Below are 55430 nucleotides of genomic sequence, written 5' to 3'. Positions count from 1 at the left end.
CTACCTCGGGGTGTTCCCGACCGCGCTCGCGTTCACGACCTGGGCGTACGCCCTCGCCCGTACGACCGCCGGGCGGATGGGCGCGACGACGTACGCCGTGCCCGCCCTCGTGGTGCTGCTCGCGTGGGCGTTCCTGGGCGAGCTGCCCGGTCCGCTCACCCTCGCCGGGGGCGTGCTGTGCCTCGCGGGCGTGGCCGTCTCCCGCTCCCGTCCGCGCTCCCGGTCGCGGGGTTCCGAGGCCACCGGAACGGCCGAATCCACCTGACAGGCCACGCCCCGGGTTCCGGTCACTTCGCGGGCGCCCGGCGCCGGTCGCGCGCCCGCGACCTGGGAGGGAGGGTGGCGTCAAGCCCCAATTCCGGCCGGGCGGAGGACGAGCCACGTTTCGCCACTCTCCGGCCGGATAGTTTCGAGTCGGTCACGGGCACGGGCCGGAACGCAACACTCCGACACCTTCCGAACAACCAACCCGACGGGGGAGCCGATGGCGATTCAACAGCGGGCGGAACGGACCAGACAGGAGATCCTGTCGGCGGCCGCGCGGGTCTTCGACAGACTGGGGTACGAGCGGGCGTCCCTGGCGAGGATCGCCGGGGAGGCCCGGGTGACGACGGGCGCGCTGGTCTTCCACTTCGCGACGAAGGCGGACCTGGCGGTCGCGGTGCGCGCCCGTGCCCGCGCGGTCACCGGCATCACCGTCGAGTCGGCCTGCTTATCGACCGAGGGGGTGGGTGGCACGGCGGTCGACAAGCTGGTGATCACCACCCACGCCCTCATCCGGCTCTTCGAGACCGACCACGTGGCCCGGGCGGGCGAGCGCCTGGCCCGCGAGCTCCAGCCGGCCGACCCCGCCCTCTCGCGCGACTGTCCCTGGCGGCGCGAGGTGGGCCGTCTGGCGCGGTACGCGGTGGCGGAGCAGGCGCTGCGGCCCGGCGTGGACGCGACGGCGGTCGCGACGCTGATCGGCTACGTGGTCACCGGGGTCGAGCTGGAGATGCGCCGCCCCTGCCCTCCGGCCGACGCGCTCCGGCTCCTCGCCGACGGCGGGCCGCAGGGCCCGTGCGTCCCCGAGACCGGCGCCCTGCACGGCTCCGCCGAGGAACGGCTGCGCCGCATCTGGGAGTTGGTCCTGCCCGGTCTCGTCCATCCGGCCGCCCCGCCGCCGTACGGCTCGGTCGACGCGCGGAGACCCGGCCCGACCTCGACCCCGGCACCCCACGCGCCGGGGCAGACCCCGTACGGCCCCGCTCCGGCCCCCGCCTCCCCCTCCCCGGGCCCCCGCCCCCAGGCTCCGCGCACCGCCGCGCCGGACCCGCGCGCCCAGGGTCAGGCGCCCCGCCCGGCGCCGGGCCCCACACCGCCGCCCCGCTCCACCCCGCGCGCCCCGCGGCCCACGTAGGCCCGGGCGGCGCCGGACCGGGGGCATCGACGGGCCGGGCCCCCGCCGGCGCCCCGGCTTCCGGCCCCTCCTGGCGAAACCCTTCGCGGGCCTCCTCGTGGCACCCCTCGCGAAACCCTTCGTGAGCCCCCCTCGTGGAACCCCTCGCGAAACCCCTCCCGGAGTTCCCTCAGCGCCCGTCCCCCGACCGCAGCAGCTGGCGGGCGAAATCCGTCAGCGAGCGGCCGACGCGCTCGACCGACAGGCCGAGTTCGTGGCGCTGGAACTGGAAGAGCTCCGGCGACAGCGGGCTGAGCGCGATGTCGATCAGCGGGTCCGGGTCCCGGACCCCGTGGGCGACGAGGAGCGTCCGGACGTGGACGCGCCAGAAGCCGTACGCGCCCGTCCGGAAGCGCGCCGGGCCCGTCTCCGCCCCCAGGGCCAGCGGCAGGTGCCGTTCGAGGAGGTCGAGCATCGCCAGGTAGAACGCCGCGAGGCGCTCCCCCGCCGGCGCGCCGGGCCCGAGCGGCGGGGGGCCGTAGATGAGCTGCCCCTGGAGCCGGCGTTCGTGCTCGTCGAGCAGCGCCACGGCGACCGAGGACGGATCGGGGAAACTCCGGTAGAGCGTGGCGCGGCCCACCCCGGCGGCCTTGGCGATCCGGTCCATGGTGACCGACCGGGGGTCCTGTTCCGCGAAGAGCCGTTCGGCCGCGGCCAGGATCTGGGCGCGGTTCCGCTCGGCGTCCGCGCGTCTGCGCGGGGCGACCGGCCGCTCGTCCGCGGCCTGGAGGTCGCCGAGGAGCCCGTCGACCCGGTGCACGGAGTCGGCTCCCCCGCCCCGCTGCTCGTCGTCGCTCATGGCCCGACCCTACTTCCCTCAAGTTCTCCCCAAGATAAGTGGACACCTTGTCCACTTGCCGTGTCGAGTGGCATGCTAAACGGACTCAGTGTCCATTTACCGCTCGCCATCCCGCCCCAGGGAGATCCCATGCACACCGCGCTCCTCGCCGCGGCCCTGCTGGTCGGCTGCCTCCTGGCCGTCCAGGCCTCGGTGAACCTCCAGCTCAACTCGGCCGTCGGCACCCCCTACGGCGCCTCCACCATCCAGCTCGGCGTCGCGACCGGCCTGCTCGTCGTCCTCGCGGTGGCGGCCGGGGCGCTCGGCGCGCTCGGCAAGCTGCCCGACGTCGAGCCCTGGCAGCTGCTCGGCGGACTGGCCAGCCCGCTCTACATCACCAGCGGCATCCTGCTCTTCCCGCGGCTCGGCGCCCTCGCCGCCGTCGGGCTCTTCGTCACCGGCCAGATGTTCGCCTCGCTCGCGCTCGACCTCTTCGGCCTCCTCGGCCTGGAGCGGAAGGAGCTCAGCGCCGGCATCGTCCTGGGCGCCGTGGCGGTCCTCGCGGGCATCGTCGTGATCATCCGGGGCATGAAGGCCGCGGCCCCCGCCGGCGCCCCCAGGATGTCGAGCGCCGGGCGCGCCGGCTGGCTCGCCCTCGGCGTCGTGGCCGGCGCCGTGCTGCCGGTGCAGGGCGCGGTCAACGCCCAGCTGCGCGCCCAGCTCAAGGAGCCCATCACCGTCGCGGTGATCAGCTTCGCCGTGGCGACCTTCACCATCGCCGTCGTCCTGCTCGTGCTCTACGCGACCCGCCGCACCCCGAAGCCCAAGATCGCCCCGCTGAAGAAGATGCCCTGGTGGGGCTGGCTCGGTGGCGCCTGCGCCGCCGCCTACGTCACCGGCACCTTCCTGCTCATCCCGTCCATCGGCGCGGCGGTGACCATCGCCCTCACCGTGACGGGCCAGCAGCTGACCTCCGCGCTCATCGACCACAAGGGCCTGTTCAAGCTTCCGCAGCGCTCCCTCACCAAGCCGCGCGCCCTGGGCCTCGCCCTGCTGATCGCCGGCTCCCTGACCATCCAGCTCGTCTGATCCCGGGCCGGAGCCCCCGGGGCCCCCGCCCGGGAGCTCCGGCCCGCTCGGTGCGTCACGCGAGACGCGTCACGAGAGGCGCGTCGTGAAAGGTGCGTCATGAAAGCGTCGTACACCGCCGGGCCGGACATCCACGTCCTCCCCTCGGCCCTGCCCATCCCCGGTCTCGGCGACCAGCCGGTGAACGCCTTCCTCGTACGGTCCGGGGAGCCCTTCCTGGTGGACACCGGGATGCCCGTCGACCGGGAGGGCTTCCTGGACTCCCTCTGGTCCCTGATCGACCCCGCCGACCTGCGCTGGGTCGTCGTCACCCACGACGACCGCGACCACACCGGCTCCCTCGCCCGCATCCTGGAGACCGCGCCGAACGCGAAGGTGTTGGCCAACGCGATATCGGCGACGCGAATATCCGAAGAGTTCAGCATTCCGCAGGAACGCCTGGTGACCGCCAATCCGGGAAGCCATGTGAAAATCGGCGACCGCGAGCTGAGTTTTCACCGGCCGCCCACGTTCGATTCACCCGGGACCCTCGCCGTGTTCGACCACTCGGACGGCACTCTCTACAGCTCCGACAGCTTCGGCACGGTGGTGGAGGAAATCACCCAGGACTTCGCCGACCTCGCCGAGGAGGAGTTCTTCCACGGGTTCGAGGTGCTGAACCGGGCGATAGCCCCCTGGACCGCGCTGGTCGACGAGGAGAAGTTCCTCCGGCCGGTGCGCGGCCTCGCCGCCCTGAACCCCGCGCGCCTGCTGAGCGCGCACGGGCCGACCGTGCGCGCGGACGCCGTGCCCCGGCTCTTCGACGCCATGGCCCGCATCCCCTCCCTGCCCGCCTGGCTGCCCGGCGCCGACCTCGACCTGGAGGCGGCGCTCGACGCCCAGGAGTCCCTCGCCGGCTGAGCCCCCGCGGCTCCGCTCCGACCACGCCCCACCCACGTACGCGTACACGCACGAACCGAGGAGAACCATGCCCGACCCCGTCCTCACCGATCCGATCCCGCCGCGCGGAGTCATCACCGTCTTCTCCGACATCTGGTGCTCCTTCGCGCACATCGCCGTCCACCGGCTGCACACCACCCGGGCCCGGCTCGGCCTGGAGGAGCAGGTCTCCTTCGACCTGCGCGCCTTCCCGCTGGAGCTGCTGAACGACGCCCCGAGCCCGCGCCCCGGCACGGACAGCGAGGTCGCCCGGATGGCCAGCCTGGAGCCGGGCGCCGGCTGGCAGCTCTGGCAGGCCAAGGACTGGCTGTACCCCTCCACGACGCTGCCCGCCCTGGAGGCGGTCCTCGCCGCGAAGGAGCAGAGTCTGAACGCCTCGGAGCAGCTCGACCTCGGGCTGCGCCGGGCCTTCTGGGCCGAGTCGCGGTGCATCAGCCACCGCAAGGTGATCCTGGACGTGGCCGCGGACACCGGCGCGGTGGACGTCGACGCCCTCACCGAGGCGCTGGACGACGGGCGGGCCCGCCGGGCCCTCGCGGACCAGGCCGCGCTCTCGCGGACCGACCGGATCAACTGCAGCCCCCACCTCTTCCTGTCCGACGGCTCGGACCACGCCAACCCCGGCATCGACGTGGGCTGGGAGGGCGCGTACGGCATCGGCTGGCCGGTGATCGCCTCCGACGACCCGAAGGTGTACGAGGACATCCTGCTCCAGGCCGCCACCGAATAGCGCCCGGCGGATGGTTGAATTCGCTGCAATAATCGACTGAACACCAGGTACGACGGCCAGGCGTTCCTCCCGGAGGAATGCCTGGCCGTCGTACCTTTTTTTTGCCCGCAGAACATCGCGATGATTATTAATTGCGTGACCCGGCCGTTATTCGCAAGGGCGCTCGAAGCTCCTACAGTCGTCCCCGCCGCCGGAATTCCGGACGCAGATTCGCATCGACAGCGGGAGTTCTTCATGTCGTTGACCGACAAGGCAGACGTCAGCACGTTCGTCGACCTCACCCAGCACGAGATCGAAGCCCTGAAGACCCGGTTCAACCTGGCCGACGCGCACACCCACCAGCGCCAGTCCGCCTCCCAGGAGCGGATCGTCTCGCGGCTCCCCGAGCTGTGGCACGAGTCCGAGTCGAAGCAGCAGGCCCACTTCGAGCGCCAGTTCCTGGACGCGTTCTTCCGCCTGCACCGGCAGCCGACCGCCCGCGCCATGGACCGCACGCTCCTGTCGTACTCCGCCAGCGTCTCGACCATGGTCGCCGGCATGTTCCTGAAGCAGCGCGGCATGTCCGTGCAGCTCGTCGAGCCCTGCTTCGACAACCTCGTGGACCTGCTGCGCAACATGCAGGTGCCGCTCGGGCCGGTGGACGAGTCGGCGCTGCACGACAAGGACGCGATCTACGACCGGCTGGTCGAGGAGATCCACGCGGACGCGATCTACCTCGTCGACCCGAACAACCCCACCGGCTTCACCCTGCTCGCCGAGAAGCTGGAGGGCTTCCGCGAGGTCGTCCGCTACTGCGTGGACCACGACAAGGTCCTGGTGATGGACTTCTGCTTCGCCTCCTTCGCGCTGTGCGACGAGGGCATCGGCCGGGTGGACATCTACAAGCTGCTCGAAGAGTCCGGCGTCACGTACATGGTCATGGAGGACACCGGCAAGACCTGGCCGATCCAGGACGCCAAGTGCGCCATGATCACCGCCAGCCGGGACATCCAGGAGGAGGTCTACAACCTCCACACCAGCGTCCTCCTGAACGTCTCGCCCTTCGTCCTCAACATGGTCACGCAGTACGTCGAGGACTCCATCACCGACGGCTTCGCCTCCGTCCGCGACATCATCACCACCAACGGCGAGGCCGCCCGCGCCGCCCTCGACGGCACGATCCTGGAGCTCCAGGAGCCGGTCGTCGGCACCAGCGTCGCCTGGTTCCGGATCAAGCCGGAGCACCTGACCGCCACCCAGCTCCAGGCCGTCCTCTTCGACGAGGAGGTGTACGTCCTGCCGGGCACCTTCTTCTACTGGAACAGCAAGGAGAAGGGCGAGCGGTTCGTCCGGCTGGCCCTGGCCCGCGAGCCCGAGGTGTTCGCCGGCGCCATGGAGCGGATGCGGAAGGTGCTCGAGCGCTATGCGGCCTGACACCGACGCCGGCACCGACGCCCCCGTGTTCGTGGACGCCGCCCTCTTCATGGGCATGCACAGCGGGGACGGTGCCGTCCGGACCGCGGCCAAGGCCTTCTTCGCGGGCCGGCTCGCCGCCGGGGACGCCGGCCGGGTCCTCATGAGCTGGGAGCAGGTCGGCCGCTGCGACGACCTCGTGTGGGGGTACGACCGGAAGACCCAGGACGAGTACTACCCCTTCATGGACGTCCTCCACACCGACCTCGCCGTCGAGCGGATCGGCTACGAGGAGGCGGACGTCCGCCGGGCCTTCACCGCGCCCGAGCTGGACGGCCTGCCCACCCACGAGCGGCTGCTGCTCGCCCAGGTCGCCAACCGCGGGGGCACGCTGCACACGGCGAGCCCCCGGCTGCTCCGGACGACCGGCCTGCCCGTCGCACCGCTCGTCCCGGCCGCACCGCTCGATCCGGGCGCGCCGGCGGGCGCCCCCTCCCCCGACAGGGAGCCGGTGTTCCCCGCCTACCTGGAGGACCTCTACCAGCGGTCGCTGGTGCTGACGGTCGCCTCCGACACCCTCTGAACAGACCTCCACCCTCTGAACAGACCTCGGAAAGGCCCCCCTTCCATGCCTGGCACCTACTCCGGGACGATCGTCCCGCTGATCACCCCCCTCGACGAGCACGGCACCGTCGACGAGCAGAGCGTCGCCCGCCTCCTGGACCACGTCCGCTCCGAGGTCACCGGCCTCATGCCGGCCCTGACCTCGGGCGAGGGCTGGAAGCTCGACGCCCGGCAGTGGCGGGACGTCGTCGCGTACACCGTGAGGCACGCCGGCGGGCTTCCCGTCCTCGCCGGCATCCAGCTCCCCGACACCGCCTCGGTGATCGACCGGGCCCGTACGGCCGTCGAGCTCGGCGTCGACGCCGTCGTGGTCACCACCCCGTTCGGCGCCGACGTGACGCAGGACGCGATCGTCGACCACTACCGGGCCATCCGGGCCGCCCTCGACGTACCGATCTTCCTCTACAACGAGGAGGCGCTGTCGGGCAACCGCATCGAGTTCGACACCCTGCTGCGGATCTGCGAGATCCCCGGGATCGTCGGCATCAAGGAGTCCAGCGGCGACGCCGCCTTCACCCGGAAGACGACCGAGTCCGGCACCGGCGTCCCGGTCTTCGAGGGCTGGGAGAACCTCCTCGCCGACGTCCGCGGCGTCGACGGCTTCATCGGCCCGCTGGCCAACCTCGAACCCGCGCTGTGCAACGCGATGCTGGTCGACCCCAGCCCGGAGCGGCAGGCGGAGCTCAACGCCGTCTGCGAGCGGTACGGCATCTTCCGGGACGACTGGTACCGCTGGGTCAAGAAGGAGCTGCACCGGCGCGGCGTGATCTCCTCGACCACCACCCACGAGGAGGCGAAGGCGGCATGAGCGGCCTGCCCTCCGCCTCCGCCCCCGTGGCCGCGCACTCGGTCGCGGCCCCGGCCGCGACCGCCCAGCGCGAGCTGCACGCCCTCTACCGGCGGGTGCCCAGCCTGGGGGACTACGGGTCGATGACCGCGATCGAGGAGCGGTGGATCCTGCCCAAGGCGCGGGCGTACGAGGCGTCCGCGCCCCGGTTCGGCTCGGCCGGCGAACTCCTGAGCGCCCTCAAGGACTTCCTGGCCGAGGAGGAGGCCGCGCTCCCCGAGAGCGCCACCTTCCTCGCCGAGCACGCCACGCTCGATCAGTTCACGACCGTGGTGCGGCAGTTCGCCCTCGACGGGCTCACCGAGTCCGAGTCCCTGCTGCCGGTCGTGCCCCGGCTGCCGTACCGCTCGGCGATGGCGGTCTTCCGGGTCCTCATCGACGAACTGGGCTGCGGCAACGAGGAGAAGGCGCACTCCCAGCTCTACCGGGACCTGCTGACCGAACTCGGCCTGAGCCTGCGCCTGGAGGACTACCTCGACGAGACGGTCCCCGAGTGCTACGCGTACGTCAACATGTTCCACTGGCTGGCGAGCCGGGCGTCCTCGCCCCAGTACTTCCTGGGCGCGTACGCCTACTTCGAGACCAGCGTCCTGTACGCCTTCCAGAGCTTCGCGCGGGCGGCCAAGCGGCTCGGGATCAGGAACGACGCCTACTACACCGAGCACCTCTACATCGACTCGTACCACAGCAGTCACATGCGGACGGCGATCCGCGCGCTCGACGAGCCGGACCTCGCGAAGATCTGGGCGGGCGTGCGGCTGGCCTCCGACATCGTCGGCACGGCCACGGAGGCGGCCGTGGCACGGGCGCGGGAGACCGTCGCATGACGGCCGTGCCCGTCGGGCGGCGGCGGGACGACGAGCCGACCGTCCGCCAGGTGACCGAGGACCTCGTCCTGGTCGAGGCCGGCGGCCGGAAGGTCCTCGCGGCCGCCGTCTGCCCGCACCGCGGGGGCCGGCTCAAGTACGGCAGGGTCGACGGGGACAGGCTGCGCATCACCTGCCCCCTGCACCACACGACCTTCGACCTGACGAGCGGGGAGCGGCTCTCGGGGGCGGCGTGCGCCGCCATCCGGGTGGTCGACGTCCTGCCCGGCCAGGACGTCACCGCTCCCGATCTCCCCTCCGGAGGCGCTCCGTGACCACCACACCGACCGGGGCGGCGTCCACCGCGGCGCCGCCCCGTGCGGCCACGGCCGAACACGACGGCGTCGCGCCCGTGCCCGAGGCCGAACGCACCTCGTCCCCGGCCGACTTCGGCTGGATCTGGCCGTCCGCGCAGTTCTCGTTCGGCACGGTCGTGCTCGGCGCGCTGCCCGTGGTCTTCGGCCTCGGCTGGTGGGCCTCGGCGAGCGCGATCACGGTGGGTGTCGCCGTCGGGACGGCGCTGCTCGCGCCGCTGGCCCGGTTCGGCGTCCGCACCGGCACCAACGACCCCGTGTCCAGCGGGGCGCACTTCGGGGTGCGGGGCAGGGTCGTCGGCAACGTCCTCACGGTGGTGACCGCGCTCGGCTTCTTCGCCATCGCCGTGTGGACCGGCGGCACCGCCGTCATGGTGGCGGGGCACCGGCTGCTCTCCACCCCGACGGGCCCGGGGGCGCTGACCGTCGCCATGCTCGTGACGGCGGCGGCGGTCGCGCTGGTCGCCGTGCGCGGCCACGAGGCGCTCGTCCGCACGTACCGGATCACCGCCGTCACCGGCGGGGCGGTCCTGCTCGGCACCCTCCTCGTCCTGGCCCCGAAGTTCGACCCGGGGTACGGCGGCGGGCCGCTGGCCCTGGACGGCGTCCTGCACACCTGGCTGCTCGCGGCGACCGCCTCCGCGACCGTGCCGCTGTCCTACGCCACCTTCCAGGGCGACTACACCCGCTTCATGCCGTCCTCCACCCGGCCGGGACGGGTGGCCCGGGCCAGCGGCGTGGCGATGTTCCTCAGCAGTCTCGCCGCGCTGCTGACCGGCGCGTACGTGACGACCCTCTTCCCCGTGCCCGACGAGCCGTGGCTCCAGGGCCTGACGGACGCGGTGCCCGGCTGGTTCGCGGTGGCGGTGGTGCTCTTCGGCTTCGCGGGCACCCTGCCGCAGGCCGGCCTCTGCCTGTACGCGGCGGGCCTCTCCGCCAACTCGGTGTTCTGGCGCTCCTCGCGGGCGGCGGTGACCACGGTGGTCGCGCTGCTCGCCGGGGCCGTGCTGTACCTGGGGGCGGTGGTGTACGACGCCATGGACGCGATGTCGGCGTTCGTGACGCTGCTGCTCACCGTCGTCGCGCCGTGGGCGGCCGTGCTCTTCGTCGGGTACGGGCTCCACCGGGGCCGGTACGACGCGGAGGCGCTGCGCTCCTTCACCACGGGCGGGGGCGGGCGGTACTGGTACGTGCGCGGGGTCAACCCGCGGGCGGCCGGCGCCTTCGCCGCGGGCTCCCTGGTCGGGGTCCTGTGGGTCAACAACCCCCTGTACGTCGGCCCGCTGACCGACCTCACGGACGGCGTCGACCTGAGCCTGCCGGCCTCCTTCACGGTGGCCGCGGTGCTGTACGGGGTGCTCTGCCGGGTGTGGCCGGAGCCGCTGCTCCCGCCGCCGGCGGGCGCCGCGCGCTGATCCCGTACCCGTTCTCCTTCCCGTCCGTTCCGAGCTTCGAGGTGTCGCATGTCCGTGTTCCGGCTGACGGTCCGGTCGGTCGTCCGGGAGGCCGAGGGCGTCCTCGGGCTCCTGCTCGCCGACCCCTCGGGCGCCGACCTGGCCCCGTGGGAGCCCGGCGCGCACCTGGAGGTCACCCTGCCGTCCGGGGCGGTCCGGCACTACTCGCTGTGCGGCGACCCGGACGACCGGGAGGTCTACCGGCTGGGGGTGCTGCGGGAGCCGGCGGGCCGGGGCGGTTCGGAGGAGGTCCACGCCTCCGTGGGCCCGGGCACGGTCCTCGGGGTGCGGGGGCCGTTCAACCGCTTCCCGCTGGTGCCCGCCGAGCGGTACCTGTTCGTCGCGGGCGGCATCGGCATCACCCCGCTGCTTCCGATGCTCCGCTCCCTGCCCCCGGCCTCCTGGTCCCTGCTGTACGGGGGCCGGAGCCTGGCCTCGATGGCGTACCGCGAGGAGCTGGCGGGGCTGCCCGGGGTGACGCTGGTGCCGCAGGACACGGCGGGACTCCTCGACCTGGACGCGGCCCTCGGGGCGCTGCCCCCGTCGACGGCCGTCTACTGCTGCGGTCCGGAGGGGCTGCTGCGGGCGGTGGAGGAGCGTTGGACGGGGGCGCTGCACACGGAGCGGTTCGGGGCGGCGCCGGCGACCGCGCCGGTGCCGGTGCCGGACCCAGGGGGCGGTTTCGAGGCGGAGCTGCGCCGGAGCGGGCTGACGGTCCGGGTGGAGCCGGGGCGGAGCCTGCTCGACGCGGTGCGGGAGGTGGTGCCGGGCGTGGCGTACTCCTGCGAGGAGGGCTGGTGCGGCACCTGCGAGACGAAGGTGCTCGGGGGGACGCCCGAGCACCACGACTCCGTCCTCGGCGAGGCGGAGAAGGCCGCGGGGGCCTCGATGATGATCTGCGTGGGCCGCTCGCGCGGCCCACGCCTCACCCTCGACCTGTGATGTCGCGGGAGTCTGCCGCGTGAGCCTCAGGGCTTCAGGGCTTCAGGGCTTCAGGGCTTCAGGGCTTCAGGGGAAGACGACCAGGGCCCGGCCGCCCTTGCCCGCGAGCATGTTGTCGAAGGCGCCGGGGATGCCGTCCAGGGTGATCCGCTCGGTGACGAGGGAGCCGAGGTCGAACCGGCCGGCCCTGATGTGCCCGGCGAGGACCGGCAGGTCCTCGGCCGGGTTCGAGTTGCCGTAGACGCAGCCGGCCAGGGTGCGGCCCCAGTGAAAGATCTCCAGGGCGTTGAAGGTGACCTGCTGGTCCTTGCCGCCGATGCCGACGACCGTGGTCCGGCCGCCGCGCCGGGTGGACTCCCAGGCGGTGCGGATGGTGACGGCGCGGCCCACGCACTCCACGGCCACGTCGACGCCCTGCCCGCCGGTCAGCCTCCTGATGTCCTTCGCCGTGGTCGCGGAGGCGACGACGTACTCGGTGGCCCCGGCCGCCCTCGCGAGGGCCTCCTTCTCCGGGGAGACGTCCACGGCGACGATCGTCGCCGCGCCCGCGATCCGGGCGGCCTGGAGCGCGGCGAGGCCCACGCCGCCGACGCCGTACACCGCGACGGTCTCGCCCTCCCGGACCCGTGCGGAGTGGTGGACCGCGCCCCAGCCGGTGAGCACGGCGCAGCCGAGCAGGGCGGCGTCGGCGAGCGGGACGCCGTCGGGCACGGGCAGGACGCAGCGGGCGGCGACGACCGTCTCCTCGGCGAAGGCGGCGACGTTGAGGCCGGGGTGCAGCTCGGTGCCGTCCTGGGTGCGGGCGTGGATGTTGCCCGCGCCGGTCAGGGCGTCGGCGCAGAGCCAGACCTCGCCGAGCGAGCAGGGGTGGCAGCTTCCGCAGGACGGCGCCCAGTTGAGGACGACCTCGTCACCGGGGGCGACGTGCGTGACGCCCTCGCCGACGGAGACGACGGTGCCGGAGCCCTCGTGGCCGAGGACGGCCGGGACCGGTACGCGCATGGTGCCGTTGGAGAGGGAGAGGTCGGAGTGGCACACGCCGGCGGCGGCGAGGCGGACCCGGACCTGGCCGGGGCCGGGCTCCGGGAGCTCGATGTCGGTCATCTCCAGCGGAGCGCCGACGGCGGGCAGGACGGCGGCGCGGATCAGGCTCACGTGCGGTGCTCCTCGGGGCTCGGGCTGTTTCCAGGAAGGGCGCGGGCTCAGAACTGCAGGGACTTGGTCTGGAGGTACTCGGCGAGGCCGTGCGCGCCCAGCTCCCGGCCGACGCCGGACTGCTTGTAACCGCCGAAGGGGGCCAGCGGGTTGAAGCGGCCGCCGTTGATGTCGACCTGGCCGGTGTCCATGCGGCGGGCGAAGGCGACGGCCTCCTCCGGGTCGCCCCAGACGGCTCCGGCGAGGCCGTAGACGGTGCCGTTGGCGATGGCGAGGGCCTCCGCCTCGTCCTCGTACTTCAGGAGCGAGACGACCGGCCCGAAGATCTCCTCCTGGGCGATGGTCATGTCCGGGGTGACGTCGGCGAAGACGGTCGGGGAGACGTAGTAGCCGGTCTCGCGCGGGGCCTCGGGGCCGCCGGCGACGAGCCGGGCGCCCTCCTCGACCCCCTTCTCGATGTAGCCGCGGACGCGCTCCTGCTGCTTGGCGTTGACCAGCGGGCCGACGCGCTCGCCGGGGACGTACTTGGCGACGGCCTCGGCGGCGAGCGCCACCGCCTCCTCGTACCGGTCGGCGGGGACCAGCATGCGGGTCCAGGCGCTGCACGTCTGGCCGGAGTTGGACATGACGTTGGCGACGCCGACGGCGACGGCCTTGGGGAGGTCGGCGCTCGGCAGGATCACGTTGGCGGACTTGCCGCCGAGTTCGAGGGCGACCCGCTTGACCGCGCCGCCCGCGAGGGCGCCGATGCGGCGGCCGACGGCGGTGGAGCCGGTGAAGGAGACGAGGTCGACGTCCGGGTGCTCGGCGAGCGCCTGACCGGCGACCGGGCCGAGGCCGGTGACCAGGTTGAAGACGCCGGCGGGCAGGCCCGCCTCGTGGGCGGCCTCGGCGAAGAGCTGCGCGGTGAGCGGGGTGTCCTCGGCGGGCTTGAGGACGGTGGTGCAGCCGGCGGCGAGGGCCGGGGCGACCTTGGCGACGATCTGGTGGAGCGGATAGTTCCAGGGGGTGATCGCGGCGACGACGCCGACCGGCTCGGCGTAGACGGTGGAGTTGCCGACCTTCTCCTCGAAGGGGTGGGTGGCGGCGAGTTCGGCGTACGTGCCGGCGACGGCGATCGGCAGCCCGGCGTGGACGGCGGCGGCGAGCTGCGGCGGGGCGCCGAGCTCGGCGGTGACGGTGGCGGCGATCTCCTCCGCGCGGGCGGCGAGCGCGTCGCGCAGGGCGGCGATGCGGGCGGAGCGCTCGGCGGGCGGGGTGGCGGCCCAGCCGGGCAGCGCGGCGCGGGCGGCGCGTACGGCGGCGTCGACGTCCTCGGCGGTGCCGGCCGGGACGTGGCCGATGACCTGCTCGTCCGCCGGGTTGACCACCGCGATGGTGTCCGTGGAGGAGGCGGGACGCCATTCCCCGCCGATGTACATCGCGTCGTGCGCCTTCATCCGCTGTCTCCTCACGTTACCGACGGGTTCGTCGCCCACCCAAACTAGCGCCGTTAGTTTTCCGGCGCCAGGGCGGCGGGGCGTGCCCCGGGTCTCAGTCCCGGACCGGTCCGGTGCCTCCACGGGATTTCCGGTACGGAGCCGATCGTGCCGCCCCGGACCGGGCGCCGTCCACGGCGGAACCGGACAGGCACGGAGCACCGGAACCGGACCGCTCCGCCTTGCCGCCGGGGGACGCGGCCCGGACGCGCCGCCGCGCCCGGCGGGGCGCACACCGGTCGGTGTGGCCCGCCGGGCGCGGCGGGAGGGGGTCGACGGAGCGGCTGGGATCCGTCGACCGGACGTTCGAGGCGCTTCGGCACTTCAGTGTGCCGGTACTTCAGTGTGCCGGTATTTCAGCGTGCCGGTATTTCAGCGTGCCGGTACTCGTGTCGGTACTCGGCGCTCCGGGAGCGTCAGATCTTCTGGGCGATGTCGGTGAGGTGGGCGAAGACGACGATGTTCGCCTCGTAACCCGTCTTGCGGTCGAAGGCTCCGCCACAGGTGAGCAGTCGCAGTTCGGGCCGCCCGGTGGCGCCGTACACCTCCTCGTCGGGGAAGTCGTTCTTGGCGTACGTCTTGATGCGGTCGACCGTGAAGACGGCCACCTTGCCGTCGGCGCGGGCGACCCGGACGGTGTTGCCGGGGTTGAGGACGCCGAGGTTGAGGAAGACCGCGGGTCCGGTGAGGGTGTCGCGGTGACCGACGACGACGGCGGTCCCGCGCTCGCCCGGCGTGGGCCCCTTGGCGTACCAGCCGACGATGCTGGGGTTGTCGACCGGCGGGGCGGCGAGCTGCCCCTTCCGGTCGAGGTGCAGGTCGGTCACGGGGGCCTCGATGGTGATGGCCGGGACGGCGACGGCGGTGGGGCGCGAGCGGGGAAGCGGCGCGAGCGCTCCCTGGGACGCGCTCCTCGGCCGGGGCACGGCCTTCGGGGAGGGCGTGCTCTTCGGGCTCGTCGGGCTCGCCTGGTTCTTCGGGCTCGTCTGGCTCGTCGAACTCTTCGGGCTCGTCCGATTCGCCTGGCTCGTCGGGCCCTTCGGGGAGGGCACCGCCTGCGCAGGAGGCGCGGCCTTCGGAGAGGGGGCGCTCGCCGGCGGGGGCGTGCTCTCCGGCGGGGCCTCGGGTTTCGCCTGGCGGTCCAGGGCGGCCGGAGCGCCGGCCGCCGCGACCGCTCCCGCCGCCTCCACCTCCGCCGTTCCGGCTCCGCCGGAAGCGGCAGGGGCGGCGGCGAGGGGCGGGGCGGCGGGTTCCTCGTCGCCCGCCCACCAGAAGCCTCCGACCACCAGGACCACGACCGCCGTCACGGTCCTGGCGAGCCGGAACAGGCGCCGTCGCCTGCGCGTGATGCGGGACCTACGCGGCGCCATCGTTGCGGCGGCGCGAGCGGCGGAGCATGACCAGTCCGGCCGTGCCGGCGAGACCGGCGGCGACGGCCGCCCCGACGCCGAAGGTGGAGGACTCCTCGGCCGCGGCGAGCTGCACGCCACCGCCGCCCGCGCCCACCGGGCCCTGCGGGGGCCGGCCCTGCCCGTTGTTGGACCAGTTGCCGCCGCCGTTGTTGGTGTCGGCGTTGTCGTTGTTGGACCAGTTGTTGCCGGAGCCGTTGTTCGGGCCGTTGTTCGGGCGTCCGCCCGGGCCGTTGCCGTGGCAGTCGACCGTGAAGATCTTCTGCTTGCCGGTGGGGGTGGCACCCGGGAAGGTCCAGGTGACCCGGTACTGGCCCTCGGGCAGCGTCAGCGGGTTGGTGTGGCCCATCCCGGTGTTCAGCGCGACGCGGCCGCTGAGGGTGGGGACCTCGGGCCGGGGCGGCTGCGGGGTGATCTCCCAGCTGACCTCCTGGAGGATGTCGAAGTTGAAGGCCGCGAGGTAGAACCTGCAGACCCTCGCCTCGTCGTTCAGGTCGCCGTAGGGGGTGCCGACCTTGTGAACCTTGATGTCGCCGTTGTCGCCGGGGGCGGCGAACGCGGCCGGGGCGCCTGCGAGGGCGAGGCCGCCGAAGGCGGCCGTGGCCGCGAGGGTGGCGGCGAGGGGGCGGACAGCACGAGCGGGCATGCGAGCTCCTCCAGGAAAGGACATGTCGGGTGTTTCAGCCGATAATCCGACTATCAGTCATCGGATGACTGCGGAGGGTGGCGACATGCTCGTGTCGATCTCCGAGTCGCCCGTCCGGCGCAGAGCCCGCCGAACCCGCCCGGGACCGGGCGGGTTCGGAGACTGAGGACTTCGCAGACCGGGCGCCTCGGAGACCGGATGCCCCGGAGACCAGGCGCCTCGGAAACCGGATGCCTCGGAAACCGGGCGCTTCGGAGAACGGGCGCTTCAGACGATCCCGAAGAGGACCGCCGCCGCCAGCACGACCAGCGAGGTCAGCGCGGCCCACTTCACCGTGAACTTGGTGTGGTCGCCGAACTCCACCTTCGCCATGCCCACGAGCACGTACACCGCCGGCACCAGCGGGCTCGACATGTGCAGGGCCTGGCCGACGACCGACGCCCGGGCGATCTCCAGGGGCGAGACGCCGTGGGCCGCGCCCGCCTCCGCGAGGACCGGAAGCACGCCGAAGTAGAAGCCGTCGTTCGACATGAAGTAGGTGAGCGGGAGGCTCAGCACACCGGTGACCAGGCCCATGTGCGGCCCCATGCCCTCGGGGATCGCGCCGACGAGCCAGTCCGCCATGTGCTTGACCATGCCCGTACCGGTGAGGACGCCGGTGAAGACGGCGGCGGCGAAGACCATGCCGGAGACGTTGAGGACGTTGTCGGCGTGGGCGGCGATGCGGGCCTTCTGCTCGGCCATGTCCGGATAGTTGACGGTGAGCGCGAGGGCGGCGCCGAGGAGGAACAGCACCGGGATCGGCAGCAGTTCGAGGATCATCGCGGTGAGCAGCGCGACCGTCAGACCGGCGTTGAACCAGTACAGCCGGGGCCGGAGCGTGGGCCGGTCGGGGTCGAGCCCCTGGAACCCGTCACCGTCCTCCGCGCCCTTGTCCTCCCCCTCCCCCTCACCGGTACCGCCACCGCCACCGCCACCGGCACCGCCACCGCCACCGCCACCGGCAGTCACGCGGCCGGCCGCGCTCTCGCCGCCACCGGCCGCGACCAGCACCGTGTCGGTCTCCGGCACCAGGGCCTCGTCGAGCGTGAGGTAGCCGATGCGCTTGCGCTCGCGGCGGCCGAGGACGTACGCGAGGGCGAAGACGAAGAGCAGGCCCACGCCGAGCGCGGGGATCATCGGCACGAAGATGTCGGCGGCGTCCAGTTTCAGGGCGGTCGCGGCGCGGGCGGTGGGACCGCCCCAGGGCAGGGTGTTCATGACGCCGTTGGCGGTGGCGGCGATGCCCGTCATGACGACCAGGCTCATCCCGAGCCGCTTGTAGAGCGGGTACATCGCCGAGACGGTGATCATGAACGTGGTGGAACCGTCGCCGTCCAGGGAGACGATCGCGGCGAGCACCGCCGTGCCCACGACGATCCGCACGGGGTCGGCCTTGCAGAAGCGCAGGATGCCCCGGACGATCGGGTCGAAGAGGCCGACGTCGATCATGACGCCGAAATAGACGATCGCGAACATCAGCATCGCGGCCGTCGGCGCCAGGTTGCCGACGCCGTCGATGACGTAGTCGCCGAGCCGGGCCCCCTGCCCGACCGCGACGCAGAAGAGCGCGGGGATCAGCACGAGCGCCGCGATCGGCGACATCTTCTTCGTCATGATCAGGACCAGGAAGGTCGCGATCATGGCGAAGCCGAGGACGGTCAGCATGGAGGACACCTCACGTTCACCCTTGAACTGCCGCCGAGCGGCGGTCCGGACGACCGTAGGTGCCCCCTTCCGCCGTTAACAAGGTGTTGACGTGTGAGCAATACGAGCAAAACCCCAGGTCAATACGGGGGTGCGGCTCGGAGGCGCGGCAGGGTGGGGCACCGGGGCACGGCAGGACGGAACTCCGGATCACGCCCGGGAGGCACCCCGGGTCGTGACCGGGAGGCGCTCCGGGTCGTGACCGGGAGGCGCTTCGGGTCGTGACCGGGAGGCGCTTCGGATCACGCCGGATCACAGCGGAGCGGCGCTCCGGATCACGGCAGGGGCGACACCTCGACGGGGAAGCCGTTGAGCACGGCGGTGCCGGAGAGGGGGTCGATCCGCGACCCGTCGAGGAGCTGGTTGACATTGACTCCGGGGCGGACGGACGCCACGGCGAGCCGGGTGCCCGCCCGGTCGTGACCCCAGCCGTGCGGGAGGCTCACCACGCCCGGCCGCACCCCGTCGGTGATCTCGACCGGTACCTCCAGCTCGCCGCCCTCCCCCTTGACCCGGGCGAGCCCGCCGTCGGTCAGCCGCAGCCGGTCCGCGTCCCGGGGGTGCACCTGGAGCGTGCACCGGTTCGAACCGCCGCCGAGCGCCGGTGTGTTGTGCAGCCAGCTGTTGTTCGAGCGCAGGTGCCTGCGCCCGACGAGCCGGAGGGCGTCCGGGTCGGGTACGGCGTCGAGCGCGGCGCGCAGCCGGGGCAGGTCGGCGGCGAGCGGCGCGGGCAGGAGCTCGATCCGTCCGCTGCGGGTCTTGAGGAGCTGGGGCAGGCGGGGCTTGAGCGGGCCGAGGTCGATGCCGTGCGGGTGCGCCTTCAGCTCGTCGAGGGTGAGCCCGTACGGGCCGAGCCGCAGCATCAGGTCGAGTCGCCGCTCGGCTCCGGTGTCCCCGGTGAGCCGGGCCGCGAACTCCTCGGGGTCGGCGCCGTACGCCGGCGAGTGCTCCTGCGCCACGGCCTTGGCGAGGGTGGTGCGGATGGCGAGGTCGTCCACGGCCGAGGGCGGCGCGCCGTGCATGCCCGAAACCGCGAGGATCAGCCGGGCGTGGATCTCGCACTCGTCCATCCGGCCCGCTTCGAGGGGAACGGCCGCCGGGGTGTGGCGGACCTGGTCGCGGACGGCGAACCCGTTGAAGGCGAAGTCGAAGTGGGCACTCTGCGAGGGCGGCGGCGGGGGCAGCAGGACGTCGGCGTGGCGGGTGGTCTCGTTGAGGTACGGGTCGACGGCGACCATGAGGTCGAGGGAGCCGAGGGCCGCGTCGAGGCGGTCTCCGTCGGGGGCGGACAGGACGGGGTTGGCGGCGATGGTGACGAGGGCGCGGACCCGCCCCTCCCCCGGGGTCTCGATCTCCTCGGCGAGCGCGACCAGGGGCAGTTCTCCCTTGACCTCGGGGTGGTGCGAGACCCGGCTGTGCCGGCGGCCGAGGGCGAAGCCCCTGCCGGGTCCTGCGGGGCGCGGGGCGGGCGCGGTGGCGGAGAGCGGGAACAGCGCGCCGCCCGGCCGGTCGAGGTTGCCGGTGAGGACGTTGAGGACGTCGACCAGCCAGTTGCCGAGGGTGCCGTACGCCACGGTGGAGCTGCCCATCCGCCCGTAGACGGCGGCGGTGGGCGCGGCGGCGAGCTCCCGGGCGAGGGCGCGGACGGTGGCGGCGTCCACGTCACAGGCGGCGGCGACCGTCTCGGGGCTGAACTCCCGTACCGCGGCCCGTACCTCCTCGACGCCCTCGACGTGGGCGGCGAGCGGTCCGAGGTCGGTGAGGTCCTCCGCGAAGAGGGTGTGGACGAGGGCGGCGAGGAGCAGCGCGTCGGCGCCGGGGCGGATCGCGACGTGCCGGTCGGCGAGGCGCGCGGTGCGGGTGCGCCGGGGGTCGACGACGGTGAGGGTGCCGCCGCGCCGGCGGAGCGCCCTGAGCCTGCCGGGGAAGTCGGGGGCGGTGCACAGGCTGCCGTTGGAGTCCAGGGGGTTGGCGCCGAGCACGAGCAGGTGGTCGGTGCGGTCCAGGTCCGGCACGGGGACGGCGAGGGGGTCCCCGAAGAGCAGGCCGCTGGACACGTGCTTGGGCATCTGGTCGAGCGTGGACGCCGTGAAGAGGTTCCGGGTGCGCAGCGCGCCGACGAGCAGGGGCGGGTAGAGGGCTCCGGCGATCGTGTGCACATTGGGGTTGCCCAGGACGATACCCACGGCGTCCGGCCCGTACTCCTCGACGATCGGACGGATTCGGGCGGCGATCGTGTCGAACGCCTCGGCCCAGTCGACCTCCCGGAGTTCGCCGTCCTTCCGGACCATGGGGCGGCGGAGCCGGTCCGGGTCGGCGTCGACCTCGGGGAAGGCGGCGCCCTTGGGACAGACGAACCCCCGGCTGAAGACGTCGTCACGGTCGCCGCGCGCCCCGGTGACCCTGGTCCCTTCTAGCGTCAGGGTCAGTCCGCAGGTCGCTTCGCAGAGGGGGCAGATGCGCAGGGCGGTGGACATGGCGTCTCCCTGGGGCGTCGGGTGGCGCCGAGCATACCGACCGGTAGGGAGGGAGGGGAGGGGTGTGCCCGCACCGCTCCCCTCCCTTGCTGGAAAGCCGCCGTCTCCCTCGCCGGAAGGCCGCTGTCTCCCTCGTCGGAAAGTCGCCGTATCCCACGTCAGGAAGTCGTCGCCTCCCTCGCCAGAAGGCCGTCGTGGCGCGGGAAGCCGCCGTCGTCGCGGGCGGCCGTCACCGTGGCACGGGCGGCCCCGGACCGGGTGAAGTGCAGTTCCGGGTCGACGACGCTGTCGGAACGGAGCAGTTTGACGTCCGAGTGGTAGTCCATCGAGGTCAGCCACGGCATCCGGTCGCCCTGGCGGGGCAGCCGGTCCACCGCGCGCCGGATGTAGCCGGCGCCGAAGTCGAGGAACGGCCGGGTCGGCATCGCCGGATCCGCCGGCTCGGGCCGGCAGACGTCGTGGCCGGAGGCGTCCATGTGGGAGAGGAGTCGGCAGAAGTGCTCGCACAGCAGGCCGACCTTCAGCGTCCAGGAGCTGTTGGTGTAGCCGATGGAGAAGGCCAGGTTGGGCACTCCGGAGAGCATCATGCCCTTGTAGGCGATGGTGTCGGCGAGGCGGATCTCCTCGCCGTCGACGGTGACCTCGACGCCGCCGAACGCCTGCACGTTCAGGCCGGTCGCGGTGACGACGACGTCGGCCTCGAGTTCGCGGCCGGACTCCAGTCGTACCCCGCTCTCGGTGAAGGTGGCGATCCGATCGGTGACGACCGAGGCCTTCCCGGCGCGGAGGGCCTTGAACAGGTCCCCGTCGGGCACGGCGCACAAGCGCTGGTCCCAGGGGTCGTACGGCGGGTTGAAGTGCTCGTCGACCGGGTAGCCCTCGGGCAGCTGCCTGGCGTTGACCCACCGGATGAACTTGCGCGCGGCCTTCGGGTACCGCCGGCAGAAGGCCCAGACGAAGCGCTGCTGGGCGATGTTCTTGCGCCGGGTCAGCGCGTAACCCCGCTCCTGCCCGAGGTACTTCTTCAGGGCGTTGGCGACCACGTCCTTCTTCGACACCGGCATGATGTACGACGGGGTCCGCTGGAGCATCGTCACGTGCGCGGCGGTGTCGGCCATGGCGGGCAGCAGCGTGACCGCGGTGGCGCCGCTGCCGATCACCAGCACCCGCTTGCCGGTGTGGTCGAGGTCCTCGGGCCAGTGCTGCGGATGCACGATCGTGCCGCGGAAGCGCTCCCGGCCCTCGAAGTGCGGGGTGAACCCCTGGTCGTAGCGGTAGTAGCCGCCCGCGCAGAACAGCCAGGAGCAGGTCAGCGTCGTCCGCTCGCCGGTGTCGGCGCGCTCGACGTGCACCGTCCACCGCGCCAGGTCGCTCGACCAGGAGACGGAGAGCACCTTGTGGTGGTAGCGGATGTGATCGTCGAGTCCGTTCTCGGTCGCGGTCTCGCGCAGGTACGACAGGATCCGGGGCGCGGCGGCGATGGACTCCTCGTCCCGCCACGGCTTGAACTCGTAGCCGAAGGTGTGCAGGTCGGAGTCGGACCGGATCCCCGGGTAGCGGAACAGGTCCCAGGTCCCGCCGGAGGCGGCCCGGGCCTCCAGGATCGCGAAGCTCTTCGACGGCAGGCCGGTCTTCAGGTAGCGGCCGGCCCCGATGCCGGAGATGCCGGCGCCGATGATCAGGACGTCGAGGTGCTCGGCGGTGGGCCGGACTGAGGGAACGGACATGGGCGACGGCTCCAGACGACGAGACAGCGGGAGGACGGGACGGCGGGACGGCGTGAGGACGGGGCGACAGGCCGACGGGGCGACGGGGCGACGGGGCGACGGGAGAGAACGGAGCTGCGGGACAGGGTGACGAGGAAGGAAATGACGACGTGCGGTTCGACCATGGTGGGGCGTGGACGACCGGGCGGCCAAGCGCGATGTGCACCGGAAGGGCGCCCGTACGGTGCGATGTGCACCACTACAGTCGCCGTATGCCGCTGTGGAAACCGCCGTCGCCCCGCGTCCGGGAGCTGATCCGTCGGGGCGCCGAGATCGCGCTCGACCCCAGGCCGGAGTGGCTCGCCGAACTCGACGCGGCCACGCTGTCCAGCCAGGCGCAGCAGGCGGTCGCCGCCGACCCGGTGCTCGCCGCCGGGATGCGCCGGACCAACCGGTCCAACCTGCTGTTCTGGGCGGCCTCCAACGTGCGCGCGCCGGGCGAACCCGTGCCCGCGAACGAGGGGGAAGCGCCGCTGGCCATCGCCCGCGACCTCGTGCGGCGCGGCCTCGACGAGACCGCGCTCGACGCCTACCGGGTCGGTCAGGGCGTCGCCGTGCGCGTGTGGACACAGATCGCCTGCTCGCTCACCGACGACACCGACGACCTGCGCGAACTGCTCGACGTGTCGCTGCGGTCCATCTCCGCCTTCGTCGACGGCACCGTCGCCGCCATCGCCGCACGCATGCACGTGGAGCGCGGCGAGCTCACCCGCGGTACCCACGCCGAACGCCGCGAGGTCGTGGCGCTGCTGCTGGACGGCGCGCCGATCACCCGGCAGCGCGCCCAGGCCCGGCTGGGCTACGCCCTGGACCCGACGCACACCGCCGCCGTCGTCTGGACCGACGATCCCGACGCCGACCTGCACCGGCTCGACCGCGCCGCGGACGCCCTCGCCGCCGCGGCGGACGGGGCACCGCCGCTGAGCGTCATCGCGGGCGCCGCGACCCGCTGGGTGTGGGTCCACGGCCGACCCGAGACGGACCGGATCCGGGACGCCCTGGACGAACTGCCGGCGGTACGCGTCGCGCTCGGCTCGGCCGCGCCCGGCGTCGACGGCTTCCGCCGCGGCCACCTCGACGCGCTCACCACCCAGCGGATGCTGGCCAGGCTCTCGTCCGCCCGACGCCTGACCTCGTACGACGAGGTCGAACTCGTCGCGCTCCTCACCCAGGACCCCGAGCACGCCGACCGCTTCGTCACGCGCGTCCTCGGTGACCTGGCGACGGCGCCGGCCGAGATCACCGAGGCAGTACGCGTCTTCACCGCCGCGCAGTGCAACGCCTCCCGGGCGGCCGCCCGCCTCTTCGTCCACCGCAACACCCTGCTCCGGCGGCTCGCCCACGCCGACCGGCTGCTGCCGCTCCCGCTCGCTTCCCGTCCGCTCGACGTGGCGGCCGCCCTCGAAGTCCTCCGCTGGCGCGAACGCGACTGACCCGGGGCCGTCCCTGAGCCCGCGGCTCCTAAAAGCCCTACGAACCCCACTAGTCCTACGAGTCCTATGAGGCCTACGAGGCCTACGAGGCCTACGAGAGGGAGGGGCCCAGGTACGCGTGGAGGAGGAGCCGGGTCTCGTCGACGAGCGCCGGGTCTCCGGCGGGGTCCGCACGGAAGGCGAGCCGTACGAGGGCGTCGGCGGTCTCGACCCCGACGAGCACCTTCCGGTGAAGTTCCTCGTCGGCGGGACGGCCCAGATGGGCGGCGAGGAGCCCGCAGATCCGCTCGGCAACGAGCCGGTTGGGATCCTCGGCCTCGTCACGCGAGTCCGCGCCCTCGCCCGAGTCCGCGTCGTCACCCGAACCGTCGTCGCCGGCGACCGTGCCGGGACCGCCGGCGGCTGTACCGGGGCTGTCGGTGGTGGTGCCGGGATCGCCGGGTTCCTCGTCGGCGGTGCCGCCGGAGGCCTCTCCGGGTGCGGCGGCGGGCACGCCGAAGTCGACGAGGGCGAAGCCCGGGACGGTCCGCTTCATCGCGATGAACTCGTCGAGGACGCCGTCGATGGCGCCGTACGCGTCGAGGGGCGGCGTCGCGGCGAGGCGCTCGGAGACCCGCTCGGCGTACCGGTCGAGGTTGCGGAGGGCGAGGGCCGCGACCATCGCCCGCTTGTTGCCGAAGAAGCGGTAGACGGAGCCGATGGGGACACCGGCGCGGACGGCGACGGCACGGGTGCTCAGCCGCTCGTACCCGGTCTCGTCGAGGAGTAGGGCGCAGGCGTCGAGGATCCGGGCGAGCCGTTCGGCGCTGCGCTGCTGCACGGGGGCGCGGCGGAGCGCCGGAGCGGTCGGGGGACGGGTCTGGGGCACGGGGTCCATGATGCCGCTCCGGCGGGGACGGGCGAAGCCGGGGCCTCAGGCGACGAGCAGGCCGATGCCGCCGAGGGTGTACGCGATCATCAGCACGAACAGGGGGAGTTGACCGGCGACGGCCCGGGCCGGCGGGAAGAGGCGCACGGATCGGTCGTGGGCCGCGACGACGCCGAGGACGTGGCCGGTGACGACGGCGGCGACCTGGAGGGTCGCGAGACCGCCGGGGCCCAGGGGTGGGGCGGGCGCGGGGGTGTTGTCAGTACCCCCTGCCATGATTACGGTGCGTGGAAATTCAGTGACTAGGAGTGAGAAGTAGTGGGCAGTGAGATAACCGAGGGCGATGGGCAGCAGGGAGTGGGCGAAGGAGGTGAGGGGGGTGGTGAGTTCGCGGTCCATGAGGCGCAGGGCGCCGGCGCAGAGGCCGTAGCAGGCGGCGGAGAGGGCCACGGCGGCGAGGAGACCGAGTGTGGCGGTGGGGACGGGGCCGAGGGGTGAGGTCTGGAGGGCGGTGATCCAGCGGGGGTTGTCGGAGAGGCCGTCGTAGGCGGTGGAACCGAGGAGGACGCAGACGGTGGCGACGAGACCGGGGCGTTGGGGGGTGGAGTCGAGGCCGTCGAACGGGGAGCGCAGGACCAGGCGGCCGTCGGCGCGGCGGCCGAGCGGGGAGAGCCGGGCGAGGAGGGAGGAGTACGCCTCGAAGGGGTCGGCGTGGGCGAACCAGCGGTCGCCGTAGCGGGCGGCGCCCAGGAGTTGGACGCCGAGGTGGAGGGCGAGGGCGATCAGGAGGGTGGTGCGGGAGGTGTTGTCGGGAGCGACGAGTTCGAGCCAGGTGAAGAGGAGGAGACCGGCGGCGGCGGGGCGGATGCCGAGGGCGGCGGGCAGCGGGCGGGGGTTCCGCGGCGGGTGGAGGGCGTGGAGGGCGCGCAGGGGGTTGAGCAGCCGCCAGACGGGGCCGAACAGGAGGGAGGCGGGGACGAGTCCGACCCAGAGGAGGACGTAGAGGGCGCCGGGGGCGGGGTTGCGGTCCGGGTCGTCGGGGCCGAGGAGGAGGTGGAGGAGGAAGACGAGGGCGACGGCGGCGCCGAGGAGCCGGAGGGCGGTGCGGGTGGACGGGGCGTCGGCGGCCCGCTGGAGGGCGGCGGGGAGCGGGCGCCCGGCCAGGTCGCCCCGGAAGCGGGAGGAGGACCAGAGCAGGCCGAGGGCGAGGAAGGAGACGAGGAGCGCGGTGAAGGCGCCGGCGTAGGCGTAGAAGGGGGAGAGGGGGAGGTCGTGCTGGGAGCCCACGCCGTGGGCGAGCGGAAGGGGGAACGCCGTGGCGTGGGCATGAGCGGGATCGTGCCCGTGGGCAAGGGCAAGGGCGAGGGCAGGGACGGAGACGGGGATAGGGACGGAGGTGAGGGCATGGGCTAGGGCCGTGGTCATCGGACGACGAGTTGGGTCAGAACGAGTCCGGAATCGTGCGTCTCGACCTCGAAGAGGCCGGTGCGGTCCACGGTGAGGGTGAGGGTGGCGGGCGTGCCGGGAGAGAGCGGCAGTTCACGGTCGTAGCCGTGGACGTGGAGGGTGTCGTCGCGGTCGCTGGTGACGCGGAGGGTGAGTTGCTCGCCCTTCTTCAACTCGATGCGGGAAGGAGGTGGTTGGACGGACTTGCCGGTGATGGTGAGGGTGACGGTCCGGCCGGGCTCGGTGGGGCGCGGGCTCGGCGGGGCGGAGGTGGCGGGGGCCTCGCCCAGGGGGACGGTGGTCTGGACGGGGGCGCCGTCGGCGGCCCAGACGGTGTGGTCGTCCGCGTGGAGCCGGACGGTCAGGGTGCGGGCGCCGGCCGGTACGTGTCCCCAGGCCCCGTAGAGGCGGCCGGTCTCGCGGCCGTCGACCAGGAGGTGGGCGTGGCCCCGGCCCGGGACGGCCGCGCCGCCGGTGCTCTCCGGGGTGAAGAGGAACCTCTCCACGGTGAGGTGGACGTTCCAGCCGCCCTCGGAGTCGGGGCGGACCTCGGCCCGGACGGTGGGCGCTTCCGCCGCGGGAAGCTCCCGGAGCCGGTGCCCGGCCTCGTCCCGGGCCGACAGCAGGGTGCCGCTGCCGCCGGTGGCCTCCTGGTGGCCGGTGCCGGGCTTGTGGTGGGTGGTGGCCCGGCCGCCGCAGCCCGCGAGGACCGGTGCGGCGGCCAGGACGAGCGCCAGACAGAGGCCGCCGAACCGGCGCCCGAGGGGCGGTGCCCCGAGTACGCGCGTCACGCGGATCCCTCCCCGTGGTGCGGGCGGACGTCGGGGGTCGGCGGGGGCGCGGGGTTGGGGCCAGGAGCAGGAGCAGGACCGGAGGTGGGGGTGGAGCCGAAGCCGGAAGCAGGACCGGAGGTGTGGGTGGGGGTGGAGCCGGAGCCGGAAGCAGGACCGGAGGTGTGGGTGGGGGTGGAGCCCGAGACAGGGACGGGGCCAGAGATGGAGCCGGACCCTGAGGCGGGACCGGAGGCGGGAGTGGCGCCGGGGACGGAGGCGGATGTGGCGGCGCCCCCACGTCCGGCCGCCACACCCCCGGCTTCCACCCGCGCTCCCCCGGGTTCGGCAGGTTCTGGGGTCGGGGGGCGGGTGCCCGCCGCCACCACGGCCCAGAGGACCCAGACGACGCCGAGGAGCAGGCGGAGCCAGGCGGGGCTCACGGGGGTGCCGGGGATCATGAGGACCGCCTTGTCGAAGGCGTCGAGGAGAGTGAGGGCGCCGAGGGCCAGGGTGGTCAGGGCGAAGGCGGGGCGGGCGGGGCGGAGGGCCAGGCCGAGGAGGGTCCACCAGGCGCCGGTGAGGAGCAGCGCGACGGCCGGGACGGCGGTGGGGGTGAGGGCAAGGGTCGAGCCGGCCACGTCGAGGGTGAGGCCCGCGAGGCCGAGGAGGGTGGCGGCGCCCGCGAGCCGGTTGCCGCGCAGTCGGCGCCACCACAGGGCGCCGCCGGTGAGGGCGAGGACGAGGGCGCTGCCGAGGGCGAGTTGGGTCTCGACGCGCTGGAGGCCCCGGGCGCCGTACCAGTCGCAGCCGGCCGGGAGGCGGCGGGCCTGGACGTCGTAGTCGGCGCAGACGAGGAGCTGGGCGAGTTTGACGGGTTCGCCGACGAGGCGGTCGGCGGTGCCGGAGACTTCGCCGCGCCGGGCGCCGCACTCGGGCAGGGCGCCGGGGCTGCCGGCGCCGGTGTCGGCCTGCCAGCAGTTGCCGCCGCCCTGGCCGTCCCACCAGACGTCGGTGCGGTTGGGGCGGGAGGCGCCCGAGCGGTCGACGCCGAGGTGGTTGCCGGCGTAGCGGTTGTGGTGGGAGGTGTCGGTCTGCTTGCCCCAGGCGGACTCGCCGCGGATGAAGGCGGGGACGGCGTTGAGGTAGAAGGCGGCGCGCTGGTGGCCGTAGACCCAGTTGTCCTCGTAGAGGTTCCAGTTGCCGCCGGCGGTGATGATGCCGGTGCCGGGCGGCATGGAGATCTGGGGGCAGACGACGCCCCGTTCGTAGCCGCGTTCCACGGGCGGTCTGGCGCAGGTGCCGTCGGCGACGTACGGGTAGTAGTTCTGGTTGTTGTCGTGGATCAGGTTGCGTTCGAAGCGGGCGTGGTTCTGGGGCAGTCCGGGGTGGCCGGGGAAGGCGGAGTCCATGGAGGCGCCGCCCATGTTGTGGTCGAACTCGTTGTCGTGGACCCAGACCGAGTCCCCGGCGGTGCCGGAGTAGCCGACCATATTGTGGTGGCTGCGGCAGCCGGTGATCTCGATGGAGTAGCGGGGGACGTCGTAGCCGCGGCCGTCGTTGATGTTCGAGGCCGAGCCGGGGTAGATGCCGGAGTCGCCGTTGCCGTAGGACTCGCAGTTCTTGTAGAGGCCGTGGTCGGAGGCGAAGGTGAGGAAGCCGTACTCGTCGTTCCAGCGGGTGAGGACGTCGTCGATGACGAAGCCGTCGGCGGCGAGGACGTACAGCGAGTTGAAGGTGGTGCGCTGGGCGGTGAAGTTGCGGAAGTAGACGCCGTCGGAGCCGTCGGCCCGGATCGCGTTGAGCTTCTGGTACTTGGCGTCGATGACGACGTCGAGCCGGGAGGCGCCGGTGCCCTCGATCTGGAGGTCCTTCTTGCCGAGGATCGCGACCAGGTTCTGGTTGTGCGGGCACTGCCGCTGCTGCTCGTAGCTGAGGATCTGGTAGCCGAGCGCGGAGTTCGGGGCCTTCAGGCGGGCGCAGGCCCCGGTGGGCGGGGGCTGTGAGGGTTCCTCCTCGTAGAGGCCGGGGAGGATCGCGATGGTGAGGCCGGGCCGGTCGACGGCGTCGACGGCCTGCTGGAGGTGGCGGTACCCGGAGGCCGCGCAGCGCTCGAAGAGGGTGAGGTTGCGGGTCTTGAGCGCGGCGGGGAAGCCGGAGATCCGGCGCGCGAAGTCGGTCCGGTCGGTCTTGCAGACGAGGAGGTCGGGTTCGCCGGTGCGGAGCTTCGGCACGCTGCCGGAGCCGTCGGGGAAGGTGACGGGCCGCTCCTCGTGGGCCTGGGCCCCGGGGGCGGTGAAGAGGGCCGCGGCGAGCGCCGCGAGCACGACCGAGAGCGCGAGGACGAACCTTCGGGTCCGGGACATGCGCGTGAGAGTAGAGCAATGTTCATCTTTTTTGACCCCCTCGTGCACGCATCCGCCCGCGACGCCTTCCGATCCCTTCTCCCGACGCCCCGTTGACGGGAGGCGCGCGGAATCCTACGGTCTCCCATAGGATTCCCTTGCGGACTCAGGACAGGAGCGGGCGATGACCACGGAGCAGGCCAGGAAGACGGCCGAGGCGCTCACCTACAGCACCGGTTTCGGCAACGAGCACGGCTCGGAGGCGATCCCCGGCGCGCTGCCGCACGGCCGCAACTCGCCGCAGCGCGCACCCCTCGGCCTCTACGCCGAGCAGCTCAGCGGCAGCGCCTTCACCGAGCCGCGGGCGCACAACCGCCGCTCCTGGCTCTACCGGATCCGCCCGTCGGCCGCGCACCCGCCGTACACCCGGGTCGACAACGGCGCGCTGCGCGGCGCCCCCTTCACCGAGACCGTGCCCGACCCGAACCGGCTGCGCTGGAACCCGCTGCCCGACCCGGCCCCCGGCACCGACTGGCTGGCCGGCCTGTGGACCCTCGGCGGCAACGGCGACGCGACCCAGCGCACCGGCATGGCCGTGCACCTCTACCACGCCAACGCCTCCATGGAGCGGGTCTTCGGCGACGCGGACGGTGAGCTGCTGATCGTCCCCGAGCGCGGCGGCCTCCTCCTCCGCACCGAGCTGGGCCTGCTCGCCGCCCGCCCCGGCGAGGTCGCGCTGATCCCGCGCGGGGTCCGCTTCCGCGTCGAGCTGCTCGACGAGACCGCCCGCGGCTATGTCTGCGAGAACTACGGCGCCCCCTTCCAGCTCCCCGACCTCGGCCCGATCGGCGCCAACGGCCTGGCCAACGCCCGTGACTTCCGGGCCCCGGTCGCCGCCTACGAGGACGTCGAGGGCCCGGTCGAGGTCATCAACAAGTACTGCGGCAACCTCTGGTCCGCGACGTACGGGCACTCCCCGCTGGACGTCGTCGCCTGGCACGGCAACCACGCCCCGTACGTCTACGACCTGCACCGCTTCAACGTCATCGGGACGATCTCGTACGACCACCCGGACCCGTCGATCTTCACGGTCCTCACCTCGCCCTCCGACACCCCGGGCCTCGCGAACGTGGACTTCGTGGCCTTCGCCCCACGCTGGCTGGTCGGCGAGGACACCTTCCGGCCGCCGTACTTCCACCGGAACGTGATGAGCGAGTACATGGGCCTGATCGAGGGCGCGTACGACGCGAAGGCCGAGGGCTTCGTGCCCGGCGGCGGCTCGCTGCACAACATGATGTCCGCGCACGGCCCCGACCGGGAGACCTTCGACCGGGCCAGCGCCGCCGAGTTGAAGCCGCAGAAGATCGACGACGGCCTCGCCTTCATGTTCGAGACCCGCTGGCCGGTGACCGCGACCCCGCAGGCCGCGAACGCCGACCATCTGCAGAAGGGGTACGACGACGTGTGGCAGGGTCTGGAGCGCCATTTCCGGCCGTAAAGTCCCGGCCGTAAGCCCGTAGCCCCGTACGGAGGACCCGTGACCGCCTTCGCTCCCGATTCGCTGGTCCTGAACCGCAAGCTGCCGCTCTGGTACCAGGTCTCGCAGTCGCTGCGCGCCTCGATACTGGGCCGCACGCCCGACGCCTCGCTGCGGCTGCCCACCGAGGAGCAGCTCGCCGCGCACTACGGCGTGAGCGTGCTCACGATGCGCCAGGCCCTCAAGGAGCTGGAGGAGGAGGGCCTGATCAGCCGGCACCGGCGGCGCGGCACCTTCATCGAGCCGGGTGCCCGCCGCTCCACCCCGCGCCGGCTGCTCGGCTCGATCGACGCGATCGTGGCCCAGCAGTCGGGCGAGCGGACGACGGTCCTCGGGCACGGCGCCGAGCCGGTGCCCGGGGAGCTCGCGGAGTACTTCCCCGACGTGCCCGAGGTCGTGGCGTACCGGCGGCTGCGCAGCGACGGGGAGAGCGGCGAGCCGACGAACTGGGCGGAGAACGCGGTGCTTCCCGGCCTCGCCGCCGCGATCGACCCGGCGGACCTGGAGCGCTGGCCGATGACGAAGGTGCTGCGGGACGTGGTCGGGGTGCGGATCAGCCGCATCACGGACACGGTCGAGGCCCGCCTCGCCGACCCGGAGACGGCGGGCCTGCTCCAGGTCCCGCTGCTCTCCCCGATCCTCCACTACACGGGCGTGACCTACGACGAGGACGGCCGGGTCGTCGACGTGGCCCGCATCCGCTACCGCGGCGACCGCTTCTCCTTCACGGTCACGGTCGAAGCCCACTGACGTGCTGGAGGCGAACCGACGGCGGTCGTTAGCATGCGGGGCGTGACCGATGACGCCCGGCCGCAGGACGCGCCCCTCCTCGACGAGTTGATGCCGTGGTCCGTGGCCCCGCTGCGGTTCGGCCGCCCCTGGATCGTCGCCCCCGACGCGCGGACCCTGCGGACCCGCTGGGACCGGCTCGTGGCTGCCGAGGGGGCCGAGCGGGAGGCGCTCTTCCGGCCCAGCCGGGCCCGCACCCCGGCGAGCGCGGTGGCCGCGCTGCCCGGACAGCGCACCGGGACCGTGCGGTTCGCGCGCGAGGCGGGCCCGTGCCCGGCGCCGGTGCGGGTGGCGCCCGGACCGTTCGACGAGCAGTGGCTGCTCCCCGACCACCGGCTGATCGACACCGCGCGGCCGGAGCTGTGGCGGGTCGCCGGGGAGCCGCAGCTGTTCGCCGTCGAGCAGGGGTACGTGCCGGGGGCGGCCGGACCCGCGCTCCTGGTGACGGCCGCGCTGCCGGAGGGCCGCTCCCCGGCGGGCCGGCCGGGCCTGATCCGCCCGCTGTTCCGGCGCCCCGGCGGTCACGAGCCCAATCTCGCCCCCGGACTCCTGGACTTCCTCGGGCAGCGGTACGGGCAGGAGGTCGGCGCCCGTGACTGGCTGGCGTGGGCGGTGGCGGCTGCCCGCCCCTCCCCCGCCGGGTGCCGCGTCCCGCTCCCCGGCGACCCGGAGGTCTGGGCGGCGGGCGTGGCGCTCGGCCGGGGCCTCCTCGACGTGCAGCTGCGGGGCGCCCTGAGCGGGACGAAGCCCCGGCTGCCGGGCGGCCGCCGCCCCTACGTGCGGGCCGCGGTCCCGGCCCGCCCGACGACGATGGCGTACGACTCCGAGGACGAGGCGCTGGTCCTCGACGGGGGCCGGATCTCCCCCGTACCGGCGGAGGCCTGGGAGTTCCGGGTGGGCGGGGCGCGGGTCCTGGAGCAGTGGTTCGCGCACCGGACCGCTCCGGCGGAGCCCGGCTCGCTGGAGGCGATCGGGCCGGCCGCCTGGCCGCAGGAGTGGACCTCGGAGCTGCTCGACCTGATCACCGTGCTCGCGCTGCTCGGGGCGCGGGAGCCGGAGCGGGCGGCCCTCGCGGCGCGGGGGTCGGCGGGCGCGGCGGCACTGCGCGCCGCCGGAGTGCTGCCGCCGCCGGCCCGGTCCCGCCGCCCCGCGTCCGTACTGGACCACCGGGAGGAAGGACCGGAGGGGCAGTTCGCCCTTCTGTGACCGGCGGCGCGACCGGAACGGCCGAGGCCGCCGAAGCGACGGGAACGGCAGGAGGGCGGCGCGGAGGAGGGTGACGCATCCCCGGGTGACAAGGGCCCGTCCGGCAGGGTAGGCAGGGCGGTCATGAGCACTCAGCCACTCCCCCTCGAAGGGATCACGGTCGTCGCCGTCGAGCAGGCGGTCGCCGCGCCCTTCGCCACCCGTCAGCTCGCCGACCTCGGCGCCCGCGTCGTCAAGATCGAGCGCCCCGACGGCGGCGACTTCGCCCGCGGGTACGACACCGCCGCCCGGGGCCTGGCCTCCCACTTCGTGTGGTGCAACCGCGGCAAGGAGTCGGTGGCGATCGACCTCAAGGACCCCCGGGGCCTGGCCCTCGCCAGGCGGCTGGCGGCCGGCGCCGACGTCTTCGTGCAGAACCTGGCGCAGGGGGCGGCGGCCCGCCTCGGCCTGGACGCCGCCACCCTGTGCGCCGCGCACCCCCGGCTGATCGCGGTGGACGTCTCGGGGTACGGGGCGGAGGGCCCGTACGCGCACCGGCGGGCGTACGACATGCTCGTCCAGTGCGAGGCGGGCCTGGTGTCGGTGACCGGGACCCCGGAGCACCCCGTCAAGTCGGGCATCCCGGCGGCCGACATCGCCGCCGGGATGTACGCCTTCTCGGGCGTCCTCGCCGCGCTCGTGCGGCGCGGCGCGACCGGCCGGGGCGGGCCGGTGGAGGTGTCCCTCCTCGACTCGCTCGCCGAGTGGATGGGGCATCCGCTGCACCACGGGATGCACGGGGGAACGGCCCCGGCGCGCACCGGGCTCGCGCACGCGGTGATCGCCCCGTACGACGCCTATCCGACGGCGGACGGGGGCCTGGTGCTGCTCTCCGTGCAGAACGACCGGGAGTGGCGGAGGCTCGCCGGGCAGGTGCTCGGCCGGCCCGGCCTCGCCGACGATCCGGCCTTCGCGACGAACGCGGCGCGGGTGGCGGGGCGCGCCGCGACGGACGCGGTGGTCGCGGAGGTGCTGGCACCGCTGACGGCGGAGGAGGCGCTCGCCCGGCTCGACGCGGCGGGCATCGCCTGCGCCCGGCTCAACTCGGTGGCGGAGCTCGCGGACCATCCGCAGCTGACGGCCCGTGACCGGTGGCGGGAGGTGGAGTCGCCGGTCGGGCCGCTGCGGACGCTGCTCCCGCCGATCGTGTTCCCGGACGCGCCGGAGCCCCGGACGGACCGGATCCCGGCCCTGGGACAGGACACGGACGAGGTGCTCGCCGGACTCGGGCTGCGGGAGTCGGAGGTGAAGGAGCTCAGGAACGCGGGCGTGGTCGCCTGACGGGGAGGCGGGAGCGGGTGGCCGGGCGCGGGCGAACGGGGACGGGACGACGGGCGGGGAAGGAACGGGGGCGGGCGGGTGGTGCGGACACGACGAACGCCGGACGGGCGGGGACACGTCCGGCGGAGTCGTGGTCGGGGCCGTACGGGCGGCCGGGACCCGGGCTAGCGGCGGGTGCCGAAGAGGGAGCGGCGGAGTCGGCGGAGCGGTGCGAAGAGCGAGACCCGGGCGCTGCGGCTGCGGTGGCCGTGCACCGGCGCCTCGCGCGTACGCGTCGTCAGTTCCCGCATCAGCAGGGTCGCCTCGGCCACCTCGCGCTGGGGCACGGCGGGTCCGCCGAGCACCGCGAGATGACGGTCGAGCCGCGAACTGGTCGCGCTGCTCCCGCAGGTGATGGCAGGCACTCGGGGCCTGCTGCGCATTGCTATCTGTTCCATGTCACTCCCCACCCGTACAAGGGCACCCGACCCGGGCAGGTTAACCCTATCGCCCCGTCATGACACCCGTGTATCCCGGCGACGGGATTCAACGCACTCGTACGGGGGTTGACGGTCACCCTCCGAATACATCCGATTCCAGGGCGAGTTGGACAGGGCTCGAACACCTGTCGAACCGTCACGAACCATCCTGCACTCCGGCGCGACCACCGGGGGCACGCGGAGCCGTGTGATCTCCACCACCAAGATCCGCCGGCGGTTCCCGCGGTCCGGCCCGGCGCCGGACCGGAGCCGGAAGGGCGACCCTCGGCTACCGTGGATCCATGACGGTGATCGCGGGTCGTTACCGGCTTCTGGACGTCCTGGCCGAAGGGGCGACGGGCACCGTCTGGCGCGCCCTGGACGAGACGAGCGGCCACGAGGTGGCCCTGAAGGAGTCCCGGGTCCCGCCCGGACTCCCGGCCGACGAGGCACCCCTGCTCCACGCGCGGCGGGAGCGCGACGCACGGGCCGTCGCGCGCGTCTCCCACCCCTCCGTCGTACGAGTCCTCGACGTGGTCTCCGAGGACGGCCGGCCCTGGGTGGCGGCGGAGCTGATCCGGGGCCTCACCCTCGCCGAGACCCTGGAGGCGGGCGGGCCGCTGCCGTCGCGCGAGGCCGCGCGCGTCGGCGCCGAGGTCCTGGCCGGGCTGCGGGCGGCCCGGGACGCGGGCGTGTCCCACCGGGGCGTGGAGCCGGAGGACGTGATCCTGGGGAACGACGGCCGGGTCGTCGTCACCGGCTTCGGCGGCGCGCCGGAGGACGACGCGGGCCCGGCGGCGGAACTGCGCTCCCTGGGGGCGCTCCTGGAGGCGGCGGCGGACGACCGGTCCGGCCCGCTGGGCGCCGTGATCGACGCGCTCCTGGGCGAGGGGCCGGAGGGCCCCGTGACGGCGGACCGGGCCGAGCGGGAGCTGCGCCGGGTGGCGGGCGGCGGCGCACGGAGGCCCACGGGCGGCGCGGGGGCGGACGGAGGCGGCGCGAAGGCGGGCGGGGGCGGCTCACGTACGGGCGGGGGCGGCTCACGGGCGGACGGCGACGCACCGGGCGCCGGGCCCGTGCCGGCCGGCGCGCCCGCTCCGTCCCCGGGCACCCGCGAAGGTGGTTCGGGCGGCCGGAAGCACGAGGCGCCCCGCCGGGTTCCCGTCCTGGTGGCCGGGATCGTCGGGGCGCTGCTCATCGCGGGGGCACTGGTCTACCACGCCGTACGGGACGACGGTCCGGGCGCCGGGCCGGGTGCGCCGGGCGGTGTCACGAGCACCGTCCCGGCCGGCTCCGGCGCCACGGGTGCGGACGGCGCACCGACTGCACCCCGTTCCTGAACGGGCCCACCGGCTGCACCGCGTTCCCGAACGGACGTACCCGCTACACCGCGTTCCTGAACGGCGGCAGGTAGCCGCCGGACTGCCCGGCGGCGGTCGGGTGGTACGACTCGCCGATGTTGAGCCAGTTGACGCTGTGCAGCCAGGCCGAGCCGGAGCAGATCTCGTGCCCGGTGAAGGCGGAGACGACACTGGCGAAGGTGTAGCCGTGGTCGGCGGCGCGCTTGGCCACGGCCGCGTTGAGATAGTCGGAGGCTCCGTTGATGGCGCGGCGCTCGCCCTCGCTCAGGCCGGCGACGCAGGTGCCGTTCAGCTGGTAGAAGCGCGGGTAGCCGAGGACGACCACGCGGGCGTTGGGCGCCTTGCCCCTGATGGCGTCGTACACGGAGTCGAGCTTGCCGGGCAGGGTGGAGTCGACGTAGGCCTTGGCCTGATTCACACGGTTGACGCAGGTGGACTCGGACTGGAGCACACAGGTGGTCATGACGTCGGCGAAACCGGCGTCATTTCCCCCGATCGTGAGGGAGACCAGGTCGGTGGCGGTCGAGAGCGGTCCGAGCTGATTGGCGGTCACATCACCCGTTCGGGCGCCCGAGCAAGCGGTGAAGGCGAACGAGGAGGGGGCGTTCGCGTTCTTCCAGAGGACGGGGTACGCCTTCGTGGAGCGCTTGCAGTTGCCGCTGGCGCTGTCGTAGCTGCCGGCTCCGACGCCGGAGGAGTACGAGTCCCCCAGCGCCACGTAGTCGAGTGCGGCGGTCTCCGCGGCCTGAGCGGTTCCCGCTCCGGTGAGGGCGAGGACGGCGCCGAGCAGGAGGGCGGAGGAGAGGGCGGTGAATCGGGGCAGTCTCATGGAACCTCCCTGTAGCAGGATCTCTGCGTTACCAGGTAGTAGCAGCGGATCCGCCACCCCGGAAGTGTTCATGTCAAAACTGGGGGTGAACTCCCTCCGACCCTCCGTCAAGGACCGTCGAGATCCGGCCACTAGAGGAAGCGGATGCTCCGCTCCCGCTCAACGCCCGCATCGCCCGCATCGCCCGCTCAAACGCCGTATGAAACGCGACGCATTCACACATCCCCGCACAGGAGTAAATCCCGCCCCACCACTCCCCCACGTGTCATCGCATTGATCGAATCCGACCGGGAAAAGTGCACTTCCGATCACTGAAGCGCCGTCAAACTACGGAAAGGCGGGCCACAGAGCCGGGTCTTGCCATACAGTCGCATTCATCAATACCGTCGTGCATCTCACCCGCACCGATCCATCACGCACAGCGGCTCAGGGGAGGGCTCCAGCGTCGCGGTGGCTCCGGTGCGGGGCGCGGCAGGGGGGGTTCCGCGCTCGGCGTCCGAACGTGTGCCGAGTCGCGGATGCCGCGCGGCCAGAACATGCCAACTCGCTCTTCCTGCAAGGAGATCGCTTCCACGAGGGTGGGCGAGAACCCCCCTTTCGAACCGGACACACCACCGGACCGCCCAAGGGGTGGGCGGTCCACCGGACGAGAGGGAAAAGACCCATGAGCTCGTTCCTGCGCCCAGCCGTCGCGGGCGAAGAAATAACCGAGCCGAGTCGAATAGCCGCCCGGTACCGGGCCATCACCTCACACCTGGCGATCGCTCCGCCGGTGAGCGTCGTCATTCCCGCCATGAACGAGGCGGAGAACCTTCCGTACGTCTTCGGGACACTGCCGGAATGGATTCACGAAGTCGTTCTCGTCGACGGGAATTCCACCGACGACACGGTCGACGTCGCCCGTGAAATCCGGCCGGACGTCAAGGTCGTCAAACAGGCCGGAAAAGGCAAGGGCGACGCGCTGATCAGCGGTTTCGCCGCCTGCACCGGCGACATCATCGTCATGGTCGACGCGGACGGCTCGGCCGACGGCCAGGAGATCGTCTCCTACGTCTCCGCCCTCGTCGGCGGAGCGGATTTCGCCAAGGGATCCCGTTTCGCCAACGGCGGCGGCACGGACGACATGACGCCCGTCCGCAGGCTCGGGAACTGGGCCCTCTGCACGCTCGTCAACCGCAAGTTCGGCGCCCGCTACACCGACCTCTGCTACGGCTACAACGCCTTCTGGCGCCACTGCCTCGACAGGATCACCCTCGACTGCACCGGATTCGAGATCGAGACCCTGATCAACATCCGGGTCGTCAAGGCCGGCCTCAAGGTCCAGGAGGTGCCGAGCCACGAGTACAACCGCATTCACGGCGTCAGCAACCTCAACGCCGTGCGCGACGGCATCCGGGTCCTGAAGGTCATCCTCAAGGAGAAGTCCCCCGGCCGGGCGGACCGCCGCCGGCCCGCCCCCTTCTCGGTCAACGTCCCCCGGGGAGAGGCGTCTTGAGCGACAGCACGTCCCCGCCCGGCTTCTCGGTGGTGATCTGCGTCTACACGGAGGACCGCTGGGAGGACATCCTCGCCGCCGTCGGCTCCGTGCGGAAGCAGTCGCTGCCGGCCCTGGAGACGCTCCTCGTGGTCGACCACAACGAGCGTCTCCGCGCGCGGCTCGCCGAGGAGTACGCGGACGCACGGCTCCGCGAGGAGGTGCGGGTGCTCGCCAACGCGGGCCCCCGCGGCCTCTCCGCCGGCCGCAACACCGGAATCGCCGCCGCCCGCGGCGGGTTCGTGGCCTTCCTCGACGACGACGCCGTCGCCGAGCGGGACTGGCTCCGGCACTTCGCCGGCGCCTACGACGACCCGCGCGTCATGGCCGTCGGCGGCCGGACCCTGCCCTCCTGGGCGTCCGGCCGCCGTCCGGCCTGGTTCCCGGAGGAGTTCGACTGGGTCGTCGGCTGTACGTACCGGGGTCTGGCCCCGGGCCGCGTCCCCGTGCGGAACGTGCTCGGCGGCAACGCCTCCTTCCGCCGTACGGCCTTCGACGCGGCGGGCGGCTTCGCCACCGGCATCGGCCGGGACGGCGACCGGCGGCCCCTGGGCTGCGAGGAGACCGAGCTGTGCATCCGGCTCTCCACGGCGCTGCCCGGGGCGATCCTGCTCATGGACGACCGGGCGGTCATCCACCACAAGGTGCCCGCCGTCCGCGAGCGCTTCGCCTACTTCCGCACCCGCGTGTACGCCGAGGGGCTCTCCAAGGCGCTCGTCGCGCGGAGCGTCGGCGCGCGGAAGGGGCTGGAGTCCGAACGGCGCTACACCACCCGCGTGCTGCCCGCCGGCGTCCTGCGCGGGGTGCGCGACGCGCTGCGCGGCCGCTCCGGCGGCGCGGGCCGCGCCGGGGCCATCGTCACCGGGGTGACCCTCGCGGCCGGCGGCTACGCCCTCGGCCGGCTGCGGGCCCGCCGCTCCGGCACCGCCTTCTCCTGGGGCCCGATCGAACGGACCGACGGACCGGGCGTCGACCGAACCGACGGACCGACCTACGGACCGGCTGACGGACCGGCCGCCGAGCCGACCGACGAGCCGATCGCCGAACGGGCCGGGGAACGAACCGAGGACGGCGTCGTCGCGAACGGCGCCGCCGAAGGAGCGGTCACATGACGGGACCGGCGGCAACGCCCGGCGCGCCCGGGGCACCCAGGACGACCGAGGCATCCGAGACGACCGGCAGCGCCCCCGTACCCATCCTCATGTACCACGCCGTCGGCCGGGACCCGGCCCCCGCCGTCCTCGGGCTCTCCGTCACGCCCGAGGCGTTCGCCGCGCAGATGGCGGTGGTCGCCGAGCGGGGGTTCACGCCGCTGACCACCGCCGGGCTCGCCGCCGCCTGGCGGGACGGGACCCCGTTGCCCGCCCGGCCGCTGCTCATCACCTTCGACGACGGCTACGAGGGCGTGCACCGGCACGCCCTGCCGGTCCTGGCGAAGCACTCCTTCGCGAGCACCGTCTTCGTCTCCACCGGCTGGCTGCGCGGCGAGCACGACGGTGGCGGCGCGCTCGACACCATGCTCGACTGGGCGCAGGTGCGCGAACTGGCCGACGCGGGAACGGAGATCGGCGGTCACAGCCACAGCCACCCGCAGCTCGACCAGCTCGACGCGGGGCGGCTCCGGTTCGAGACGCTGCGCTGCCGGGAGATCGTCGGCGAGGAGCTGGGCACCGCCCCCGTCTCCTTCGCCCACCCGTACGGGTACTCCAGCCGGCGGGTCCGCCGGGCGGTCCGGGAGGCCGGGTTCGCCCAGGCGCTCGCCGTCGGCAACGCGCTCGCGCGCCGCCGCCAGGGGCCGTACGCCCTGGAGCGGGTGACCGTGCGCCGGTCCACCGGCACCGAGGAGTTCGCGCGGCTGATCGAGGGCCGTGCGATCGCGCGGAACTTCGCGGCCGACCGGGCCCTGACCAAGGGGTACGCGCTCGCCCGGCGGGCCCGGGGCGCCCTGCGGGGCCACTGGATCTGACGTACCGCCACTCCGGCGACCGGGGGCGCGCCCCGCCCAAAAGACGGTGCGCCGCGCATCCGGTTGCCGGATCATGGGCGCCATGGCTGACACCCCACCGGTACCGTCCGAGCCGCAGCGGTCGCTGCCGATCCGGTTGAACCTCGACGACAGCGACTCGCCGTCGGACGTCGTCGACGCGCTGTTCCTCGGCCGCTTCGCGACCGGCGAGCAGCCGCACGCGCACAGCACCACCCTGGACCGGGTCAAGCCGGAGGCCACGCTCCTTCCGGCGGGCGCGCGCGTGCTGCGGGCCTCGAAGGACGACGACCGCAGCGCCCTGCTCGCCGAGGGCGAGGGCTGGACGCTCCTGGTCTCCCGCTGGAACCGGGGCGCGGACGTCACCGTGACGGCCACGGACGCGGAGCTGGCGACGCGGATCCTCGGCGAGGCCACGGAGGGGGCGAAGGACGAGCCGGAGCCGCAGCCCGAGAACGTGACGATGGGCTTCTGGTACGTGTCGCCCCGGCGCGGCCCGCACCGCACGACCCGGCAGATCAGCGCCGGGACGTGGGAGGAGGTCCGGTCCCACTACTCGGCGCCGGTGGCCGAGTCCATGGACCGGCTGATGAAGGTGACGCCCGACTCCATCGCGGGACGCCTCCTGCTGCTGCACGGGCCGCCGGGGACCGGCAAGACGTCCGCGCTGCGGACGCTGGCGCGGTCCTGGCGGGACTGGTGCCAGGTGGACTGCGTGCTCGACCCGGAGCGGCTCTTCAACGACGTCGGCTATCTGATGGACATCGCCATCGGGGAGGACGAGGGCACGGCGAAGGGCCGCTGGCGGCTGCTGCTCCTGGAGGACTGCGACGAGCTGATCCGGGGCGAGGCGAAGCACACGGCGGGCCAGGCCCTGTCGCGGCTGCTCAACCTGACGGACGGCCTGCTCGGGCAGGGGCGGAACGTGCTGGTCGGGGTCACCACCAACGAGGACCTGGAGCGGCTGCACCCGGCCGTGGTCCGGCCGGGCCGCTGCCTGGCCCGCATCGAGGTGGGGCCGCTGAGCCGGGCCGAGTCGGTGGCGTGGCTCGGGCGCGAGGAGGACGTGCCGCGCGAGGGCGCGACGCTGGCGGAGCTGTTCGCGCTCCGTCGCGGCACGCCCCCGGCGGACCTTCCCGAGCCCCGCACGGCGGGGGCGGGGCTGTACCTGTAGTGCCCTTCGCAGGGCCCGGGGCCCGTCCGGCGGATCAGGGCCGGACACGCCCCGGGGCGTGTGTCGAAAGTCCCGCCTGCCCTCCGGGCAGACGGCGCCACTTTCGACACACGCCCTAGCCGTCGTACGCCGCCCGCAGGGCCTCGTTCATCGCCGCTTCGGCGGCCTCGCGGCTGAGGCCGAGGCGGCGGGCCTCCTCGGCGTACTGGGCGGCGGCGGTGGCGGCCCGGCGGCTGGCCGCGTCCCCGGCGGCGGCGACGAAGGTCCCGTGACGCCCGCGCGTCTCGATGACCCCGTCCGCCTCCAGCGCCTTGTACGCCTTGGCGACCGTGTTCGCTGCGAGTCCCAACTGCTCCGCGAGCCCCCGTACCGTCGGCAGCTTGTAGCCGACCGGCAGTCCGCCCGACCGGGCCCGCTCCGAGATCTGGGCACGCAGTTGTTCATAGGGAGCGGTGGTGGATTCGTGGTCCACGACGATGGTGAGTGTCACCCGCCGATTCTGCCCCCACCCCGCCGGAAAAGGGGAGGCGGCGGTGCGCCCTCTGCCCGTAGCGTGCGCCCACATGACTGTGATCGTCCGTTACGTACGGGACGGGGACGCCGAGGGCTTCGCCCGGGTCCGCCGTGCCGCGCTCCCCTTCATGCTCGCGACCGCCGAACAGCTCGCGTTCGACTGGGCGCACGCCCACCCCGACAGCCACGCGCGTCCGTTCGTCGCCGTGGCCGAGGACGGCGGGATCGTCGGCACCGTCCAGCTGCGGATCGCCCACGACTCGCCGGAGCCGGGCATCGGCTCCCTCAACGTGTACGTGGACCCCGCCCACCAGGGGCTCGGCGCGGGGACGCTGCTGCTGCGCGCCGCCGAGGAGCACCTGGCCGGACACGGCGCGCACACCCTCTACAGCTGGGTCCTGGACGCGCCGGAGCACCGGGGCTGGGCGGAGCGGCGGGGGTACTCCCCCAGCCGCTCGGCCCACTTCCTCCGGCTCGACCTGGCGCGGGCCGGGCTGCCGCCGCTCCGGACGCCGCCCGCCGGCGTCGAGCTGCTGACGGCCGAGGACTTCGCGGCCGATCCCCGGCCGCTGTTCGAGCTGGACGCGGTGACGACCGCGGACGAGCCGGGCAACGTGTCGGTCGCGATGGACGACTACGCGCACTGGCGGGAGACCACCTGGGAGCACCCCCTCTTCGACCGGTCGCTGACGACGGTCGCGGTGGTGGACGGGGTGCCCGCCGCGTTCAGCGCGGCGCAGACGGACGGCGCGGGCCGGTACTCCACGGGGATGACGGGCACGGCGCCGGCCTTCCGGGGGCGGGGGCTCGCCAAGCTGGTGAAGAACGCGTCCCTGCACCGGGCCCGGGAGGCGGGCTGCACGGAGGCGTTCACCGGGAACGACGCGGGCAACGGGCCGATGCTGGCGATCAACGAGTGGTTCGGCTACGAGATCGCGGCGACGGAGGTGCGGCATGTCCGGACGCTCGGTTGAGGTCACCCTGACGAAGGCGGGCCGGACGAAGATCCGCTACCCGGCCGAGGTGCTCGCGGAGGAGCCGGGCCGGCTCTCGGTGCGCGCGCCGTGGGCGGCCGAGGGGGTGCGGGACTTCGGCTTCGTGCGGTTCGAGCCGGGCGACGTGTTCGTGGAGCACTACTGGCAGGGCCGCTGGTTCACGGTCAAGGAGGTGCGGTCCGCCGACGGCTCCCTCAAGGGCTGGTACTGCGACGTCACCCGGCCGCCGGTGATCGACGGCTCCGGGGTGGTGGTCGAGGACCTGGACCTGGACCTGTGGGTGTCGGCGGACGGCAGCGAGGTGCTGCGGCTCGACGAGGACGAGTTCGCGGCGAGCGGTCTCGCCGCCTCCGACCCGGAGGCGGCGGACCGGGCCGTGGCCGCCCTCGGCGAGCTGGAGGCACTCGGCCGTGACGGTCTGATCGACCTGCTGGACACTCCCTAGGGGCGTCAGCGCAGCTCGACGTCCGCCTTCTCGGTGACGAGGAAGCGGGGCAGCGGCAGGCCCGTCCCGCTGAGCTGCAGGAGGGTGGCCTCCACGCGGGCGGCGCCGGGGACGTAGGCGGGGTCCTTCACCACGGAGCGGTTGGTCCAGGTGTGGAGGTGTCCGTCGCAGACGGCCCGGGTGCCGCCGATGCCGGTGGAGCGGTCGCCCTGGACGAGGGTGGAGCTGACGAAGACGGGGCCCGCGCTGTCGTCGAGGCACCGGTAGGTGCCGGAGAGGGTGACGGTGCTGTCGTCGGCGACGGTTCCGTACGCGTCGACGAAGAGGCCGTTGGTGAAGTCGGCGTCGCGGACGGAGGCCCCGGTGGGCCGGTCGGCGGCGTGGTGGCCGTCGGCCCCTCCCGCGTGGGCGAGGGGGGCGACGGCGGCGGTGAGCAGGGCGGCTGCGGCAAGAACGAGCCGGACGCGCATGAGGGGGTCCCTTCGGGGGTGGGGGATGGTACTGCCCGCCAGGGATACCCGGATCCGGCCGTCGGACGGCCTAAGTTCATCCCTTCGGTGGGGCGGGGGCCGTGCGCCGGGGGAACGCCCGCCGCAGGAGCGGCCAGGCGAGCAGGAGGGCGACGACCGCGTACACGGTGATCGAGAACGGGGTGTTCACGAGTCCGGCCGGGGAGCCGTCGCTGATCTGGAGGGCGCGGCGCAGCTGCTGTTCGGCGGCCGGGCCGAGGATGACGCCGATGACGGCGGGCAGCACCGGCAGGCCGTAGCGGCGCATCCCGAGGCCGATCAGGCCGATGACGAGCAGGACGACCAGGTCGAGCGCCTCGCCGCCCACCGCGTACGCGCCGACGGCGGCGAAGAAGAGGATGCCGGCGTAGAGGTACGGGCGGGGGATGCGCAGCAGCTTGGCCCAGACGGGGGCGAGCGGCAGGTTGAGCGCGAGCAGCAGCACCATGCCGACGAAGAGCGAGGCGATCAGGCCCCACACGAGCTCGGGCTCCCGCTCGAAGAGCAGCGGGCCGGGCTGGATGCCGTACTGCTGGAACGCGGCCAGCATCACGGCGGCGACGGCGGTGGTGGGCAGGCCGAGGGTCAGCATGGAGACGAGCGTGCCGGCGGCGGAGGCGGAGGCCGCCGCCTCGGGTCCGGCGACGCCCTCGACGGCGCCCCTGCCGAACTCGTCCTTGTGCTTCGAGAGCCGCTTCTCGGTGACGTACGAGAGGAAGGTCGGGATCTCGGCGCCGCCGGCCGGGATGGCGCCGAAGGGGAAGCCGATGAACGGGCCGCGCAGCCAGGGCTTCCAGGTGCGCTTCACGTCCTCCCGGCCCAGCCAGGGGCGGCCGACCGGGATGGCCTCGCCCGCCGTGCGGCGCAGGTGCGCGGCGACCCACAGGGCCTCGCCGATGGCGAAGAGGCCGACCGCGACGATGACGACGTCCACGCCGTCGGCGAGCTGGAGCGAGCCGAAGGTGAGGCGCTGCTGTCCGGTCATCGAGTCCAGGCCGACCAGGCCGATGGTGAGGCCGATGAGCAGGGAGGCGAGGCCGCGGACGCGGGAGGAGCCGAGGACGGAGGTCACCGCGATGAAGGCGAGGACCATGAGGGCGAGGTAGTCGGGGGCGCCGATGTCGACGGCGAGCGCGGCGACGGTCGGGGCGAGGACGACGAGCAGGATCGTGCCGATCATGCCGCCGGCGAAGTGTCCGACGGCCGCGGCGGCGAGCGCCTGCGCGCCCCGGCCGGCCTTGGCCATCGGGTTGCCCTCGATGGCGGCGACGACGGCCGCGCTCTCGCCGGGGGTGTTGAGCAGGATGGAGGTGGTGGAGCCGCCGAACATGGCGCCGTAGTAGATGCCGGCGAACATGATGAAGGCGCCGGTCGGATCGAGTCCGTAGGTCACGGGGAGCAGCAGGGCGACGGCCATGGCGGGGCCGATGCCGGGCAGGACGCCGATGGCGGTGCCGAGGAGCACGCCGAGGGCGGCCCAGAGCAGGTTCATCGGGGTGAGGGCGGTCCCGAAGCCGTCGATGAGGGAGTTCAGGGAATCCACGGTCAGATCACTCCCATCAGCGGGCCGCCGGGCAGCGGGACGCCGAGCAGCTTGTCGAAGACGGCGTAGGTGAGGAGCGACAGGGCCGCCGCGATCAGCGGGTCGCGGGGGAGGTGGCGGCTGCCGAGGGCGTAGGCGGCACCCCAGAAGAGGAGGGCGCCGGCGACGGGGAAGCCGACGGGTCCGATGAGGACGGCGAAGCCGAGGAAGACGCCGGCCAGGAGCAGGACGGTGCGCCAGTCGGCGGGTTCGGTCAGGTCGACGTCCTCGCCGGTCTCGGCCTCGCCGCGGCCGCCGCGCAGGACGTCGACGGTGAGGAGGACGGAGACGACGAGGAGGCCGCAGCCGACGACGAGGGGCACGGTGGCGGGGCCGACCGGGCCGCGGCCGGTGACGGTGTCGTCGAGGGTGAGGGCGTCGGTGAGGACGAGGACGCCGAGGAGGAAGAGGAGGGCCCCGACGCCGAGTTCGGAGCGTCCGCGCAGCCAGGGGGGAACGGTCGGCTTCACAGTCCCAGCTCCTTCAGTACGGAGGCGACGCGCCGGTCCTGCTCGGCGAGGAAGTCGCCGAAGCCCTCGCCGGGGAGGAAGGCGTCGTCCCAGCCGTGGGTCTGCATCGACGCGCGCCACTGCGGGGAGCCGTGCAGGGCGGTGACGAGGGCGACGAGCTTGTCGCGCTCGGCGTCGGAGAGGCCGGGCGGGGCGACGATGCCGCGCCAGTTGGTGAACTCGGTGTCGAGCCCGGCCTCGCGGAGGGTGGGGGCGTCGAGGCCGGGGACGCGCTTCGGGCCGGTGACGGCGAGGAGGCGCAGTTCGCCGGCCTCGATCTGGTCGAGGTACTCGCCGACGCCGGAGACGCCGAAGGCGACCTTGTTCCCGAGGATGGAGGCGAGGAGTTCGCCGCCGCCGTCGAAGGGGACGTAGTTGACGTCCTTGGGGGCGATGCCGGCGGCGCGGGCCATCAGCATGGGGGCGAGGTGGTCGGGTCCGCCGGGCGAGGAGCCGCCGCCGACGGGCAGCTTGCCGGGCTCCTTCTTCCAGGCCGCGAGCAGGTCCCCGATCGTCTTGTACGGGGAGTCCTTGCCGACCACGACGATGTCCTGCTCCTCGGTGAGCCGGGCGATCGGGGTGGTGTCGGCGAGGGTGCTCGGGGTCTTGTTGGTGTGGAGGGCGCCGACGACGCCGAGGCCCATGGACATGGCGAGGCGGCCGTTGCCGCGTTCGCCGACGAGCCGGGTGAGGCCGACGGTGCCGCCCGCGCCGGGCAGGTTGAAGACCTCGACGTCGCCGGTGAGTCCGGCTTCCTCGGCGTTCTTGGCGACGGTGCGGGCGGTGATGTCGTAGCCGCCGCCGGGGGTGTTGGGGACCATGAAGCGCAGGCCGGGGATCCGCGTGCCGGTGTCGGAGCCGCTGCCCGGGCTGAGCAGCGGCGGACCCACCAGCACGAGCAGCGCCGCTCCGAGGAGGGCGAAGGGGGTGCGCAACCGCACGTGTGCCGCCTCTCAGGTAGGAGGGAAAAGGGGGTGTGAGGTGGCCCACATGTTGCCCGCGCGTTAAGAAGCTGTCTCTCTTCCGCAACCAACGGACGTTGTGGTCGTTGTGGTCGGGATCTAGCGTGGGTCGGCGTGACGAAGGTGCTGGTGGTCGACGACGACTTCATGGTCGCCAAGCTGCACTGCCGCTATGTCTCGGCGGTGGCGGGCTTCACGGTGGCCGGGGTCGCGCACAGCGGCGCCGAGGCCCTGCGGGCGGCCGAGCGGCTGCGGCCCGACCTGGTGCTGCTCGACGTGTTCCTGCCCGACATGGACGGCGTCCGGGTGCTGCGGCAGCTGCGGGCGGCGGGGCACGGCACGGACGCGCTCTTCATCACGGCGGCGCGGGACGCGGGGACGATCCGCTCGGCGCTGCGGGCCGGGGCGCTGCACTATCTGATCAAGCCGTTCAGCCAGGCGGCGCTGCACGAGCAGCTGCGGCACGTGGCCTCGCTGCGCAGTCGCCTCGACGACCTGGACGAGGCCCGGCAGGAGGACGTCGACCAGATCTTCGGGGCCCGTCCGCGCGGCTCCCGCGAACTTCCCAAGGGCCTCGCCGCCCCCACCGCCGACCTGGTCGACTCGGTCCTGCGCGCCCACCCGGAGGGCCTCTCGGCGGCGGAGTGCGCCGAGGCGGGCTCCCTGTCCCGGGTGAGCGCCCGCCGCTACCTGGAGTACTTCGCGGAGACGGGCCGCGCGGAGGTCACCCTCCGCTACGGCGGCACGGGCCGCCCGGAACGTCGCTACCGGCGGCTGGGCTGACGGGACTCCCGCGAGGGGCCGGCCCGGACGGCTCCGGGCCGGTTCCTCAGGCGTCGCTTAGCGCCTCCTTAAAGGGGCCCTAAGGATGCCCGCCTCCCCCTTCTCACGGGCTTTTCCGCGGTTCCGGACGGCTAGCTTGCTGGGCAACCCCCCACGTTCGCCCTCGTGAAGGAGCTGTCCTCCCATGACCTCTCGCCGTTCGGCCGCAGTCGTCACCGCCGGTACCGTGCTGGCCCTGTCGGGGCTCTCGGCGGCCCCCGCGTCCGCGCACGGGTCGATGACGGATCCGGTGAGCCGGGTCTCGGCCTGTTACGCGGAGGGGCCGGAGTCCCCGAAGTCGGCGGCCTGCAAGGCGGCGGTGGCGGCGAGCGGGACGCAGGCGTTCTACGACTGGAACGCGGTGAACATCGCGAACGCGGCCGGGCAGCACCGGCGGCTCGTCCCGGACGGCAAGCTGTGCAGCGCGGGCAACGACAAGTACCGCGGCCTCGACCTGGCGCGGGCCGACTGGCCGGCCAGCAGGCTGAGCTCCGGGACGCACACCTTCCACTACAAGGGGACCGCGCCGCACCGGGGTTCGTTCGAGCTGTACGTGACGAAGGACGGCTACGACCCGTCGAAGCCGCTGAAGTGGTCGGACCTGGAGGCGAAGCCGTTCCTGACGGTGACCGACCCGGGCATGCAGAACGGCGACTACGTCTTCCGGGGGACCGTGCCGAAGAAGTCCGGCCGCCACCTGATCTACTCGATCTGGCAGCGCTCCGACTCCCCCGAGGCCTTCTACACCTGCTCCGACGTGGTCTTCGGCAAGGACGGCGGCTCCCCGGCGCCGAGCGCCTCCGCGCCCACCGAGCAGCAGATCGAGGACGGCGCGGACCACTCCTCGGTCGAGCACGGCGGGCACGGGGACGACGACCCGGCGACCGGCGCCGGGGACACGGGCGCCGGGAGCGAGGGTGCCGAGGAGGCCGGAACCGGGGGGACGAACGCGCCGAAGACCCCGGCGCCCGCCGCCCCGGCCGAGCCCAACGCGCCCGCCCCCGCCGGTACGTCCGGCTCCGGTGTGGAGCTGGCCGAGACGGGCGGGGACTCCAGCACCCCGTACCTCGCGATCGGCGGCGCCGCCGTGCTCGCGGTCGGCGCGGCCGTGCTCTTCGGGGCCGCCCGGGCGGGGACGGGGTCCGGGGCAGGTGCGTCAGGCGTTGTCCGCCGCGCCGGCCGCCCTCGTGTGCCGGACCACGGCCGAGGCCGCCAGGGCGACGACGGCCACGGCGCCCAGCAGGGCCAGCGCCTTCGCCCAGGCGGACGTGGCGCCGAGGCTGCCGCTCAGCAGGTCGACGCCGCGGGCGCTCGCGACTCCGTGGAGCGCGATGACGGCGACGCCGAGGCCCGCGGCGGCGGCCCAGGCCACCAGGGTGTCCCGTGCCGCGAGCCAGGCGCCGCCCACCAGGCAGAGCGCGGTGACGACCACGGACAGCGTCTCCGTGTCACCGCCCGAGCGCAGGCCCGTGAGGTCCGTCGGCAGATGGACGAGGCCGCAGGCGGCCAGGGCGAGCGCCGCGGGCCAGCGCAGCACCGACCGCAGCGCCGGGGAGGTGCTGTGGCTGCCGGGCCCCACGGCCAGCGCGCGGTCCAGGTGCGACCCGGTCCGCTCGGCGGCGGACCGGGGGCGCTTCGGGGCGGCGGCCGGGGCGGTGGCGGGCCGGGGGGCCGTCGGGGCCGTGTCCTCGGTGCCGAGGATGCCGACGAGCCGTACCACGTCCTCGATCGGCCGGCCCACCGCCGCGGCGCGCAGCGTGGTCTCCGCCTCGTGGAGGTCGTACCCCGAGGCGTTCAGGAGGGCGACCAGCTCCCGCACCTCGTCCAGGGGGCGGGTGACCGCGGCCGCGCGGAGCGCCACCTCCGCGGGGCTGGAGAGTTCGCCGGTCTCCTGGAGCCGGGCCACGAGCGCGGCGACCTCCTCCACCGGGCGCTCGGTCGCCGCGGTGGTCAGGAGCGTGCGGACCGCCTCGTCGCCGCTCTCGTCCTGGTCCGGAGCCTCCTGCTCGGCGGGGGTCTCCCCGACGTCCGGGACCTGCTCGGCGGCCGGGACCTCCGCGGCGAGCGGGTTCTCCCCGGGGGCCGGGGCCTCTTCGGCGAACGGGGTGTCTCCCGCAGCCGGGGTCTCCTCGGCGAACGGGGGCTCCCCGGCGGCCGTGGCTCCCCCGGCCGTCGGCGGCTCCGCCGCGTGGTCTGTGGGGGGTCGTATCTCCGCTTCCGCTCCCGCTTCCGCGCCGTCCTCGGTGGGCTGGATCTGGGGCAGTTCGGTGGTCATGTCACAAGCTCCGTTCGTGGACGCCTTCGGGACGCCCACCATGTCCGTCTCGCGGTGTGCCAGAAACGCACACCTGATGACATTTAGTGCGCATCTCGTGGCATTGCGCCATCAGAGGGCGTTTCCATTGCGCCGACGGAGCGAGGACGGGCACGGCCGGGGCCCCTTCCGAGGGGCCCCGGCCGCGTACGGACCGGCGTGCTAGCCGACCACGGAGAGGCAGGTGGTCGGGGTCGCGCGGGCCGGGTCGAGGGCGTTGGCGACCTCGTGGAAGGCGACCCGGTCCACCGTGCCGATCGCCACGTGCTCGGACAGGTCGAGCGCGCACTTGTCCTGGATGAGGACGTTGGTGACGTTCGGGCCGCTCAGGAACTGCGAGCGGTACGGCGTGACGACCTCGTCGTACTGGGTCGCGATGACGTGGTAGCGGACCCCCGGAACGGTGTCGCCGCCCTCGTTGAGCTTGGTGACGAAGGGCGAGCCGGCGACCTGGTCGGCGAGGCCCGGGGTGCTGGAGCTGATGAAGTCCTCGACCCCGGGGAAGTACGGCAGGAGCCTGGTGAGGCCGAGCAGGGTGGTGCCGTGGTTGTTCGGGGCGATGCCGACGAGCGCGTTCACCTTGCCGGCGCCGCCGAGGAACTTCAGGTACCAGCGGGGCATCATGCCGCCCTGCGAGTGTCCGACGAGGTCGGCCTCGGGGGCGCCGGTGGCGGCGAGGACCCGGTCGACGTAGGTGGCGAGCTGCCCGGCGGAGGCCTCGACGGGGCCGAGGCCGTGGAAGAAGGGCACGTGGGGGAGCTGCCCGTAGTCGAGCGAGAAGACGCAGTACCCGCGGTTGACGAGGTACGGCGCGAGGCCCAGCCAGTTGTCGACGGAGTTGCCGAAGGTGCCGTGGACGAGGACGACGGGGCGCGGGTGCGCGGCGGAGGGCTTGCAGGAGAAGTCGTTCCAGCCACGGCTGGGCGCGGCGGCGACGGCCCCGGCCCGGTCGGGGGCGGCGGAGGCGGCGGTGGGGGCGAGAGTGGCGGCGGCGGTCAGCAGCAGGACGGACAGCGCTCTGACGGCGTGCTTCCAGGGCAGCATCGGGCGATCTCCTTGCGGCTCAAGGGGAAAGGTGGGGTGCTACGCCCTGCGGTCCGGACCACAAGTGGGGATGCGCTTCAGCCAAGCTACGCACGGGTAGCCACGGCTGGGAAGTTACGCGTCGGTAAAAAGTGATGCGCCGTCATGAGCATCTGATAATGCGGTAGTTGGGCGCGGGACCGTGGACGGGACGCGGAAAGGCCCCGGCACGGGAGTGCCGGGGCCTTCTCGTCCTCACGTCGGGGGCCGCTCGCCCCCGGCGCGGTTTCCTCAGTACACGCTCACCCCGTACGCGCTCAGCGCCTCCGTCACGGGCTGGAAGAAGGTCGTGCCGCCCGAGGAGCAGTTGCCGCTGCCGCCCGAGGTGAGTCCGATGGCCCGGCTGCCCGAGTAGAGCGGGCCGCCGGAGTCGCCGGGCTCGGCGCAGACGTTCGTGCGGATCAGACCGGAGACGATGTCGCCGCCGCCGTAGTTCACGGTGGCGTTGAGGCCCGTCACGCTGCCGCTGTGGATGCCGGTGGTGGAGCCCCGGCGGGTGACCGACAGGCCGACCGTGGCGTTGCCGGCGCTCGTGATGTCCACGCTGCCGACGCCGCCGGTCTTGGTGATGGAGCTGTTGGTGTAGCGGACCAGGCCGTAGTCGTTGCCCGGGAAGCTGGACCCGGCGGTGGTCCCGAGGACGGTGGTCTTGGCGGAGTTGGCGTACCAGGTCCCGGCGCCGTCGGTGCAGTGCCCGGCGGTCAGGAAGAAGTAGTTGCCCGCGCCGTCCCGGACGTTGAAGCCGAGCGAGCAGCGCCAGCCGGCGTCGGCGTAGATCGGGTCGCCGCCGGAGATCAGCTTGCTGAAGCGGCCCGGGGTCCGTTCGACCTTGATGGCGGCCGCGTTGGCCCCGGCCCGCTCCTTGATCTTCGCGATCTCCGCCGCGTCGACGGTGGAGTCGGCGGTGACGACGAGCCGACCGGTGGCGGTGTCGACGTGCCAGGCCGTGCCGGCCACGTCGGCGGCGCGGACGGCGTCACCGGTCGCCGCGAGGGCGGCGGCGCTGTAGGTGCCCGCGGTTCCGGTGGAGTCGGCGTTCGCGGTGGGGACGGCGAGCGCCGCGGCGGCGGCGAGGCCGGCGGTGACGGCGAGCAGCCGGATCGTTCTCGTGGGGGTGGTGCGCATGGTCCTCACTTCTCGTTCCTCCCGAGGGGAATCGGGGGCCCGCCGTGGGGTGCCGGGCCCGTGAGGCGCGGCCCGGAGGCCGGCGCTGTGGGGGAGTCTCCGGCCGTACGACTTCACGCCGCAAGGGCGCCTTTCGGCCGTACAGCCGTCAACTACCGCACATCACGAGGGGATTGGGGTCAGGCCCGCGCGAGGTGCCGCTCCCCCGCCGGGACGGCGACGTCGAGGGTGTTCCCCGGCGGCGGGAACGGGCAGAGGAAGTGGTCCGCGAAGGCGCACGGCGGCAGCAGCGCCCGGTTGAAGTCCACCGTCACCGTGCCGTCCGCCGCCGGGGCCGGGGGCTTCAGGAAGCGGAAACGGTGGCTGTCCCGGCCGCTGGTGGCGTCCGCGAAGACCGCCCATAGGGAGCCGCCCTCCTCGACGGCCACCTGGAGCGTGCGCTCGCCGCCGTCCAGCTCGAAGACCAGCTCGCCGGCGAGGCCGAGGCCCCGCTCCCGGCCGTCGGCGTTCTCGACCCGCACGCTGCGCGTCTCCCCGTACGGGCGGAAGACGCCGGGCACCACCCAGCGCTCGTCGTACGGGGTGGCCTCGATGCCCCGGAAGGCGCGGCGCGTCTCCGCGCCGGGGTCGAAGTCCCGTACGGCCCACTCGCCCTCGCGCAGCAGCACCACGATCCGCCGCCCGGCCGCCGCGACCCGGGACTCCTCGGGCGGGCCCTGGTCGGCGGTGAGCCGGACGGTGCCGGTGAACGGTTTTCCGTCGACGGTGAGGCCGTCCGCGTCGGCCGCCGTCAGGACCACCTCGTCGCCGTCCGCCCGCCACTCCCCCGGAACGGCCGGAATTCGCCCCTCCGGGTGATCCGAGAGCCAGTGGTTGCCCGTGAGGGAGAGCAGTCCGTACGGGGAGGAGACCGAGGCCTCGCGCGCCTCGTGCCACTCCCGCCAGTCCTGCCGTGGATCCGTGCTCATGCTTTTTCAACCCTTTCGTACGGGCTCGGGGAGCCCGAGGTGGGACCGGAGCGTCGTGCCGGCGTACTCCGTGCGGAAGACCCCGCGCTCCTGGAGCAGGGGGACGACCCGGTCGACGAAGTCGTCGAGGCCGCCGGGGGTGAGGTGCGGGACGAGGATGAAGCCGTCGGCGGCGTCCGTGGCGACGAACTCCTCCAGGGCCGCCGCGACCGTCTCGGGAGTGCCGATGAACGACTGTCTGCCGGTCGACTCGATGACGGTCTCCCGGATCGACAGGCCCCGGGCCTCGGAGAGCGCCCGCCACTTGCGGGCGACGCCGACCGGGTCGGCGACCCGCACCCTGCCCTGCACGAGCGTCGAGTCCGGGTCGGGGTCGACGTCCGGCAGCGGCCCGTCGGGGTCGTAACCGGACAGGTCGCGGCCCCAGACCTGCTCCAGGGCGAGGATCGCGTTCTGCGGGGAGACCTGCTGCCGGCGGATCCCGGCGGCCCGCTCCCGCGCGTCGTCCTCGGTGTCGCCGAGGACGTACGTCACGCCCGGCATGATCTTCAGGTCGCCCGGCTCCCTGCCGTACCGGGCGAGCCGGCCCTTGACATCGGCGTAGAACTCCCGGCCCGCCTCCAGGGTGGAGTGGCGGGTGAAGATCACGTCGGCGCCGGAGGCGGCGAACTCCCGGCCCTCGGGCGAGTCCCCGGCCTGGATGACGACCGGGTGTCCCTGCGGGGAGCGCGGGACGGTGAACTCGCCGTCGATCCGGAACTGCGGCCCGCTGTGCGCGAAGGGCTTCGGGGTGCCCTCCGGGGTCCAGGAGTCCCACAGCTCCCGGGCGGTGGCGAGGAACTCGGCGGCCCTGGTGTACCGGTCGGCCCGGTCCAGGTAGCCGCCGCGCCGGAAGTTCTCGCCGGTGAAGGCGTCCGAGGAGGTGACCACGTTCCAGGCGGCCCGGCCCGCGCTGAGGTGGTCGAGCGAGGCGAGCCGCCGGGCCAGTTCGTAGGGCTCGTTGAAGGTGGCGTTGACCGTGGCGGCCAGGCCGAGCCGGTCGGTGACGGCGGCCAGCGCGTTCAGGACGGTGATCGACTCGGGCCGGCCGACGACGTCGAGGTCGTGGACGCGTCCCGCGTGCTCGCGCAGCCGCAGCCCCTCGGCCAGGAAGAAGAAGTCGAAGAGCCCGCGCTCGGCGGTCCTGGCGAGGTGCTCGAAGGAGGAGAAGTCGATCTGCGAGCCGGAGCGCGGATCGGCCCAGACGGTGGTGGAGTTGACGCCGGGGAAGTGCGCGGCGAGGTGGATCTGCTTGCGGGGCTCCCGAGTGCTCATGCGCCCGCTCCCGTCCTGACGCGCACGCCGGCGGCGTACTGGCTCTCGGGGCGGTCCAGGCCCAGGTGGTCGCGGAGGGTGGCGCCCTCGTAGGCCGTGCGGAAGAGGCCCCGGTCGGCGAGCAGGGGCACGGTCACGGCGGTGAACCGCTCCAGGTCCCGCTCCGGGACGGCCGGCACGAGGTGGAAGCCGTCGACGGCCCCGCCCCCGTGCCAGTCCGCGATCAGCCCGGCGAGCGCGCCGGGCCCGCCCTCGTACGCGTCGGTGTCGACGGTCAGCGAGAGCAGCACGCGCAGCTGCCCGGGGTCGCGGCCGTGGGCGCGGGCGACCCGGTGCAGTTCGGCGCGGAGCGCGGCGGCCTCCTCGGCGGTGGCGGCCTCGACCAGGACCACGTCGGCGTGGCGGGCGGCGGCCTCCCGGGCGGCGGGGCGGGTGGCCTCGACGACGGTCACCGGGTTGCCCTGCGGGGGCCGGGGGACGATCGAGGGGCCCTTGACCGAGAAGGTCGCGCCCTGGAAGTTCACGTAGTGCAGCTTGCGGCGGTCGACGAACCGTCCGGTCGCCACGTCCCGTATCTCGGCGTCGTCCTCCCAGCTGTCCCACAGCTTGCGGGAGACCTCGGCGACCTCGCCGGCCTCCTGCCAGAGCTCGGCGGTGGGCGGGGCCGGGCGGCGGCCGAAGAGCCGGGCCTCGGCGCCGGTCGGGGAGACCCCGATCCGCCAGCCCGCCCGGCCCCGGCTCACCCAGTCCAGGGTGGCGACGGCGGCCTGGACGTGGAAGGGCTCGGTGTGGGTGGTGGTCACGGTCGGCACGAGGCCGACGGAGCGGGTCTCCGGGGCGACCCGGGCGAGGACGGCGAGCGCGTCGAGGCCGGGCCGGGCGAAGGAGTCGTCGTGGGTGAGGAAGTCGAGCCCGGCGGCCTCGGCGAGGCGGGCGAGCGCGACCGTGCGCGCGGCGGTGTCCGGGCCCGGGTCGGCCCGGCCGGAGCCCGGGGCGAGCTCGGCGGCGAGGTGGAGCGGTCGGCTGCTGGTCATGCGGTCTCTCTCGAAAAAGTTCGCGGGGCGGGGCGGGGCCGGGGGGGGCGGGGCCCCCCCCCGGGGTTGTGGGGGGGGGCGGGGCGGCCCGGGGGGGCGCCGCGGGGGAGG

Annotated in this window: 50 protein-coding genes and 1 pseudogene (1 of these 51 running past the window's edge); 26 read left to right on the top strand and 25 right to left on the bottom strand. The window is 73.6% G+C overall.

Going from position 1 to position 55430, the window contains the following annotated elements:
• Together ACWGSR_RS16750 and ACWGSR_RS16745 are read left to right on the top strand one after the other, a co-directional pair.
• A protein-coding gene (locus tag ACWGSR_RS16750; protein WP_376235092.1) for a DMT family transporter crosses the window boundary here: on the top strand, window positions 1-265 show its end. Its footprint begins 662 nt before the window's first position; the window shows 265 of its 927 coding nt (coding positions 663-927); the start codon falls outside the window, past its left edge; its stop codon occupies window positions 263-265.
• A 219-nt stretch (window positions 266-484) separates the two neighbouring features.
• Window positions 485-1399 (top strand): TetR family transcriptional regulator, encoded by a 915-nt coding sequence (locus tag ACWGSR_RS16745; RefSeq protein ID WP_376235094.1) that lies wholly within the window; start codon window positions 485-487, stop codon window positions 1397-1399.
• A gap of 169 nt (window positions 1400-1568) precedes the next feature.
• Here the strand turns inward: ACWGSR_RS16745 and ACWGSR_RS16740 are convergent, their stop codons facing one another.
• A complete protein-coding gene (locus ACWGSR_RS16740) occupies window positions 1569-2237 on the bottom strand; it encodes a TetR/AcrR family transcriptional regulator (RefSeq protein WP_376235096.1) in 669 nt (222 codons plus the stop codon).
• 129 nt (window positions 2238-2366) lie between these two features.
• Between ACWGSR_RS16740 and ACWGSR_RS16735 the strand changes: the two genes are divergently transcribed.
• The 10 genes from ACWGSR_RS16735 (at window position 2367) to ACWGSR_RS16690 (ending at window position 11413) form a co-directional block, all read left to right on the top strand.
• Window positions 2367-3305, top strand: coding sequence for a DMT family transporter (locus ACWGSR_RS16735; protein ID WP_366377744.1), 939 nt, complete (start codon window positions 2367-2369; stop codon window positions 3303-3305).
• Window positions 3306-3404: 99 nt separating this feature from the next.
• Window positions 3405-4205: an MBL fold metallo-hydrolase gene (locus ACWGSR_RS16730; protein WP_376235099.1), complete on the top strand. Its 801-nt coding sequence runs from the start codon at window positions 3405-3407 to the stop codon at window positions 4203-4205.
• A gap of 67 nt (window positions 4206-4272) precedes the next feature.
• A complete protein-coding gene (locus tag ACWGSR_RS16725) occupies window positions 4273-4974 on the top strand; it encodes a DsbA family oxidoreductase (protein ID WP_376235102.1) in 702 nt (233 codons plus the stop codon).
• 234 nt (window positions 4975-5208) lie between these two features.
• The gene (locus ACWGSR_RS16720; protein ID WP_376235105.1) at window positions 5209-6387 is read left to right on the top strand and encodes an aminotransferase class I/II-fold pyridoxal phosphate-dependent enzyme; all 1179 of its coding nucleotides are present in this window, start codon (window positions 5209-5211) and stop codon (window positions 6385-6387) included.
• Complete coding sequence (locus tag ACWGSR_RS16715; protein ID WP_376235107.1) at window positions 6377-6949, top strand: DUF6190 family protein; 573 nt, start codon at window positions 6377-6379, stop codon at window positions 6947-6949. Before ACWGSR_RS16720 ends, ACWGSR_RS16715 begins: the two co-directional genes overlap by 11 nt.
• A gap of 45 nt (window positions 6950-6994) precedes the next feature.
• Window positions 6995-7798, top strand: coding sequence for a dihydrodipicolinate synthase family protein (locus tag ACWGSR_RS16710; protein WP_366377739.1), 804 nt, complete (start codon window positions 6995-6997; stop codon window positions 7796-7798).
• The gene (locus ACWGSR_RS16705; RefSeq protein WP_453567135.1) at window positions 7795-8664 is read left to right on the top strand and encodes an iron-containing redox enzyme family protein; all 870 of its coding nucleotides are present in this window, start codon (window positions 7795-7797) and stop codon (window positions 8662-8664) included. The genes ACWGSR_RS16710 and ACWGSR_RS16705 overlap by 4 nt, the downstream gene beginning before the upstream one ends.
• Window positions 8661-8978, top strand: coding sequence for a Rieske (2Fe-2S) protein (locus tag ACWGSR_RS16700; RefSeq protein ID WP_366377737.1), 318 nt, complete (start codon window positions 8661-8663; stop codon window positions 8976-8978). The genes ACWGSR_RS16705 and ACWGSR_RS16700 overlap by 4 nt, the downstream gene beginning before the upstream one ends.
• The gene (locus ACWGSR_RS16695) at window positions 8975-10432 is read left to right on the top strand and encodes a purine-cytosine permease family protein (protein ID WP_376235114.1); all 1458 of its coding nucleotides are present in this window, start codon (window positions 8975-8977) and stop codon (window positions 10430-10432) included. The genes ACWGSR_RS16700 and ACWGSR_RS16695 overlap by 4 nt, the downstream gene beginning before the upstream one ends.
• A 48-nt stretch (window positions 10433-10480) precedes the next feature.
• A complete protein-coding gene (locus ACWGSR_RS16690; RefSeq protein WP_453567133.1) occupies window positions 10481-11413 on the top strand; it encodes a PDR/VanB family oxidoreductase in 933 nt (310 codons plus the stop codon).
• A 66-nt stretch (window positions 11414-11479) separates the two neighbouring features.
• Here ACWGSR_RS16690 and ACWGSR_RS16685 read toward each other — a convergent pair whose 3' ends face one another.
• From ACWGSR_RS16685 to ACWGSR_RS16655, 7 genes are all read right to left on the bottom strand, one after another.
• A complete protein-coding gene (locus tag ACWGSR_RS16685; RefSeq protein ID WP_453567250.1) occupies window positions 11480-12562 on the bottom strand; it encodes a Zn-dependent alcohol dehydrogenase in 1083 nt (360 codons plus the stop codon).
• 53 nt (window positions 12563-12615) lie between these two features.
• Window positions 12616-14007 (bottom strand): aldehyde dehydrogenase family protein, encoded by a 1392-nt coding sequence (locus ACWGSR_RS16680; RefSeq protein ID WP_453567131.1) that lies wholly within the window; start codon window positions 14005-14007, stop codon window positions 12616-12618.
• 455 nt (window positions 14008-14462) lie between these two features.
• Window positions 14463-15353 (bottom strand): class F sortase, encoded by an 891-nt coding sequence (locus tag ACWGSR_RS16675; RefSeq protein WP_453567129.1) that lies wholly within the window; start codon window positions 15351-15353, stop codon window positions 14463-14465.
• 49 nt (window positions 15354-15402) lie between these two features.
• Window positions 15403-16101 (bottom strand): hypothetical protein, encoded by a 699-nt coding sequence (locus ACWGSR_RS16670; protein WP_453567127.1) that lies wholly within the window; start codon window positions 16099-16101, stop codon window positions 15403-15405.
• Between the two features lie 267 nt (window positions 16102-16368).
• Entirely contained in the window at window positions 16369-17808 is a 1440-nt protein-coding gene (locus tag ACWGSR_RS16665; protein ID WP_453567125.1) for a CitMHS family transporter, read from the bottom strand.
• 314 nt (window positions 17809-18122) lie between these two features.
• Window positions 18123-20324, bottom strand: coding sequence for a molybdopterin-dependent oxidoreductase (locus tag ACWGSR_RS16660; RefSeq protein ID WP_453567123.1), 2202 nt, complete (start codon window positions 20322-20324; stop codon window positions 18123-18125).
• 158 nt (window positions 20325-20482) lie between these two features.
• Window positions 20483-22051: a flavin-containing monooxygenase gene (locus ACWGSR_RS16655; protein ID WP_453567121.1), complete on the bottom strand. Its 1569-nt coding sequence runs from the start codon at window positions 22049-22051 to the stop codon at window positions 20483-20485.
• Between the two features lie 251 nt (window positions 22052-22302).
• Between ACWGSR_RS16655 and ACWGSR_RS16650 the strand changes: the two genes are divergently transcribed.
• A complete protein-coding gene (locus ACWGSR_RS16650; RefSeq protein ID WP_453567119.1) occupies window positions 22303-23523 on the top strand; it encodes a PucR family transcriptional regulator in 1221 nt (406 codons plus the stop codon).
• Between the two features lie 91 nt (window positions 23524-23614).
• Here ACWGSR_RS16650 and ACWGSR_RS16645 read toward each other — a convergent pair whose 3' ends face one another.
• Genes ACWGSR_RS16645 through ACWGSR_RS16630 form a run of 4 tightly spaced genes read right to left on the bottom strand, consistent with a single transcriptional unit; the run spans window position 23615 to window position 28973 of the window.
• On the bottom strand, window positions 23615-24400 hold the full coding sequence (locus ACWGSR_RS16645; protein ID WP_453567117.1) for a TetR family transcriptional regulator: 786 nt from the start codon (window positions 24398-24400) through the stop codon (window positions 23615-23617).
• A gap of 36 nt (window positions 24401-24436) precedes the next feature.
• Window positions 24437-25816, bottom strand: coding sequence for a hypothetical protein (locus ACWGSR_RS16640; RefSeq protein ID WP_453567115.1), 1380 nt, complete (start codon window positions 25814-25816; stop codon window positions 24437-24439).
• Window positions 25813-26628, bottom strand: a complete 816-nt coding sequence (locus tag ACWGSR_RS16635) for a hypothetical protein (protein WP_453567113.1) — start codon at window positions 26626-26628, stop codon at window positions 25813-25815. Before ACWGSR_RS16635 ends, ACWGSR_RS16640 begins: the two co-directional genes overlap by 4 nt.
• Window positions 26625-28973 (bottom strand): right-handed parallel beta-helix repeat-containing protein, encoded by a 2349-nt coding sequence (locus ACWGSR_RS16630; RefSeq protein WP_453567111.1) that lies wholly within the window; start codon window positions 28971-28973, stop codon window positions 26625-26627. Before ACWGSR_RS16630 ends, ACWGSR_RS16635 begins: the two co-directional genes overlap by 4 nt.
• Window positions 28974-29136: 163 nt before the next feature.
• Between ACWGSR_RS16630 and hmgA the strand changes: the two genes are divergently transcribed.
• The 4 genes from hmgA to ACWGSR_RS16610 all read left to right on the top strand — a co-directional run bounded on the left by hmgA (window position 29137) and on the right by ACWGSR_RS16610 (window position 33804).
• Window positions 29137-30450, top strand: coding sequence for a homogentisate 1,2-dioxygenase (gene hmgA / locus ACWGSR_RS16625; RefSeq protein WP_453567109.1), 1314 nt, complete (start codon window positions 29137-29139; stop codon window positions 30448-30450).
• A gap of 39 nt (window positions 30451-30489) precedes the next feature.
• Window positions 30490-31239, top strand: a complete 750-nt coding sequence (locus ACWGSR_RS16620; RefSeq protein ID WP_121832962.1) for a GntR family transcriptional regulator — start codon at window positions 30490-30492, stop codon at window positions 31237-31239.
• 33 nt (window positions 31240-31272) lie between these two features.
• Window positions 31273-32484, top strand: a complete 1212-nt coding sequence (locus ACWGSR_RS16615) for a type ISP restriction/modification enzyme (protein WP_453567107.1) — start codon at window positions 31273-31275, stop codon at window positions 32482-32484.
• A gap of 123 nt (window positions 32485-32607) precedes the next feature.
• Window positions 32608-33804, top strand: coding sequence for a CaiB/BaiF CoA transferase family protein (locus ACWGSR_RS16610; RefSeq protein WP_453567105.1), 1197 nt, complete (start codon window positions 32608-32610; stop codon window positions 33802-33804).
• Window positions 33805-33968: 164 nt separating this feature from the next.
• Here the strand turns inward: ACWGSR_RS16610 and ACWGSR_RS16605 are convergent, their stop codons facing one another.
• Window positions 33969-34241 carry a hypothetical protein gene (locus ACWGSR_RS16605; protein ID WP_376235155.1) on the bottom strand — a complete coding sequence of 91 codons (273 nt, stop codon included), beginning with the start codon at window positions 34239-34241 and terminating at the stop codon, window positions 33969-33971.
• Between the two features lie 323 nt (window positions 34242-34564).
• On the opposite strand from ACWGSR_RS16605, the gene ACWGSR_RS16600 reads away from it, so the two are divergent.
• Window positions 34565-35602 carry a serine/threonine-protein kinase gene (locus ACWGSR_RS16600; protein WP_453567103.1) on the top strand — a complete coding sequence of 346 codons (1038 nt, stop codon included), beginning with the start codon at window positions 34565-34567 and terminating at the stop codon, window positions 35600-35602.
• A 43-nt stretch (window positions 35603-35645) separates the two neighbouring features.
• On the opposite strand, the gene ACWGSR_RS16595 is transcribed toward ACWGSR_RS16600, so the two are convergent.
• Complete coding sequence (locus tag ACWGSR_RS16595; protein ID WP_376235160.1) at window positions 35646-36452, bottom strand: SGNH/GDSL hydrolase family protein; 807 nt, start codon at window positions 36450-36452, stop codon at window positions 35646-35648.
• Between the two features lie 664 nt (window positions 36453-37116).
• On the opposite strand from ACWGSR_RS16595, the gene ACWGSR_RS16590 reads away from it, so the two are divergent.
• The 4 genes from ACWGSR_RS16590 to ACWGSR_RS16575 all read left to right on the top strand — a co-directional run bounded on the left by ACWGSR_RS16590 (window position 37117) and on the right by ACWGSR_RS16575 (window position 41144).
• On the top strand, window positions 37117-37947 hold the full coding sequence (locus ACWGSR_RS16590) for a glycosyltransferase family 2 protein (protein WP_453567100.1): 831 nt from the start codon (window positions 37117-37119) through the stop codon (window positions 37945-37947).
• Complete coding sequence (locus ACWGSR_RS16585; RefSeq protein WP_453567098.1) at window positions 37944-39098, top strand: glycosyltransferase family 2 protein; 1155 nt, start codon at window positions 37944-37946, stop codon at window positions 39096-39098. Before ACWGSR_RS16590 ends, ACWGSR_RS16585 begins: the two co-directional genes overlap by 4 nt.
• The gene (locus tag ACWGSR_RS16580) at window positions 39095-39952 is read left to right on the top strand and encodes a polysaccharide deacetylase family protein (protein WP_453567096.1); all 858 of its coding nucleotides are present in this window, start codon (window positions 39095-39097) and stop codon (window positions 39950-39952) included. The genes ACWGSR_RS16585 and ACWGSR_RS16580 overlap by 4 nt, the downstream gene beginning before the upstream one ends.
• Window positions 39953-40025: 73 nt before the next feature.
• Entirely contained in the window at window positions 40026-41144 is a 1119-nt protein-coding gene (locus ACWGSR_RS16575; protein ID WP_376235167.1) for a DUF5925 domain-containing protein, read from the top strand.
• A gap of 115 nt (window positions 41145-41259) precedes the next feature.
• Here ACWGSR_RS16575 and ACWGSR_RS16570 read toward each other — a convergent pair whose 3' ends face one another.
• Window positions 41260-41634 carry a GntR family transcriptional regulator gene (locus ACWGSR_RS16570; protein ID WP_453567094.1) on the bottom strand — a complete coding sequence of 125 codons (375 nt, stop codon included), beginning with the start codon at window positions 41632-41634 and terminating at the stop codon, window positions 41260-41262.
• A 73-nt stretch (window positions 41635-41707) separates the two neighbouring features.
• Here ACWGSR_RS16570 and ACWGSR_RS16565 point away from each other — a divergent pair, with 73 nt between their 5' ends.
• Together ACWGSR_RS16565 and ACWGSR_RS16560 are read left to right on the top strand one after the other, a co-directional pair.
• Complete coding sequence (locus tag ACWGSR_RS16565) at window positions 41708-42631, top strand: N-acetyltransferase family protein (RefSeq protein WP_453567092.1); 924 nt, start codon at window positions 41708-41710, stop codon at window positions 42629-42631.
• Entirely contained in the window at window positions 42612-43097 is a 486-nt protein-coding gene (locus ACWGSR_RS16560; protein WP_453567090.1) for a DUF402 domain-containing protein, read from the top strand. Before ACWGSR_RS16565 ends, ACWGSR_RS16560 begins: the two co-directional genes overlap by 20 nt.
• A gap of 5 nt (window positions 43098-43102) precedes the next feature.
• On the opposite strand, the gene ACWGSR_RS16555 is transcribed toward ACWGSR_RS16560, so the two are convergent.
• From ACWGSR_RS16555 to ACWGSR_RS16540, 4 genes are all read right to left on the bottom strand, one after another.
• Window positions 43103-43567, bottom strand: coding sequence for a DUF6299 family protein (locus ACWGSR_RS16555; RefSeq protein ID WP_376235173.1), 465 nt, complete (start codon window positions 43565-43567; stop codon window positions 43103-43105).
• Window positions 43568-43643: 76 nt separating this feature from the next.
• Window positions 43644-45149, bottom strand: coding sequence for a tripartite tricarboxylate transporter permease (locus ACWGSR_RS16550; RefSeq protein WP_376235175.1), 1506 nt, complete (start codon window positions 45147-45149; stop codon window positions 43644-43646).
• Window positions 45150-45151: 2 nt separating this feature from the next.
• The gene (locus ACWGSR_RS16545) at window positions 45152-45658 is read right to left on the bottom strand and encodes a tripartite tricarboxylate transporter TctB family protein (RefSeq protein ID WP_366377713.1); all 507 of its coding nucleotides are present in this window, start codon (window positions 45656-45658) and stop codon (window positions 45152-45154) included.
• Window positions 45655-46638, bottom strand: a complete 984-nt coding sequence (locus ACWGSR_RS16540) for a Bug family tripartite tricarboxylate transporter substrate binding protein (RefSeq protein WP_453567087.1) — start codon at window positions 46636-46638, stop codon at window positions 45655-45657. Before ACWGSR_RS16540 ends, ACWGSR_RS16545 begins: the two co-directional genes overlap by 4 nt.
• A 135-nt stretch (window positions 46639-46773) precedes the next feature.
• On the opposite strand from ACWGSR_RS16540, the gene ACWGSR_RS16535 reads away from it, so the two are divergent.
• Window positions 46774-47442 carry a response regulator gene (locus tag ACWGSR_RS16535; protein ID WP_453567085.1) on the top strand — a complete coding sequence of 223 codons (669 nt, stop codon included), beginning with the start codon at window positions 46774-46776 and terminating at the stop codon, window positions 47440-47442.
• A gap of 184 nt (window positions 47443-47626) precedes the next feature.
• Window positions 47627-48628, top strand: a pseudogene (locus ACWGSR_RS16530) (lytic polysaccharide monooxygenase auxiliary activity family 9 protein); the annotation flags it as partial.
• A gap of 9 nt (window positions 48629-48637) precedes the next feature.
• On the opposite strand, the gene ACWGSR_RS16525 reads toward ACWGSR_RS16530, so the two are convergent.
• From ACWGSR_RS16525 to ACWGSR_RS16500, 6 genes are all read right to left on the bottom strand, one after another.
• Entirely contained in the window at window positions 48638-49756 is a 1119-nt protein-coding gene (locus ACWGSR_RS16525) for a hypothetical protein (protein ID WP_453567083.1), read from the bottom strand.
• Between the two features lie 201 nt (window positions 49757-49957).
• Window positions 49958-50839 (bottom strand): esterase/lipase family protein, encoded by an 882-nt coding sequence (locus ACWGSR_RS16520; RefSeq protein ID WP_453567081.1) that lies wholly within the window; start codon window positions 50837-50839, stop codon window positions 49958-49960.
• 270 nt (window positions 50840-51109) lie between these two features.
• Entirely contained in the window at window positions 51110-52003 is an 894-nt protein-coding gene (locus tag ACWGSR_RS16515; RefSeq protein WP_453567079.1) for a S1 family peptidase, read from the bottom strand.
• Window positions 52004-52182: 179 nt separating this feature from the next.
• The gene (locus ACWGSR_RS16510) at window positions 52183-52971 is read right to left on the bottom strand and encodes a DUF1684 domain-containing protein (protein ID WP_453567077.1); all 789 of its coding nucleotides are present in this window, start codon (window positions 52969-52971) and stop codon (window positions 52183-52185) included.
• 6 nt (window positions 52972-52977) lie between these two features.
• Entirely contained in the window at window positions 52978-54285 is a 1308-nt protein-coding gene (locus tag ACWGSR_RS16505) for an NtaA/DmoA family FMN-dependent monooxygenase (RefSeq protein WP_376235193.1), read from the bottom strand.
• Window positions 54282-55319 carry an LLM class flavin-dependent oxidoreductase gene (locus ACWGSR_RS16500; RefSeq protein ID WP_453567075.1) on the bottom strand — a complete coding sequence of 346 codons (1038 nt, stop codon included), beginning with the start codon at window positions 55317-55319 and terminating at the stop codon, window positions 54282-54284. The genes ACWGSR_RS16505 and ACWGSR_RS16500 overlap by 4 nt, the downstream gene beginning before the upstream one ends.
• Window positions 55320-55430 lie beyond the last annotated feature (111 nt).

This window comes from Streptomyces sp. NPDC055632 (assembly GCF_053618675.1).
The sequence above is the reverse complement of the archived record's forward strand: the minus strand, read 5'-3'. Positions and strand labels throughout refer to the sequence as shown.

What these genes read in the sequence shown, in the direction of transcription:
- ACWGSR_RS16730 (WP_376235099.1), top strand. Translation starts at nt 3,405, where the DNA reads ATGAAAGCGTCGTACACCGCCGGGCCGGACATCCACGTCCTCCCCTCG.
- ACWGSR_RS16660 (WP_453567123.1), bottom strand. Translation starts at nt 20,324, where the DNA reads ATGTCCACCGCCCTGCGCATCTGCCCCCTCTGCGAAGCGACCTGCGGA.
- ACWGSR_RS16605 (WP_376235155.1), bottom strand. Translation starts at nt 34,241, where the DNA reads ATGGAACAGATAGCAATGCGCAGCAGGCCCCGAGTGCCTGCCATCACC.
- ACWGSR_RS16735 (WP_366377744.1), top strand. Translation starts at nt 2,367, where the DNA reads ATGCACACCGCGCTCCTCGCCGCGGCCCTGCTGGTCGGCTGCCTCCTG.
- ACWGSR_RS16710 (WP_366377739.1), top strand. Translation starts at nt 6,995, where the DNA reads ATGCCTGGCACCTACTCCGGGACGATCGTCCCGCTGATCACCCCCCTC.
- ACWGSR_RS16655 (WP_453567121.1), bottom strand. Translation starts at nt 22,051, where the DNA reads ATGTCCGTTCCCTCAGTCCGGCCCACCGCCGAGCACCTCGACGTCCTG.
- ACWGSR_RS16590 (WP_453567100.1), top strand. Translation starts at nt 37,117, where the DNA reads ATGAGCTCGTTCCTGCGCCCAGCCGTCGCGGGCGAAGAAATAACCGAG.
- ACWGSR_RS16740 (WP_376235096.1), bottom strand. Translation starts at nt 2,237, where the DNA reads ATGAGCGACGACGAGCAGCGGGGCGGGGGAGCCGACTCCGTGCACCGG.
- ACWGSR_RS16745 (WP_376235094.1), top strand. Translation starts at nt 485, where the DNA reads ATGGCGATTCAACAGCGGGCGGAACGGACCAGACAGGAGATCCTGTCG.
- ACWGSR_RS16690 (WP_453567133.1), top strand. Translation starts at nt 10,481, where the DNA reads ATGTCCGTGTTCCGGCTGACGGTCCGGTCGGTCGTCCGGGAGGCCGAG.
- ACWGSR_RS16705 (WP_453567135.1), top strand. Translation starts at nt 7,795, where the DNA reads ATGAGCGGCCTGCCCTCCGCCTCCGCCCCCGTGGCCGCGCACTCGGTC.
- hmgA (WP_453567109.1), top strand. Translation starts at nt 29,137, where the DNA reads ATGACCACGGAGCAGGCCAGGAAGACGGCCGAGGCGCTCACCTACAGC.
- ACWGSR_RS16715 (WP_376235107.1), top strand. Translation starts at nt 6,377, where the DNA reads ATGCGGCCTGACACCGACGCCGGCACCGACGCCCCCGTGTTCGTGGAC.
- ACWGSR_RS16680 (WP_453567131.1), bottom strand. Translation starts at nt 14,007, where the DNA reads ATGAAGGCGCACGACGCGATGTACATCGGCGGGGAATGGCGTCCCGCC.
- ACWGSR_RS16670 (WP_453567127.1), bottom strand. Translation starts at nt 16,101, where the DNA reads ATGCCCGCTCGTGCTGTCCGCCCCCTCGCCGCCACCCTCGCGGCCACG.
- ACWGSR_RS16510 (WP_453567077.1), bottom strand. Translation starts at nt 52,971, where the DNA reads ATGAGCACGGATCCACGGCAGGACTGGCGGGAGTGGCACGAGGCGCGC.
- ACWGSR_RS16520 (WP_453567081.1), bottom strand. Translation starts at nt 50,839, where the DNA reads ATGCTGCCCTGGAAGCACGCCGTCAGAGCGCTGTCCGTCCTGCTGCTG.
- ACWGSR_RS16505 (WP_376235193.1), bottom strand. Translation starts at nt 54,285, where the DNA reads ATGAGCACTCGGGAGCCCCGCAAGCAGATCCACCTCGCCGCGCACTTC.
- ACWGSR_RS16650 (WP_453567119.1), top strand. Translation starts at nt 22,303, where the DNA reads ATGCCGCTGTGGAAACCGCCGTCGCCCCGCGTCCGGGAGCTGATCCGT.
- ACWGSR_RS16600 (WP_453567103.1), top strand. Translation starts at nt 34,565, where the DNA reads ATGACGGTGATCGCGGGTCGTTACCGGCTTCTGGACGTCCTGGCCGAA.
- ACWGSR_RS16630 (WP_453567111.1), bottom strand. Translation starts at nt 28,973, where the DNA reads ATGTCCCGGACCCGAAGGTTCGTCCTCGCGCTCTCGGTCGTGCTCGCG.
- ACWGSR_RS16560 (WP_453567090.1), top strand. Translation starts at nt 42,612, where the DNA reads ATGTCCGGACGCTCGGTTGAGGTCACCCTGACGAAGGCGGGCCGGACG.
- ACWGSR_RS16615 (WP_453567107.1), top strand. Translation starts at nt 31,273, where the DNA reads ATGCGGGGCGTGACCGATGACGCCCGGCCGCAGGACGCGCCCCTCCTC.
- ACWGSR_RS16500 (WP_453567075.1), bottom strand. Translation starts at nt 55,319, where the DNA reads ATGACCAGCAGCCGACCGCTCCACCTCGCCGCCGAGCTCGCCCCGGGC.
- ACWGSR_RS16640 (WP_453567115.1), bottom strand. Translation starts at nt 25,816, where the DNA reads ATGACCACGGCCCTAGCCCATGCCCTCACCTCCGTCCCTATCCCCGTC.
- ACWGSR_RS16700 (WP_366377737.1), top strand. Translation starts at nt 8,661, where the DNA reads ATGACGGCCGTGCCCGTCGGGCGGCGGCGGGACGACGAGCCGACCGTC.
- ACWGSR_RS16720 (WP_376235105.1), top strand. Translation starts at nt 5,209, where the DNA reads ATGTCGTTGACCGACAAGGCAGACGTCAGCACGTTCGTCGACCTCACC.
- ACWGSR_RS16595 (WP_376235160.1), bottom strand. Translation starts at nt 36,452, where the DNA reads ATGAGACTGCCCCGATTCACCGCCCTCTCCTCCGCCCTCCTGCTCGGC.
- ACWGSR_RS16725 (WP_376235102.1), top strand. Translation starts at nt 4,273, where the DNA reads ATGCCCGACCCCGTCCTCACCGATCCGATCCCGCCGCGCGGAGTCATC.
- ACWGSR_RS16610 (WP_453567105.1), top strand. Translation starts at nt 32,608, where the DNA reads ATGAGCACTCAGCCACTCCCCCTCGAAGGGATCACGGTCGTCGCCGTC.
- ACWGSR_RS16515 (WP_453567079.1), bottom strand. Translation starts at nt 52,003, where the DNA reads ATGCGCACCACCCCCACGAGAACGATCCGGCTGCTCGCCGTCACCGCC.
- ACWGSR_RS16645 (WP_453567117.1), bottom strand. Translation starts at nt 24,400, where the DNA reads ATGGACCCCGTGCCCCAGACCCGTCCCCCGACCGCTCCGGCGCTCCGC.
- ACWGSR_RS16555 (WP_376235173.1), bottom strand. Translation starts at nt 43,567, where the DNA reads ATGCGCGTCCGGCTCGTTCTTGCCGCAGCCGCCCTGCTCACCGCCGCC.
- ACWGSR_RS16580 (WP_453567096.1), top strand. Translation starts at nt 39,095, where the DNA reads ATGACGGGACCGGCGGCAACGCCCGGCGCGCCCGGGGCACCCAGGACG.
- ACWGSR_RS16525 (WP_453567083.1), bottom strand. Translation starts at nt 49,756, where the DNA reads ATGACCACCGAACTGCCCCAGATCCAGCCCACCGAGGACGGCGCGGAA.
- ACWGSR_RS16565 (WP_453567092.1), top strand. Translation starts at nt 41,708, where the DNA reads ATGACTGTGATCGTCCGTTACGTACGGGACGGGGACGCCGAGGGCTTC.
- ACWGSR_RS16665 (WP_453567125.1), bottom strand. Translation starts at nt 17,808, where the DNA reads ATGCTGACCGTCCTCGGCTTCGCCATGATCGCGACCTTCCTGGTCCTG.
- ACWGSR_RS16575 (WP_376235167.1), top strand. Translation starts at nt 40,026, where the DNA reads ATGGGCGCCATGGCTGACACCCCACCGGTACCGTCCGAGCCGCAGCGG.